Annotated in this window: 59 protein-coding genes and 2 pseudogenes (1 of these 61 only partly in view); 36 read left to right on the top strand and 25 right to left on the bottom strand. The window is 59.9% G+C overall.

Annotated elements, in window-relative coordinates:
* Window positions 1-184: 184 nt before the first annotated feature.
* Both GTP45_RS15610 and GTP45_RS15605 read left to right on the top strand, forming a co-directional pair.
* A complete protein-coding gene (locus GTP45_RS15610; protein WP_229258479.1) occupies window positions 185-1342 on the top strand; it encodes an AAA family ATPase in 1158 nt (385 codons plus the stop codon).
* The gene (locus GTP45_RS15605; protein WP_161014763.1) at window positions 1339-3555 is read left to right on the top strand and encodes a S8 family peptidase; all 2217 of its coding nucleotides are present in this window, start codon (window positions 1339-1341) and stop codon (window positions 3553-3555) included. The genes GTP45_RS15610 and GTP45_RS15605 overlap by 4 nt, the downstream gene beginning before the upstream one ends.
* Window positions 3556-3605: 50 nt before the next feature.
* On the opposite strand, the gene GTP45_RS15600 is transcribed toward GTP45_RS15605, so the two are convergent.
* Window positions 3606-3968 (bottom strand): site-specific integrase, encoded by a 363-nt coding sequence (locus GTP45_RS15600; protein WP_161014762.1) that lies wholly within the window; start codon window positions 3966-3968, stop codon window positions 3606-3608.
* A gap of 433 nt (window positions 3969-4401) precedes the next feature.
* Here GTP45_RS15600 and GTP45_RS15595 point away from each other — a divergent pair, with 433 nt between their 5' ends.
* A complete protein-coding gene (locus tag GTP45_RS15595) occupies window positions 4402-5190 on the top strand; it encodes a hypothetical protein (RefSeq protein WP_161014761.1) in 789 nt (262 codons plus the stop codon).
* Between the two features lie 257 nt (window positions 5191-5447).
* Here GTP45_RS15595 and GTP45_RS15590 read toward each other — a convergent pair whose 3' ends face one another.
* The 3 genes and pseudogenes from GTP45_RS15590 to GTP45_RS28715 all read right to left on the bottom strand — a co-directional run.
* The gene (locus tag GTP45_RS15590) at window positions 5448-6086 is read right to left on the bottom strand and encodes a hypothetical protein (RefSeq protein ID WP_161014760.1); all 639 of its coding nucleotides are present in this window, start codon (window positions 6084-6086) and stop codon (window positions 5448-5450) included.
* A 131-nt stretch (window positions 6087-6217) separates the two neighbouring features.
* On the bottom strand, window positions 6218-7006 hold the full coding sequence (locus GTP45_RS15585; RefSeq protein WP_161014759.1) for a hypothetical protein: 789 nt from the start codon (window positions 7004-7006) through the stop codon (window positions 6218-6220).
* Between the two features lie 599 nt (window positions 7007-7605).
* Window positions 7606-7803 (bottom strand): annotated as a pseudogene (locus tag GTP45_RS28715) (SDR family oxidoreductase); the annotation flags it as partial.
* A 262-nt stretch (window positions 7804-8065) separates the two neighbouring features.
* Between GTP45_RS28715 and GTP45_RS15575 the strand changes: the two are divergent.
* The 3 genes from GTP45_RS15575 (at window position 8066) to GTP45_RS15565 (ending at window position 9872) form a co-directional block, all read left to right on the top strand.
* Window positions 8066-8644, top strand: a complete 579-nt coding sequence (locus tag GTP45_RS15575) for a phasin family protein (RefSeq protein WP_161014758.1) — start codon at window positions 8066-8068, stop codon at window positions 8642-8644.
* 307 nt (window positions 8645-8951) lie between these two features.
* Window positions 8952-9344 carry a response regulator transcription factor gene (locus tag GTP45_RS29320; RefSeq protein WP_371874461.1) on the top strand — a complete coding sequence of 131 codons (393 nt, stop codon included), beginning with the start codon at window positions 8952-8954 and terminating at the stop codon, window positions 9342-9344.
* 30 nt (window positions 9345-9374) lie between these two features.
* On the top strand, window positions 9375-9872 hold the full coding sequence (locus GTP45_RS15565) for a LysR family transcriptional regulator (RefSeq protein WP_229258477.1): 498 nt from the start codon (window positions 9375-9377) through the stop codon (window positions 9870-9872).
* Between the two features lie 273 nt (window positions 9873-10145).
* Here the strand turns inward: GTP45_RS15565 and GTP45_RS15560 are convergent, their stop codons facing one another.
* Window positions 10146-10886: an SDR family NAD(P)-dependent oxidoreductase gene (locus GTP45_RS15560; protein WP_161014757.1), complete on the bottom strand. Its 741-nt coding sequence runs from the start codon at window positions 10884-10886 to the stop codon at window positions 10146-10148.
* Window positions 10887-11006: 120 nt separating this feature from the next.
* On the bottom strand, window positions 11007-11873 hold the full coding sequence (locus GTP45_RS15555; protein ID WP_161014756.1) for a LysR family transcriptional regulator: 867 nt from the start codon (window positions 11871-11873) through the stop codon (window positions 11007-11009).
* 163 nt (window positions 11874-12036) lie between these two features.
* On the opposite strand from GTP45_RS15555, the gene GTP45_RS15550 reads away from it, so the two are divergent.
* Window positions 12037-12474 (top strand): YybH family protein, encoded by a 438-nt coding sequence (locus GTP45_RS15550; protein WP_161014755.1) that lies wholly within the window; start codon window positions 12037-12039, stop codon window positions 12472-12474.
* An 88-nt stretch (window positions 12475-12562) separates the two neighbouring features.
* Here GTP45_RS15550 and GTP45_RS15545 read toward each other — a convergent pair.
* Both GTP45_RS15545 and GTP45_RS15540 read right to left on the bottom strand, forming a co-directional pair.
* Window positions 12563-13288, bottom strand: a pseudogene (locus GTP45_RS15545) (YoaK family protein); the annotation flags it as partial.
* An 82-nt stretch (window positions 13289-13370) separates the two neighbouring features.
* Entirely contained in the window at window positions 13371-14378 is a 1008-nt protein-coding gene (locus tag GTP45_RS15540) for an alpha/beta hydrolase (protein ID WP_161014753.1), read from the bottom strand.
* Between the two features lie 233 nt (window positions 14379-14611).
* Between GTP45_RS15540 and GTP45_RS15535 the strand changes: the two genes are divergently transcribed.
* The 7 genes from GTP45_RS15535 to GTP45_RS15505 all read left to right on the top strand — a co-directional run bounded on the left by GTP45_RS15535 (window position 14612) and on the right by GTP45_RS15505 (window position 20436).
* Window positions 14612-14824: a hypothetical protein gene (locus GTP45_RS15535; protein WP_161014752.1), complete on the top strand. Its 213-nt coding sequence runs from the start codon at window positions 14612-14614 to the stop codon at window positions 14822-14824.
* Between the two features lie 94 nt (window positions 14825-14918).
* A complete protein-coding gene (locus GTP45_RS15530) occupies window positions 14919-15596 on the top strand; it encodes a glutamine amidotransferase (RefSeq protein ID WP_161014751.1) in 678 nt (225 codons plus the stop codon).
* A complete protein-coding gene (locus tag GTP45_RS15525) occupies window positions 15593-16282 on the top strand; it encodes an MOSC domain-containing protein (RefSeq protein ID WP_161014750.1) in 690 nt (229 codons plus the stop codon). Before GTP45_RS15530 ends, GTP45_RS15525 begins: the two co-directional genes overlap by 4 nt.
* A 121-nt stretch (window positions 16283-16403) precedes the next feature.
* Entirely contained in the window at window positions 16404-17033 is a 630-nt protein-coding gene (gene paoA / locus GTP45_RS15520) for an aldehyde dehydrogenase iron-sulfur subunit PaoA (protein WP_161014749.1), read from the top strand.
* Window positions 17030-17983, top strand: a complete 954-nt coding sequence (locus GTP45_RS15515) for an FAD binding domain-containing protein (RefSeq protein WP_161014748.1) — start codon at window positions 17030-17032, stop codon at window positions 17981-17983. The genes paoA and GTP45_RS15515 overlap by 4 nt, the downstream gene beginning before the upstream one ends.
* 4 nt (window positions 17984-17987) lie before the next feature.
* Window positions 17988-20183, top strand: coding sequence for an aldehyde oxidoreductase molybdenum-binding subunit PaoC (paoC, locus tag GTP45_RS15510; protein WP_161014747.1), 2196 nt, complete (start codon window positions 17988-17990; stop codon window positions 20181-20183).
* A gap of 37 nt (window positions 20184-20220) precedes the next feature.
* A complete protein-coding gene (locus tag GTP45_RS15505; RefSeq protein ID WP_161014746.1) occupies window positions 20221-20436 on the top strand; it encodes a hypothetical protein in 216 nt (71 codons plus the stop codon).
* An 11-nt stretch (window positions 20437-20447) separates the two neighbouring features.
* On the opposite strand, the gene GTP45_RS15500 is transcribed toward GTP45_RS15505, so the two are convergent.
* On the bottom strand, window positions 20448-21584 hold the full coding sequence (locus GTP45_RS15500; protein WP_161014745.1) for an aminotransferase class I/II-fold pyridoxal phosphate-dependent enzyme: 1137 nt from the start codon (window positions 21582-21584) through the stop codon (window positions 20448-20450).
* A gap of 51 nt (window positions 21585-21635) precedes the next feature.
* Here GTP45_RS15500 and GTP45_RS15495 point away from each other — a divergent pair, with 51 nt between their 5' ends.
* The 5 genes from GTP45_RS15495 to GTP45_RS15475 all read left to right on the top strand — a co-directional run bounded on the left by GTP45_RS15495 (window position 21636) and on the right by GTP45_RS15475 (window position 28005).
* A complete protein-coding gene (locus GTP45_RS15495) occupies window positions 21636-25019 on the top strand; it encodes a DUF748 domain-containing protein (RefSeq protein WP_161014744.1) in 3384 nt (1127 codons plus the stop codon).
* A complete protein-coding gene (locus GTP45_RS15490; protein WP_161014743.1) occupies window positions 25016-25870 on the top strand; it encodes an EamA family transporter in 855 nt (284 codons plus the stop codon). The genes GTP45_RS15495 and GTP45_RS15490 overlap by 4 nt, the downstream gene beginning before the upstream one ends.
* A 3-nt stretch (window positions 25871-25873) precedes the next feature.
* Complete coding sequence (locus GTP45_RS15485) at window positions 25874-26077, top strand: hypothetical protein (protein ID WP_161014742.1); 204 nt, start codon at window positions 25874-25876, stop codon at window positions 26075-26077.
* 99 nt (window positions 26078-26176) lie between these two features.
* Window positions 26177-27376, top strand: coding sequence for an alanine transaminase (gene alaC, locus GTP45_RS15480; protein ID WP_161014741.1), 1200 nt, complete (start codon window positions 26177-26179; stop codon window positions 27374-27376).
* An 89-nt stretch (window positions 27377-27465) separates the two neighbouring features.
* Entirely contained in the window at window positions 27466-28005 is a 540-nt protein-coding gene (locus GTP45_RS15475; protein ID WP_161014740.1) for a hypothetical protein, read from the top strand.
* Here GTP45_RS15475 and GTP45_RS15470 read toward each other — a convergent pair.
* Window positions 28002-29018 carry a zinc-binding alcohol dehydrogenase family protein gene (locus GTP45_RS15470; protein WP_161014739.1) on the bottom strand — a complete coding sequence of 339 codons (1017 nt, stop codon included), beginning with the start codon at window positions 29016-29018 and terminating at the stop codon, window positions 28002-28004. The two genes, GTP45_RS15475 and GTP45_RS15470, sit on opposite strands and share 4 nt — an antisense overlap.
* 99 nt (window positions 29019-29117) lie before the next feature.
* Between GTP45_RS15470 and GTP45_RS15465 the strand changes: the two genes are divergently transcribed.
* Window positions 29118-30017: a LysR family transcriptional regulator gene (locus tag GTP45_RS15465; RefSeq protein ID WP_161014738.1), complete on the top strand. Its 900-nt coding sequence runs from the start codon at window positions 29118-29120 to the stop codon at window positions 30015-30017.
* Between the two features lie 86 nt (window positions 30018-30103).
* The gene (locus GTP45_RS15460; RefSeq protein WP_161014737.1) at window positions 30104-31177 is read left to right on the top strand and encodes an AI-2E family transporter; all 1074 of its coding nucleotides are present in this window, start codon (window positions 30104-30106) and stop codon (window positions 31175-31177) included.
* A 72-nt stretch (window positions 31178-31249) separates the two neighbouring features.
* On the opposite strand, the gene GTP45_RS15455 is transcribed toward GTP45_RS15460, so the two are convergent.
* Window positions 31250-31480 (bottom strand): hypothetical protein, encoded by a 231-nt coding sequence (locus GTP45_RS15455; protein WP_090192292.1) that lies wholly within the window; start codon window positions 31478-31480, stop codon window positions 31250-31252.
* A 186-nt stretch (window positions 31481-31666) separates the two neighbouring features.
* Between GTP45_RS15455 and GTP45_RS15450 the strand changes: the two genes are divergently transcribed.
* From GTP45_RS15450 to GTP45_RS15440, 3 genes are read left to right on the top strand one after another with little or no spacing between them, the layout of a single operon-like run.
* Window positions 31667-32332 carry a phosphatase PAP2 family protein gene (locus GTP45_RS15450; RefSeq protein ID WP_229258476.1) on the top strand — a complete coding sequence of 222 codons (666 nt, stop codon included), beginning with the start codon at window positions 31667-31669 and terminating at the stop codon, window positions 32330-32332.
* Window positions 32333-32337: 5 nt separating this feature from the next.
* The gene (locus GTP45_RS15445) at window positions 32338-33231 is read left to right on the top strand and encodes a diacylglycerol/lipid kinase family protein (protein WP_161014736.1); all 894 of its coding nucleotides are present in this window, start codon (window positions 32338-32340) and stop codon (window positions 33229-33231) included.
* Between the two features lie 9 nt (window positions 33232-33240).
* A complete protein-coding gene (locus GTP45_RS15440) occupies window positions 33241-34059 on the top strand; it encodes a metallophosphoesterase family protein (RefSeq protein WP_161014735.1) in 819 nt (272 codons plus the stop codon).
* Here GTP45_RS15440 and cls read toward each other — a convergent pair.
* The 5 genes from cls to GTP45_RS15415 form a co-directional block, all read right to left on the bottom strand.
* Window positions 34056-35384, bottom strand: coding sequence for a cardiolipin synthase (gene cls, locus GTP45_RS15435; RefSeq protein WP_161014734.1), 1329 nt, complete (start codon window positions 35382-35384; stop codon window positions 34056-34058). The two genes, GTP45_RS15440 and cls, sit on opposite strands and share 4 nt — an antisense overlap.
* Before the next feature lies 1 nt (window position 35385).
* Window positions 35386-37350, bottom strand: coding sequence for a site-specific recombinase (locus tag GTP45_RS15430; RefSeq protein WP_161014733.1), 1965 nt, complete (start codon window positions 37348-37350; stop codon window positions 35386-35388).
* A 62-nt stretch (window positions 37351-37412) separates the two neighbouring features.
* Window positions 37413-37949: a DUF3617 domain-containing protein gene (locus GTP45_RS15425; protein WP_161014732.1), complete on the bottom strand. Its 537-nt coding sequence runs from the start codon at window positions 37947-37949 to the stop codon at window positions 37413-37415.
* 82 nt (window positions 37950-38031) lie between these two features.
* A complete protein-coding gene (locus GTP45_RS15420; RefSeq protein ID WP_008446864.1) occupies window positions 38032-38178 on the bottom strand; it encodes a lmo0937 family membrane protein in 147 nt (48 codons plus the stop codon).
* Between the two features lie 78 nt (window positions 38179-38256).
* Window positions 38257-38862: a glycine zipper 2TM domain-containing protein gene (locus tag GTP45_RS15415; RefSeq protein ID WP_229258475.1), complete on the bottom strand. Its 606-nt coding sequence runs from the start codon at window positions 38860-38862 to the stop codon at window positions 38257-38259.
* Window positions 38863-38970: 108 nt separating this feature from the next.
* On the opposite strand from GTP45_RS15415, the gene GTP45_RS15410 reads away from it, so the two are divergent.
* Entirely contained in the window at window positions 38971-39690 is a 720-nt protein-coding gene (locus GTP45_RS15410; RefSeq protein WP_161014731.1) for a Crp/Fnr family transcriptional regulator, read from the top strand.
* A gap of 48 nt (window positions 39691-39738) precedes the next feature.
* On the opposite strand, the gene GTP45_RS15405 is transcribed toward GTP45_RS15410, so the two are convergent.
* Window positions 39739-39954, bottom strand: a complete 216-nt coding sequence (locus GTP45_RS15405; RefSeq protein WP_161014730.1) for a YMGG-like glycine zipper-containing protein — start codon at window positions 39952-39954, stop codon at window positions 39739-39741.
* 81 nt (window positions 39955-40035) lie between these two features.
* Complete coding sequence (locus GTP45_RS15400) at window positions 40036-42006, bottom strand: AsmA family protein (protein WP_161014729.1); 1971 nt, start codon at window positions 42004-42006, stop codon at window positions 40036-40038.
* Between the two features lie 124 nt (window positions 42007-42130).
* On the opposite strand from GTP45_RS15400, the gene GTP45_RS15395 reads away from it, so the two are divergent.
* The 6 genes from GTP45_RS15395 to GTP45_RS15370 all read left to right on the top strand — a co-directional run bounded on the left by GTP45_RS15395 (window position 42131) and on the right by GTP45_RS15370 (window position 45144).
* The gene (locus tag GTP45_RS15395) at window positions 42131-42508 is read left to right on the top strand and encodes a DUF4398 domain-containing protein (RefSeq protein WP_161014728.1); all 378 of its coding nucleotides are present in this window, start codon (window positions 42131-42133) and stop codon (window positions 42506-42508) included.
* Window positions 42509-42525: 17 nt separating this feature from the next.
* Window positions 42526-43440, top strand: coding sequence for an OmpA family protein (locus tag GTP45_RS15390; protein WP_229258474.1), 915 nt, complete (start codon window positions 42526-42528; stop codon window positions 43438-43440).
* A gap of 23 nt (window positions 43441-43463) precedes the next feature.
* Window positions 43464-44009 (top strand): ferritin-like domain-containing protein, encoded by a 546-nt coding sequence (locus GTP45_RS15385; protein ID WP_161014727.1) that lies wholly within the window; start codon window positions 43464-43466, stop codon window positions 44007-44009.
* A 61-nt stretch (window positions 44010-44070) separates the two neighbouring features.
* Window positions 44071-44373: an ElaB/YgaM/YqjD family protein gene (locus GTP45_RS15380; RefSeq protein WP_161014726.1), complete on the top strand. Its 303-nt coding sequence runs from the start codon at window positions 44071-44073 to the stop codon at window positions 44371-44373.
* Window positions 44374-44379: 6 nt separating this feature from the next.
* Window positions 44380-44763 (top strand): phage holin family protein, encoded by a 384-nt coding sequence (locus GTP45_RS15375; protein WP_371874460.1) that lies wholly within the window; start codon window positions 44380-44382, stop codon window positions 44761-44763.
* Between the two features lie 9 nt (window positions 44764-44772).
* Window positions 44773-45144 (top strand): hypothetical protein, encoded by a 372-nt coding sequence (locus GTP45_RS15370; RefSeq protein WP_161014725.1) that lies wholly within the window; start codon window positions 44773-44775, stop codon window positions 45142-45144.
* Window positions 45145-45172: 28 nt separating this feature from the next.
* Here the strand turns inward: GTP45_RS15370 and GTP45_RS15365 are convergent, their stop codons facing one another.
* Genes GTP45_RS15365 through GTP45_RS15355 form a run of 3 tightly spaced genes read right to left on the bottom strand, consistent with a single transcriptional unit; the run spans window position 45173 to window position 46138 of the window.
* Complete coding sequence (locus tag GTP45_RS15365) at window positions 45173-45499, bottom strand: hypothetical protein (protein WP_161014724.1); 327 nt, start codon at window positions 45497-45499, stop codon at window positions 45173-45175.
* Between the two features lie 15 nt (window positions 45500-45514).
* Window positions 45515-45667, bottom strand: coding sequence for a DUF3309 domain-containing protein (locus tag GTP45_RS15360; RefSeq protein WP_072786345.1), 153 nt, complete (start codon window positions 45665-45667; stop codon window positions 45515-45517).
* Between the two features lie 27 nt (window positions 45668-45694).
* Complete coding sequence (locus GTP45_RS15355; RefSeq protein WP_161014723.1) at window positions 45695-46138, bottom strand: glycine zipper 2TM domain-containing protein; 444 nt, start codon at window positions 46136-46138, stop codon at window positions 45695-45697.
* Between the two features lie 193 nt (window positions 46139-46331).
* Between GTP45_RS15355 and GTP45_RS15350 the strand changes: the two genes are divergently transcribed.
* Together GTP45_RS15350 and GTP45_RS15345 are read left to right on the top strand one after the other, a co-directional pair.
* Window positions 46332-46646 carry a BON domain-containing protein gene (locus GTP45_RS15350; protein WP_161014722.1) on the top strand — a complete coding sequence of 105 codons (315 nt, stop codon included), beginning with the start codon at window positions 46332-46334 and terminating at the stop codon, window positions 46644-46646.
* A 54-nt stretch (window positions 46647-46700) separates the two neighbouring features.
* Window positions 46701-47831: an AI-2E family transporter gene (locus tag GTP45_RS15345; protein ID WP_161014721.1), complete on the top strand. Its 1131-nt coding sequence runs from the start codon at window positions 46701-46703 to the stop codon at window positions 47829-47831.
* On the opposite strand, the gene GTP45_RS15340 is transcribed toward GTP45_RS15345, so the two are convergent.
* Both GTP45_RS15340 and GTP45_RS15335 read right to left on the bottom strand, forming a co-directional pair.
* On the bottom strand, window positions 47817-48650 hold the full coding sequence (locus tag GTP45_RS15340; RefSeq protein WP_161014720.1) for a YihY/virulence factor BrkB family protein: 834 nt from the start codon (window positions 48648-48650) through the stop codon (window positions 47817-47819). The two genes, GTP45_RS15345 and GTP45_RS15340, sit on opposite strands and share 15 nt — an antisense overlap.
* A gap of 15 nt (window positions 48651-48665) precedes the next feature.
* Entirely contained in the window at window positions 48666-49706 is a 1041-nt protein-coding gene (locus GTP45_RS15335; protein WP_161014719.1) for an OmpA family protein, read from the bottom strand.
* A 289-nt stretch (window positions 49707-49995) separates the two neighbouring features.
* On the opposite strand from GTP45_RS15335, the gene GTP45_RS15330 reads away from it, so the two are divergent.
* From GTP45_RS15330 to GTP45_RS15320, 3 genes are all read left to right on the top strand, one after another.
* Window positions 49996-50622, top strand: a complete 627-nt coding sequence (locus GTP45_RS15330; protein WP_229258473.1) for a winged helix-turn-helix domain-containing protein — start codon at window positions 49996-49998, stop codon at window positions 50620-50622.
* A gap of 92 nt (window positions 50623-50714) precedes the next feature.
* Window positions 50715-51590: a M90 family metallopeptidase gene (locus tag GTP45_RS15325; RefSeq protein WP_161014718.1), complete on the top strand. Its 876-nt coding sequence runs from the start codon at window positions 50715-50717 to the stop codon at window positions 51588-51590.
* A gap of 138 nt (window positions 51591-51728) precedes the next feature.
* On the top strand, window positions 51729-52763 hold the full coding sequence (locus GTP45_RS15320) for an extracellular catalytic domain type 2 short-chain-length polyhydroxyalkanoate depolymerase (RefSeq protein ID WP_161014717.1): 1035 nt from the start codon (window positions 51729-51731) through the stop codon (window positions 52761-52763).
* 7 nt (window positions 52764-52770) lie between these two features.
* Here GTP45_RS15320 and GTP45_RS15315 read toward each other — a convergent pair whose 3' ends face one another.
* Together GTP45_RS15315 and GTP45_RS15310 are read right to left on the bottom strand one after the other, a co-directional pair.
* Entirely contained in the window at window positions 52771-53271 is a 501-nt protein-coding gene (locus GTP45_RS15315; protein WP_161014716.1) for a response regulator, read from the bottom strand.
* Window positions 53268-54286, bottom strand: partial view of a PAS domain-containing sensor histidine kinase gene (locus GTP45_RS15310; protein WP_229258472.1) — the 3' portion only. 361 nt of this gene lie beyond the right edge of the window; the window shows 1019 of its 1380 coding nt (coding positions 362-1380); its start codon lies beyond the right edge, outside the window — the gene reads right to left on this strand; its stop codon occupies window positions 53268-53270. The genes GTP45_RS15315 and GTP45_RS15310 overlap by 4 nt, the downstream gene beginning before the upstream one ends.

The raw sequence follows: 54286 nt of genomic DNA, 5'->3' as shown, positions 1-54286 counted from the left end.
ACTCTCGACTTTGCAGTGCCGTTCCTCCCATCCTTTAGCCGCTAAGCCGCGTGATTTTCGTGTGTAGCTGTGTCGCACCTGTGTAATAAATACTGTACATCTATACACGTGCGTTAAAAACAGTGTAAAATTTGTTTAGTCCAGTTAATCGCAATAAATTTCACAGGAAAAACAAAGAGTTACCATGTCAATGGACGAATTAGAGATAATTAAAACGGATTTAGCCCAGCTTGTCAGGCTGTCACTTTCTGAGCAGGCCGATGATGTGCGCCTTTTTGTTGCGCGCTTGGTCCGCAAATATCGAGCGACAGAACCGCAACTGGCAGAGCAGCTCGACTTATTCCTGCGAAACCGCCCAACGCGGACGAGCTCGCCGCTGCGCCGTGCGCCGCCGCCGCCAAAGACCCAGCATGCTATGCCAGTCGACGATGAGTCTCGTTTAACACTCCTTCGCGTGTTTAACGATCCTCGCGACTTCCCGGCTCCGCTATTCTCCGAGGAGCTGGGTGCTTCTCTGGCCCAGCTTGTGGAGGAGCGTAGACAAACGGATCGCCTTTTGGCTGCCGGACTTCAGCCTTCACGCTCAGCGATTTTTGTTGGCCCACCGGGGGTTGGTAAGTCACTGACTGCGCGATGGCTTGCCGCACAATTGGGCGTTCCACTTTACATCCTCGATTTGACCGCAGTGATGAGCAGCTTACTGGGAAAAAGTGGCAGTAATCTGCGCTCTGCTCTCGATTTTGCGAAGCGAGTACCTTGCGTACTTTTCCTCGATGAGATCGATGCTATTGCAAAACGTCGCAGTGACGAGGCGGATGTGGGCGAGCTGAAGCGGCTTGTTAACGTAATTCTCCAAGAGGTTGATAACTGGCCTTCCACGAGTTTGCTGGTTGCGGCAACGAATCACCCCGAACTGATTGATCCTGCCCTTTGGCGTCGTTTCGATCTGGAAATCAAGTTTGAGCTTCCTGAACAGGCGGCAATCAAGGATGCAATGCGTCGCTTCCTTGGAAATGACCTTCCATTGCTGGCCAAGTGGATCGATGTTCTTGCCCTTGCGTTTAAGGGCTTTTCGATCAGCGATATCGAGCGTTCAATACAGAAATTCCGCCGCACCCTAGCATTGGGAACGGCATCAGATGCAGATTTAATTGAAGAGTTCATTAGAGGGCGCACGCAAGCGCTTGAGCGCTCGGCGCGTATCGAACTGGCGGTAATGCTCGCCAAAACGAAAACGCTGTCACAGCACGTTGTTTCTGATTTAACTGGAGTCAGTCGTGACACCATCCGTAAGTATGTCAGCGAAACCACCAAAACTGTAAAGGGACATAAGAAAGCATGAACAAACCGAACTTTCTGATCGGTCGCGGAGAACTTCTTGTGCGCGACATTAAGGGGCCGAAGCGCTTTGGCGACAAGGCTGAGGTCTATCCGTACTCTTATGCAATCGAACGTCTGACGCCGAAGCTGGAGCGTGCATCCCGCGCGCTCGATGCATTGCCAGAAGAGGCTTGCCCACGTGATTTCGGCGTCGCTCTCTTGACCCTCAACCCGGGCTACATCGCTCGATCATATTTTCCTGTTGCGCTGCTGCGTGCGGCGGGCTTGGAATCGGTGGGCAGTCGAACCGTCAAAATCACGCCAGAAGCTTGGACAAAGAAAGGTGCGCCGGCTGAATCGAGCACTACTCAACTGTTCGTTGCCGGCAAGCGTAGCGTTTTCCGCAGCTTGCCTAGTTGGATTCAGTATGCCGAACAGGATTCCGATGAAGCCCTTGATATTGCCCACATTGAGGATTTCGAAGCGTTCTTGCCGGGAGAGCGGGTGCGCGATTATGGTAGTGAGAAGGAGCGATTCTTCGAGGTTGGGCTTCACCTACTGTCAGACGAAGGCTCTGCGTTCATCCAGAAGGCATTCTCCCAGTTCGCCGCAAAGCAGGATGTAAAGCTTCATGTTGAGCTGGCATTTCGAGCCGGGAATTTGTGGTTCGTCCCAGCAGAGGGGAGTCGCAAATCTGTGGAGCGGCTTTCTTCGTTCTCTTTTGTGCGAGTTATCCGGCCGATGCCAAGTTTGCGTGGCATGCGTCCCGTGACGCGTGGCTCAAGCGTCTCCGTTACTTGCCAGTTGCCCAATGCGCAGCCGCTTTCCTCAGAGCCGCGGGTCGCAATTCTGGATGGTGGGCTCCCGGCACAACACCCTATCGGCCCTTGGTTGAAAGCTTACCATCGCTTAGATCCGAATGCAGCGGATGATCCAGAGGCGAATGAGCATGGTCTGGGGGTAACATCAGCGTTCTTGTTCGGGCCGCTTCAGCCGGGTGGAATTGCGGAGCGCCCGTACTCTTATGTCGATAATGTTCGTGTCCTTGACGAGGATTCGGACACGGAAGACCGTCTTGATATGTATCGCACACTGGGGTTTGTGGAGCAAGTGCTGCTGTCCCGGCAATACGAGTTCATTAATCTCAGCCTCGGGCCGGATCTGCCGATTGAAGATACTGATGTTCACGCGTGGACAGCGGTAATCGACGATCTCCTTAGCGACGGCGACACGTTTATGACTATCGCGGTAGGCAACAATGGTGAGCATGATCGTGACTCGGGTAACGCGCGCGTTCAAGTCCCATCTGATTGTGTCAATGGCATTGCCGTTGGTGCAGCAGACGCAACTAGCGCGAGCTGGGCACGCGCGCCGTACAGTGCAATTGGTCCGGGACGTAGTCCGGGGGTAATGAAGCCTGACCTGCTGGCTTTCGGCGGTGAAACATCTCAGTACTTCCACGTGCTGACGCCGTCGAGCAAGCCGCGACTCTCACCGCAGATGGGGACGAGCTTTGCTGGCCCTTACTTGTTGCGTAGCGCTGTAGGGATGCGTGCGATCTTAGGCGCTGAACTTTCTCCGTTGACGCTTAAGGCGCTGTTGATTCATGGCGCAGATCCGGGGCAGTACGATAAATGCGAGGTTGGCTGGGGTAAGATCCCTGAGGACTTGATGACGCTTATCACGTGTCCTGACGGCGTGGCGCGAATCATCTATCAGGGTGAGCTCAAACCCGGCAAGTATTTGCGTGCGCCGCTTCCTCTGCCTACTGGCGGCCTTACCGGCAATATCACTTTGGGGGCGACTTTCTGCTATGCCTGCCCGGTCGATCCGCAGGATGCTTCTGCGTACACACGTGCAGGCCTAGATGTGGTTTTCCGCCCGAACTCTGGCAAGGTCAAAGAAGGGGCCGCGAATGCAGCGTCAAAGGGCTTCTTCGACTTGAAGCAATTTGCAACCGAGGAAGAGCGACGTTCCGATATGGGTAAGTGGGAAACTGTGCTTCATGGAGAGAAGAACATGCGCGGCACTTCGCTGAGCGACCCGGTTTTCGACATTCACTATAACGCTCGCGAAGGTGGCGGGAAGGCGAACAGCGCTGAGAAGATTCGGTACGCACTGGTGATAACGATCAAGGCACCAAAGCATGCTGATCTGTACAACGATATTCTTCGCGCTTACGCAAACATTCTGACGCCGATTCAACCTCAGGTATCTCTGCCAATTCGAGTATAAGGCAATGGCGCTGCTGAACCGAGATGAGGGTTCAGCAGCGTCATGAGTGGCTATCGTGTCGGCGTCACTGCTTGGCCGATCCTGCGATACACTCGGTCGGTTATCTCTTCCTCGGTATGGCCCAGCAGCTCGCTTGCTGCTTTCATATCGCTAATCTCGCTTGCCGACTTCGCCCGTATGTCCCTGAACTGAAATTGTTTAATGCGCTTGGCCAAGTCCTTCTTGTTCGCGTCTGTCGCGGCCTGCGCTGCCATTGCGCGCGCTGCATCGAAGCGCAGGCGCAAGTGATGCTGCTTTACTTGGCCACCGTTCGCAAGTGTGATGAGATGCGAGCCGTTAGCGCGTCCTGATCGTGACTGAATGCGTTCAATTACGTTTGCTAATTCGGATACAGCGCCATTCGTCTCCAGCATGATGCGCAGGAACTTATTGGTCTTCCCCTGACGGACGTGTAGCGCGTTGTTCTAGTAGAGTCCTGTGCAGACGTCTGCACAGGTTTTACTTTTCCTTTGTCGATAATCGCTCGATCAGCAGGTGCCGGGACAGTCTAAGCCAGCTATCAGTCTAAGATTTCGTCAAAGTCATCGAATGGATTTGGCAAGCGACGCCGCGCGATGAACATGCCGTAGACTCCGATCCCCGGAAACGCATCCAGCAGCTTTTGTCTCGCTGCCAGAAAGTGCGCTCGAGAGGTCAGCATATCGTCCAACAGAAAGATTGCGGTTGGGGCCGGGTGGCTTCGCCGATGAGGCCCGAAATTGTTCCGTTCAAGCTTTAGCCCGGTGCTGGCAGAAAGTAACGCGCAGCCCTGCTAGAATCGGGCAAGCCGGTCTTCCGGGAAGCAGTATGTCTCAGGATTCACGCGTTCACTGGTTATGCCAATATGTATCGAGAAAGAAAATCATGCCAAGTTTTGTATGGGGGCGCAGCCCAAAAGAGGCCTGGGATAATCCGTATGAGTATGCGGCTCAGGATCAGTTCATGCGGGAAGCAACCTCAGTATTGGATGCGCTAAGCGCTGATCTTGACCGATATACCATGAAGTTCCATAGGGATGACACGGGCGTGGACAAAGCTACATGGATGCTTTCTCTGGATCTGGTGGATTCCTTGCGCGGAAGTATAGAACTGTTCCGAGAGAAGCGGCATCGCATTGCGTTTCGACTGTTCAGGGATGTTGTGGAAACAATTGATTTAATCGGCGTACTACATGCCGGTAACGTCTTTGCAGAGCGCACCCTGAGGCAGTGGTACAAAAACAACACAATTTCCCATGGGGAAATACGTAAGTACATGGAATCTACCCAAGGGAAGGCGGCGGCAGAGAATAGGCAAAAGTTTCACCATCAACTTTCTAAGCTCACTCATCGAACATATCGAGCATTGACTATGAGTTTTTCTCTTGGGCCCGGCGATATGATGGTGCCAGACACTCACTCTAGTCCAATGCTCATCTTGCCTCAAACGATTGCAGAAGGACTAGCCGTGTTGTCCAATCTGATTATTGAAGCGATTGAGTGCCTAAAGTTGTACGGCCCGTTAGAAAGAGATCAGGTTAGTTCGATATTTCTAAAAGCGTTAGAGGTTGATAGCGTCCCTCGTCGGTTTGCCATCCATGGCGGCCATGCTTCATAGCCTCAGTTGAGCGCTTAGTTTGGGTGCTGACAAAAGCGAGGGCGATGATGCGTTTCTAGAGAGTCCGGAATTGGCAGTGTTCTCCGCAAAGGGCGCGCATTAGGCGAGCGTGGGCCATTGAGGGAAGTCATTAGGTGAGTTTTGTAAATCGATGACTTTCGAACTGAATGGCTGGCACTCTTTAAGTTATTTTTACGCTAGCGTGTGCTTCGTAGCCAAAAGCGGCTTCGCTGAGCGTTCAGTCGTCTTATTTGTGGTCAATGCATCAGCTTAGGTCCGAGCCAGTCAATGATACTCTGAACTCCCAATGAAATTTCATTCTTAAAAGAATCTGGGTTTTCTTCCTCTAGCATATCGTACAGAATATCTCGCGCGTTCTTTAGAGATTCTCTGGCGGCTTCTTTGATGCCTTCTGGTGCGTCAGGGTTAATCGCGCTCAAATAGTTAAATACGCTTCTGCGAAGTTCTTTTTCCAACTCAAATAAATCACGCCAAATTCGATCAAGTTCTGCGCCATTTTTCCACACTACTTTAGCCTCCTTGATCGCTGCTTCGAGGATATCTCGTTCAATGACTACGGCATCCCAGCGCGATTGGTACTGCGCTGCGGTATCGTTAAACTTTGCTTTCTTTGCGTCTGTCAGCTTTCCCGGCACTTCTTTTAGATCAAACCACATGAATGGGTTACGGACACCATCAATCGAGCTTTGATATTTGATGGCGGCAAGCGCGATCTGGCGTGCCAGAGTGTAGTCCTGTTGGCCTCGGAATTGCCGCTGCCACGTCGTGAGTCCTCTAGCGGCAACGGTGGCAGCAAACACGGCTGCGCTCGCCGTTACAATGTCTTTCAACATCGATAGGTAAGGCTGAGATTCCACAATGCTTGATAAATCCATAAAATTCTTTGCATGTGTATTCGCGATTGAGATCCAGAAGGAGCGCAATCGTGAGTTGGTTCGATTAATGGAATTACGGACAGCTCGTCAATGCCCTGCGTGCAAAGCTGTTCGCCGTTAATGCGTGTTTATCAAGATTCCAATAGTTTGTCCGAAAGGTTTTCAATGCAGTAAGCTCTACCTTTAGCACTCAGGATATAGCCTGTGCCGCCACCATGGTAATCCTGAATATACCTGTGACGTTCTAACACGTCGATGTCATATTGAACCTTGATATTGCTATTTTCACTTTCCTTTAGAAGCTCTTCAAAACTAGCAAATTCGGACTCTGTACTAATTTTGCCAATGGTTGCCAAGAGTCTTTCCTGAGAAGGCTCTAGTTCTGGAAGCGGGTCCTTTTTCGGGAGCGGCATGGTTTGTTGAGTTTTGGTTTGATTCTCGATTTCATCTTTGAGTTCTCGTATCGATACCTTCAGCTTAGCGATTTCTTCGTCTCGATCTTTCAAGATGGCGCGATGTTCTCGATACAAATCATTACTTAGGCCGCGCAGCTCTTTGGCCTCCTCCTCTGTTACGGGTGTTTCGTCTTCAATGCGCTGGCGAACTTGTTTGAGTTCCTTTCTTTTGTTTAAAGTGAACTCAAATATTCCTTTTTCGATGAAGGGATAGACGAAGATGTATGCGGCCGAAGTGGCGAGGGGGCCGACTCCTAAGTGTACCGCCCAAAACCAGGTGCTGGATTCCCAGATCAGTCCGAGTAGGTCAATTGCTAAGAATTTATCGGATGGGCTTAGTGATGATGTAAGAATCACTATCATTCGATAATTCCAGAGTATCCAAGATATGCTGAAGGAAAAGATCAGTGGGCTACCGAGCCTGTCGTAAAGCTGTGCCTTAACTGTCTTAATTAGATCATCCATACAGCCGCCCCAAAAAAATCACACTCTTGAAATTGTAAAGGAGTCAACTAGGTGGTGCAAGGTTGATGTAAAAATGTTCCGCAACTCTACGTAACCGCCTTTAAATTCAAGCGCTTGCAGGGCGTGATATTGCATGTATTGCGGAAACAGAATTGTCGTAAATCACTGTTTTAAATAGGAAAGTATAGAGACTTGAAAACTGCCGACGGTGAGAGCCGTTCGTGAGTTCGAATCTCACACGCAAGGCCCCTGCGGGCCTTGCGTGTGAGATTCGAAGGGCATGGCCCTACCGGGCCATCCCGCTCCGAATCGTCCATCTGCTGGCGCACAGCGCCAGCCCCGCGCGCCGAGGGCGCGCGTTTCACACCTACTCATCAATCAACGGCTCGGCCCGTGCTCAGTGCTGCGATCGCCCCAGATTCGGATCACGTGCTAATCTGTATAGAGACCGCACTTTGTTAGCAGTGCAGAAAAGGCTCATCATGTTCGGCTTTTGCATGACCATACGGGAAAACTTTGCATCGTTCCGCGACGAAGAAACGGGGACGGTTGTCGGCGTAGCTCTCGCAAGCGATGCCCATTACTTCCCATGATCTGAACGTACTGACGGCGCGGCCGTCGATGCGGTGCTCGGGCCCTGAAATCGAAGCGGCGCGCGGCGATGCCAGAAACGCGATCAAGTCGGCAACCTCTTCGGGCTTGGCTGGCCGCCCAAGACGGCAGCATCGAGCAGCTCCCCCAGTGCGTTCATCGACTGTTTGTTGGATAGAAAACCGTTCGGACAACTGAGTGTTGATCGGCTGTGAGCTGCCTCTGTATTGTTGCTTGTCAGGTTATTTTATTTTATCGATGCAATTAAATGCCATTTATAAACTTCGCACGATATAAATTAAATTAATAATTTCAGATTTATTAGCGTAGTATTCTCCGCAGTGTTGATGCAGCATTGCCCCTGATTGAATGTGGTGGCTGTTTTTGCATACTGTGGCTAATTGCTGAATTTCAGAGAAATATTTTATTTCGGCTAGTCAATTATTAATTTAATTATTTAAGGTATTTATGTATCCCTATTCTAAATCTGTTACCCCTGCCGTTCGTACCCATTTGGAAGCGCAAAATGCGTTCTTGAATGACGTGTCGAAATCGATCTTTAATTCGTTCCAGCAATTCAGCAACCTGAACATGCAGTTGGCGCAGACCTTGCTGGAAGAAACCACCATTGCCAGTCAGCAGCTGTTGACCGCTGACCAGCAGACCGACGCTGCATCGGCCGTCGCCTCGCGCGCTCAGCCAGTAGCCGACAAGTTGCGCGCCTACCAGCAGCACCTTTCGACCTTGGCTGCAGACACCCAAGTCGACTTGTCGCGGGTTACCGAAGAGCACGTCAAGGAAACCGCGCAGACTGCCAACGCACTGGCCCAAGAAGTTGCCCGTACCTCGGTCGAGGACACCGAGCGCAATGTGCAGAAGCAGCAGGAATCGATCCGCCAATTTACCGATCCGTTCACCAAGAACAGCGGCAAACGCGGTAACGGCAGCGAGCCACCGCGTGGTAGCGCGAGTATGCAAAGCGGCTCGGGCGGTAATGCGCAGGGCGGTTCACCTGAAGGCGGCAAGGGCACCGGCAAACCTGCTTAATTCTCGCGATAATAAAAAACGCCCAAGGTAAGCGGAACCCCGAAAGTTGGACACAACTTTCGGGGTTTTTTAGTTAATCAAAAAAATTACCTTCGCTGACATGGAGATCCTGATACGCTCCATCAAAGTCGTTGAGGTAATGGTTGGCCCAACCGACCGGAAGACTCGGGGCTTGTGTAACGATGAGTTGAGGGGTTCGCCTTGATCGGCCATTAATGCCCGAAACCCAGCAATTACCAGGTTCCTTTCGTACTGTAACGACTGGCTCAGCGTCTCTGCGCCAGCTTGGTTCGCTCTTCACATAATAGTGAACGTGGGCCCGGAAATTACGCGGCCTCAACAAAGCGTCTTTTCCTCGCCAATTTGCCGTCAACGTGAATTGCCAATCCCACATCACAGCCCGCAAGTTTGGCCCCGAAGAAAGTGCGGCCACGCGCCACCATGGCGCGCTTCATTGTCTTGCCTTCGTTGCGGGGATGAAAGAACCGGTTTCGATCTGATTCCCCGGCTGAGCAAGCGCGAGGCCGAGGTGCTGGCCTGCGTCGCCCAAGGCCACACTAATCCGCAAATCGGCGCGCTGCTGGGGATCGCGACGGAAACGGTGAAATCACATTTGAAAAACTTGTTGCATAAATTAGGCGCCAGTAACAGGACGGAGGCCGTGATGATCGCCACGAGACACCGCTTGCTTGAGCTTTGAATTGAATGTCGCTGAAATGGGAGCATTGAGTTGGATATCGAAGAGCTGCAAACATTCGTGGAAGTCGCCGATGCCGGAGGCATTTCCGCCGCCGCGCTCCGGCTCGGAGTGGCCAAGTCGATCGTCAGCCGCCGCCTCGCCCGGTTGGAGGCCGATCTCGGTGTCCAGCTGCTCTCGCGTACCACGCGCGGCGCGGCGCTGACGGAGGCGGGCCTCACCTTCCGCGACTATGCGTCCCGGGTCTGTGGCGAGATCGCGCTGGCCCGGGATACGATTTCGCCGGTCGGCGAGCTGCGCGGCCGCCTGCGCGTGGCGGCGCCGCTGTCGGTTAGCCCGACGCACTTCGCGCCCGTGCTGGCGGAAATGGCACGACGCCATCCGCTGCTGCAAATCCATACCTGCTACAGCGATCACATGATCGACCTGGTCGCGGACGGCTACGACTGCGCGATACGGCTGGGCTTTCTACAGGACTCTGACAATCGATCGTATCGTGGTCGCTGGCGTTTCGGTAGTCGCACCAGCTGACTTACTGAGGCGCGCGAAGTGGAACAGGCGGCGCCGTTCCCCGATCTGGAACACAGCATCGCGATGGGCGGCACTAGCATCGGCCCATCGGCGCTCGGCTGGGTGACCAATGCGCAGTCCATCATGCATATCTCCGAGCTGGGCGTGAAGGCACCCGGCTGGCCGCGCTGCGCCATTCGGGCGCCGGCAAAGCCGATGCGTGCGCTCGGCTATGCCCAGATCGATGTGGACGAAGCCGCCAACGATATTCGTCAACGGGATGCCGCGCGCCTGTCAAGCGATAGCCCCGCCATCCACGGCCAGGATGGCGCCGGTGATCACGTTCGCGGCGGCGCTGGCCAGGAAGACCACGGCGCTGGCCACCTCATGCGGCTCGCCGAAGCGGCCCAGCGACGACATGCCGCGCTGAAAATCGGCGGCCGGGCCATCGGCTGGATTGGCGTCGGTATCGGTCGATCCCGGCAGAACCAGGTTCACGGTGATGCCCTGCGGGCCGAGTTCGCGCGACAGGCCGCGCGTGAACGAGAGCAGCGCCGACTTGGACATCGCGTAGGCCGTCACGCCAGGGAAAGGCACGCGCTCCGCCAGGCCCGAGCCGATCGAAATGATGCGTCCACCCTTGGGCAGGTGCGGAATCACCGCCTTGGCAAACAGTACCGGGCCGCGTACGTTGACGTCCATCAGCGTCTGATAGGCGTCCAGTTCGATGTCGGCGATCATGCCGTTGAGGCCGACCGCCGCGTTGTTGACGAGGATATCGATCCCGCCCAGCGCCGCCACGGCTTCATCGACGGCCCGCGTAATGGCTTGCGGGTCGGCGCTGTCGGCCTGGATGGCGAGGCCGCGACGTCCCTTGGCTGCGATGGACTTGGCTACCGCATCGGCCTTGCCGCTCGCGTGCTGGTAAGTAAATGCGACATCCGCGCCGTTCTCCGCCAGCGCCAGCGCGATGGCCGCGCCTATGCCGCGCGCACCGCCGGTTACCAGCGCCCGCTTCCCTTTTAAATCAATCATTGTTCGCCTTTCTGTGTTGAGGTTACGTGGCTCATTGCACACACAGGGCGATATTAGGATGCCGCCGGGCCGCTTTGTAGCCCCGTCAACAGCCACTCTGCGTCCCGCAAATCAGAACACTCATGCACTGAACTGTGCGATCAACATATCGGTCAGTACGCGGATTTTGCGGATGGAATTTTGACCCGGTGGGCGGACGACATAAATACCCGACGGCTTCGGCGGATAGCGCAGCATCACCGGCACCAGCGCGCCGGAGGCAATATGCTCGGTGATCACGCTGTCGGAAAGATAGCCGAGGCCCAGGCCTGCAACGGCCGCTGCTGCCAGGGCGGTCGGATTGTCGGCCTTGAAGTGTCCCTGGGGATGCACCGTGATGGTTTTCTCGCCGTCCAGGAATCGCCAGCTTTCCGATCCCTGCATGAGCGATTGGTGATCGAGAAGGTCTGCCGGCGTTTCGGGCGCGCCGTACTCCTTGACATAGTCGGGGCTCGCCACCAGCTTGCCGTGGATGCTGCCGACACGCCTCGCCAGCAGGCTGGAACTTTGAAGATGGCCAACCCGGATCGCGCAATCGTACCCCTCGCTGACCAGATCGACGGTGCGATCGCTGTAGGAGGTGTGAATGCGCAGCAGTGGATAGCGCCGCGCCATCGCGGCAAGTACCGGGGCAAAATGTGTCGGCCCGAACGAGACCGGCGCGGCGATGCGGAAGCGGCCACGCAGCTCGCCGCCCGGAATCATGGTGTCCCTGGCGGCGTCGAGCTCGGCCAGTATCCGGGTGGCGTGCTCGCGAAAAGCCATGCCCGCTTCGGTCAGGGCGGCGCCACGGGTTGTGCGGGCCAAAAGCTGCACGCCAAGGTCGCTTTCAAGCCTTGAAAGCTGGCGGCTGACGATGGATTTCGCGACACCCAAGCGGCGCGCGGCGGGGGACAGTCCACCGGCGTTGGCGACCTCGATGAAGGTTTCGAAATCTTCAATGTTCAAAGTATTTTCCTGTGCGCGCCTGTGCCGCGGCGCCTGGTGCTTACCGCGATGCGGCGGTGTTGTCGAAAGGGCGATGCTGTGTCGCAGATGCGCCTACTATTCTGCGAACCGAAAGCTTCATAAGATGCATCAGCAAATATTTTAACCAAGGGAGTGCATGTTGATGAAGAAGTTCGTGACAACCGCAGGGAACACCGTGGACGCTTCTGTCCAGGCCGACATCGAAGGGGTATTGCAAACCTACGAGACCGCGCTGAACGCATCGGATACCAATACGGTGCTGACCGTATTCGCGCCGGACGGCGTCTTCATGGCCCCGAACAGTCCGTCGACGGTCGGCGCCGATGCCATCCGGGCTGCCTACAACGGCATCTTTCAGGCGATCACCTTCGATACCGAGTTGACCGTCGAGGAGGTGGTACAGGTGGCTCCGGGATGGGCGTTCGTCCGCACGAGCTCGAATGGACATGTTACCGTGAATGCGATCAAACAGCGCGTTCCCGACGCCAATCACGAACTGTTCATTTTCCAAAAAGGCGATGACGATGCGTGGAAGATTGCGCGCTACTCGTTCGCGACGACCAACCCGCTGCCACGGTAACTGATTGGTCTGGAACTACACCGCCGGCACGCAAGAACGATTGCGACGGTTCTCATTTAGTCTTGCTCTTGCGGACGTAGTCACAGAAGTCATCCAGCACCGGCACGATCACGAGCGCCATCAGCACCAAGGCTAGCGGCACGGTCGCGACGTAGCCGACGTGCTTGAATCCCAGCGCACCAACGAGTGCGCCGATAGCAAAAGATGAGGCCAGCGTGGTTAGAACCTTGAGCCGAAACTTATCCGCCGTCACCTTCAACGTGCTGCCCATCCTAGGGCTATTCCAGTAAAAAAGCTTGCCCAATTCGATGCCGATATCGGTGACGATGCCGGTGATGTGGGTGGTTCTGATTTCTGCATTCGATAGCTTGGTGATGACCGCATTTTGCAACCCCATGATAAAGCACAGCAGCATCACGGTCACCGAGAAAAAGACGCCGTCGATGGCGGCCAGCTTGGAACCCAGCAGTCCAAAGCACAGCAACAGTCCGGCTTCGAACAACAAGGGGAAAGCATATTCGCTATGCATATAGTGCCGGCGCGAATAGTTGACCATCGCTGCGGAGCATGCAGCCCCCACCAGGAAGGAGACCAGCGCCCCGGCGCCTGTCAGTACCAGGTCATACGCGCCGAGGGCGATGTGGTCTGCCATGGCGGAAACAATGCCGGTCATGTGGGATGTGTATTGCTGCACCGCTAGAAAGCCGCCTGCGTTGATTGCGCCTGCCACGAAGGCCAGTACGCAGCCTAGCTGGAAATTCGCGTCCTTGCTGCGGCTTCTGCCAGTGAGCTTGCGCGAAAAATTGAGGGGCATAGTGAAACTCTCCGCTGAAGAAGTTTCACTATAGCAGCTATCTAAAAATCATAGCTGGCACCGCCCCACAATTCCGGTCAATTTACTTCAGGCGGTACGCCAGCTCGGCACCGGCTTGACGCAGCGCACCTTGCACCGCCGGCACGCTGGAGATCGGGTTGAGCAGGCCGTAATCGTGGATCAGGCCGTTGTAACGCGTCGAGGTAACCGGAACGCCGGCTTCTTCAAGCTTGCGGGCGTAGGCTTCGCCTTCATCACGCAGGACGTCGAACTCGGCGGTCTGAACCAGCGCTGGCGGCAGGCCTTTCAACTGGTCGACCGTGGCGCGCAATGGCGAGGCGTGGATTTCGTTGCGTGCCGCTTCGCTGGTGGTGTAGTTATCCCAGAACCACTTCATCATATTGCGGGTCAAGAAGTAGCCGTTGTCGAATTGCTGGTACGAACCGGTGTTGAAATTAGCATCGGTCACAGGCCACAGCAGTACTTGCGCGCGCAGCTTCGGTTGTCCTTGCTCCTTGGCCATCAGCGCCACCACGGCCGCCATGTTGCCGCCCACGCTGTTGCCTGCCACTGCCAGGTGGCTGCCGTCGACATTGATTTCCTTGCCGTGTGCGGCCACCCACTTGGTTGCGCCGTAAGCCTGGTTGATGGCGACGCCATAGCCTGCTTCCGGGGATGGCGTGTAATCGACAAATACAGCGGCGGCGCCGGAGTTCACTACCAGGTCGCGCACCAGGCGCTCGTGGGTAGGGAAGTCGCCGAGTACCCAGCCACCGCCGTGGAAGAACATGAAGGCAGGCAGCGTGCCCTTGGCGCCGGCTGGACGGACGATGTGCAGTTTCACGTCTTTGCCATCAACCTTGATGACTTTTTCCGACACGTCGGCCTGGGGCAGGGCGGCGCCTTTCTGTGCACCGACCAGTACTTGGCGGGCGTCGGCAGGACTCATTTTTTCCAGTGGAGGTGCATTCTCAATCGCCTTCAGGAACGGGACGACTTGCGGATTAACGCCAGTGTAGTCGGTGGCAAAAGCGCCGCTCGATGCGATGGCCAGTGCGGAGGCGATGGAGAGTTTGGTCAGAGTTTGCATGATATGTCCTTATTTAAGTTGTTGGCTAATTGATCGCTAACTATTTATTCCAAGTTTGAGATGCTGCTCCTAGGTGCGTGAAGCCATAATAAATAGCGTGCGATCAAATTGCAAGCAATATTTTTCGATTTCTCAGGGCCTGGGCAAATGGGAGGGATGCCTTGCCCCGGCGGCGGCTTGTTTCCAGCAGTCATCGATCAAGGTATCATATGACGTCAATTTTTTGAGAGGTCATGATGGCAAACGATTGGGATTGGAATCCAGAGAAGCAAAAGAGCATCGTCGTGCAGCAGGTCGATGCGATTGCGATCTACACCAATGTGCGTGGCGAGATTGTGATTCGCCAGCAGGGCTTTGCGGGTGAGGAGGATGCTATCGTTGCCTTCCCAAGAGCCTATGCCGATACGATCATCGCCGCGCTAACCGCCGAGGCGAGCAAGGGATAATCACGCGAGAGCACTGGCGAGCCATTTTTCGGCCCGCCATGTGCTTTTCTTTTTTTGTGATATAGTTAGGACTCCTATTTTAAAGGTGTGAGTCATGAAATGCATCGCTCTCTATCACGTTGGTTTTGAAGATCTCGGTACGTTTGCCGCGCCGCTGGAGGCGCGCGGCTATCAAATCGTTTATCAGCATGGGAGCAAGCCGCTGACTGAGGCACAATGGCGCGAGACAGAGTTGGTGGTGGTGCTCGGCGGGCCGATCGGAGTCGGCGACACCGCCCTGTATCCGTGGCTGGCCGATGAGATCGCCGGCATCAAGCTGCGCATGCAATTGAAGAAGCCGACGCTGGGTATCTGCCTTGGCGCGCAACTGATTGCGGTGGCCTTGGGCGGCGAGGTGGCTGGTCGTGAGGCGGGCAAGGAGATCGGCTGGTCGCCGGTGGATATTTGCGAGCATGCCGGCCCGCTGGCGCATCTGCGCGGCGTGCCGGTGCTGCACTGGCATGGCGACAATATCCGCTTGCCCGAAGGTGTGCCGTCGATAGTCTGGACGCCGGGTACGCCGTGTCAGGCGTTCGTGGTGGGCGACCATGTGCTGGGAATTCAGTTCCATGCCGAGTTTGAGCCGGCTGCACTGGAGCAGTGGCTGACCGGGCATGCGGTGGAGTTGCAGCAGGCGGGTGTCGACCTCCATCGCTTGCGCGAAGATACGCAGCGTTATGGCGAAGATCTTGGCCGCGCTGGCAGGGCGGTGATCGAGGCGTGGCTGAAATGAGCGAGATTGCGTCGCTGTTTATCGGCAAGGCTAAGCCGCTGCTGCGCGCGGGGCATGACGAGGTGATGAGCGGCATCGTGAAGACGGCGCACGCGGGCAAGGTGTGGCTCTCGTTCAACGGTCTTCACGGCGATGAGCAGGGCGACCGCATGTATCACGGCGGGCCTGAGAAGGCTTTGCATCATTACGCGGCAGAGCACTACGGCTACTGGCGCTCGCTGTACCCGGCCAGTCCGGTGGCGATGGCGCCGGGGGCGTTCGGCGAGAATGTATCTACCGTCGGCATGACGGAGCAGGATGTCTGCATCGGCGATATTTACCAAGTTGGATCGGCGCTGGTGCAAGTGTCGCAGGGGAGGCAGCCGTGCTGGCGATTGAATCGCCGCTTGCAGCGCGACGATGCCGCGCTCAATATGCAAAGCGCTGGCGCAACGGGCTGGTATTACCGTGTGCTGTGCGAAGGCTGGATTGCGCAGCACGATAAGTTTGAACTGGTGCAGCGTCCACGGCCGGAATGGCCGATGCAGCGCTTGATTGCCGCGCTGTTTTCGCAGCGCTTGCAGCGGGACGAGTGGCAGCAAGCGTCGCGGATAGAGCAATTGTCTTCGAACTGGCGGACGACGTTTGAACGGCGCGTTCAACAGGGGCAGGTTGAGGACTGGACACGGCGCTTATGCGAGGTTTGACTGTCACCCGTCTGTGAGCCTGTCAGAAAAGCTGTCAACGACCTGGATCAACAGTGTTTAACCTGAATCCGTATCGCATTTACACTGGCCGTTCTCCCAACAGGCTAGAGGATGCGACGATATGGATGATCTTTGCGGCGTTAGTCTTTCACGGCGGAACTTGTTGATTGCGGGCGCGTTGTCGGCCACGGCCACAGCGGTTCCCCTGGCGGCCGAGGCTCAGCAGGAGCCTGCCTCGGCTCCGCCCGCCACCAGCAAATTCTCACTGCGCGTCAATGGCAAGCAGCACACGCTCGAACTCGATACGCGTACCACGCTGCTCGATGCTTTGCGTGAACATTTGCATCTCACCGGCACCAAGAAAGGCTGCGTTCACGGCCAGTGCGGGGCGTGCACGGTGATTGTCGATGGCCGCCGCATCAATTCCTGCCTCACCTTGGCCGTCATGCACGACGGCGGCAAGATCACGACCATTGAAGGCCTCGGCACGCCGGAGAAATTGCATCCGATGCAGGCTGCCTTTATCAAGCACGACGGCTATCAATGCGGCTACTGTACGCCGGGGCAGATCTGTTCCGCCGTGGCAGTGCTTGATGAAATCAAGCAAGATATTCCCAGCCACGTCAGCGAAAATCTCACCGCCAAGCCGCTGCTGAACGAAGCTGAACTGCGCGAGCGCATGAGCGGCAATATCTGTCGCTGCGGCGCCTACTCCAATATCATCGACGCGATTACCGAGGTGGCGACATGAAGGCCTTCACCTACCAGCGCGCACAGTCGCCCGCCGAGGCGGCAGCGGCGGCGGCCCGCACACCCGGCGCGCGCTTTATCGCCGGCGGCACCAATCTGCTGGATTTGATGAAGCTGGAAATCGAAACGCCAGCCCATCTCATCGACGTCAACGGCCTCGCGCTCGATCAAATCGAGGCCACCCCAGGCGGCGGTTTGCGCATCGGCGCGCTGGTGCGCAACACCGACCTCGCGGCCGATCCGCGCGTGCGGCGCGATTACGCCGTGTTGTCGCGCGCCTTGCTGGCCGGCGCTTCCGCCCAGCTGCGCAACAAGGCCACCACCGCCGGCAACCTGTTGCAGCGCACGCGCTGTCCTTACTTCTACGATACCAACCAGCCTTGCAACAAGCGCGATCCCGGCAGCGGCTGCTCGGCCATCGGCGGCTACAGCCGCAACCATGCGATTCTCGGCGCTAGCGAGGCGTGCATCGCCACCCATCCGAGCGATATGGCGGTAGCGATGGCGTTGTTGGATGCGACTGTCGAAACCGTCAAGCCGGACGGCGCCACACGCACCATCCCGATTGCGGATTTTCATCGCCTGCCCGGCAACACGCCGCACATCGAACACGCTCTAACGCAAGGCGAGTTGATCACCGCCGTAACGCTGCCCAAGCCCAGCGGCGGTGTGCACATTTATCGCAAGGTACGCGACCGCGCCTCATACGCTTTCGCACTGATTTCGGTGGCGGCGATTGTGCAGCCGGATGGTGGCGGCCGCGTGGCGCTCGGCGGCGTAGCGCACAAGCCATGGCGCATGCCGGCCGCTGACGCCAGCATGGCGCAAGGCGCGCCAGCCGTGGCCGAGCGCTTGCTGGCCGGCGCCAGGCCCAGTGCGGAGAGCGCTTACAAAATAACGCTGGTGCAGCGCACGTTAGCCGCCGTGCTGGCCGATGCTAGAAAGGGCTGAACCGATGAAATTTACCACGCCTGCCACCACCAATCCCATCGATCAACTGAAAGTAATCGGCCGCGCCACCGATCGGATCGACGGCCCCTACAAAACCACCGGCACCGCGCCGTATGCATACGAACATCAGAAGCCGGCTGCTTATGGCTATGTGGTCGGCGCGGCGATAGCCAAGGGCCGCATCACGTCGCTTGATGTGAGCGCGGCCAAGCGCGCGCCCGGCGTGCTGGCGGTCGTCACTGCGGATTCCGCAGGCAAGCTCGGCAAGGGCGATTTCAACACCGCCAGGCTATTGGGCGGGCCGGAGATTCAGCACTATCATCAGGCGATTGCACTGGTAGTGGCGCAGACTTTCGAGCAGGCGCGCGCAGCTGCGCAGCTGGTGCAGGTTCAGTACAGCAAGCAGCAGGGCGCTTACGATCTGGCCAAGGTGCGCGACACGGCCAAGCCGGACAAGGACAAGGAAAACAAAGACCAGCAGGTGGGCGATTTCAACAAAGCCTACAGCGCTGCGCCGGTGCGGCTGGACGCCAGTTACACCACGCCCGACCAGTCGCACGCAATGATGGAGCCGCACGCTTCGCTGGCCGAGTGGCAAGGCGACAAGCTCACGCTGTGGACTTCCAACCAGATGATCAACTGGGGCAAGGGCGACATGGCAAAGACGCTGGGCATCCCCGAGGACAAGGTGCGGCTGGTGTCGCCCTACATCGGCGGCGGTTTCGGCGGCAAGCTGTTCCTGCGTTCCGAGGCGCTGCTGGCGGCGCTGGGCGCCAAGGCTGCCGGGCGGCCGGTCAAGGTCGCGTTGCAACGGCCGCTGATGATGAACAACACCACGCACCGGCCGGCCACCATCCAGCGTATCCGCATCGGCGCCAGCCGCGAAGGCAAGATCAGCGCCATCGCGCACGAAAGCTGGTCGGGCGATCTCCCCGACGGCAAGCCGGAAACGGCCGTGCAGCAAACCAAGCTGCTGTATGCCGGGCCGAACCGGATGACGCGCATGCGGCTGGCTGTGCTGGATCTTCCCGAGGGCAACGCTATGCGCGCGCCGGGAGAAGCGCCGGGCCTGATGGCGCTGGAAATCGCCATGGATGAAATGGCGGAAAAGCTGAAGATGGATCCGATTACTTTCCGCATCATCAACGACACCACCGTGGATCCGGCCAAGCGCGAGCGCAAGTTTTCGCAGCGCCGCCTGGTCGACTGCCTGCGCATCGGCGCAGAGCGCTTTGGCTGGGACAAGCGCAATCCACAGCCGGGCCAGATGCGCGATGGCCGCTGGCTGGTGGGCATCGGCATGGCGTCGGCGTTCCGTAACAACCTGGTGCAGAAGTCCGCCGCGCGCGTGCGCCTGGACAGCCAGGGCGTGGTGACGGTGGAGACCGACATGACCGATATCGGCACCGGCAGCTACACCATCATCGCCCAGACCGCGGCCGAGATGATGGGCGTGCCGCTCACGCAAGTGGTGGTCAAGCTTGGCGATTCGGACTTTCCGGTGTCCGCCGGTTCCGGCGGGCAGTGGGGCGGCAACAGTTCGACGGCGGGCGTGTACGCGGCCTGCGTCAAGCTGCGCGAGCTGGCGGCGCAAAAGCTGGGTCTCGACCAGCGCGTGGCCGAATTTGCCCACGGCTCGGTGCGGGCGGACGGCCGCATCCTGCCGCTGGCCCAGGCTGCGGCCAATGGCGAGCTGGTGGCCGAGGACACCATGGAATACGGCGATCTCGACAAGAAGTTCCAGCAATCGACCTTTGGCGCGCATTTTGTGGAAGTCGGTGTTGACGCCGCCACGGGAGAAGTGCGCGTGCGCCGCATGCTGGCCGTGTGCGCTGCGGGCCGCATCCTCAATCCGAAGTCCGCGCGCAGCCAGGTCATCGGCGCGATGACCATGGGCGTGGGCGCAGCCTTGATGGAACATCTGGTGATCGACCAGCGCGGCGGTTTTTTCGTCAACCATGATCTGGCCAGCTACGAGGTGCCGGTGCATGCCGACATTCCGCACCAGGAGGTGATCTTCCTTGATGAAACCGACCCCATCTCCTCGCCGATGAAGGCCAAGGGCGTGGGCGAACTGGGCATCTGCGGCGTGGGGGCGGCGGTGGCCAACGCCATCTACAACGCCACCGGCGTGCGAATCCGCGATTACCCGATCACGCTGGACAAGCTGATCGCAAAAATGCCAGCCAATCTGAGTTAGTGCTATCCTAGACCAACGTTCTGAATAAGGAGGATATATGCCTGCCTCTCACGACACCTACACGCGCACGCAAGGGTTGAAGCGAACCTATGACGTGGAATACACGGCGCTGCGCTACAAGATCTCCCTCGGCAATAAAGTGCTCAAGGATATAGAACTCGGCCTGCAATCGGCGCCGGTGCTCGATGCCGAGGTCGCCTGGCGGCACGCGGTGGCCGATATCGAAAACCTACGGGGCATGACCGAGCAATAGCTTATCGCCGCTTACCGCTTTGGCTGGGCGGCGAACCACGGCTTCAGGCGGCGGATCGCTTCGGCGATCTCCGGCGTGGAGACCGCAAAGCTGAAACGGATGAAGTACTTGCCGTCGACCGGATCGAAATCGATGCCGGGTGCAGTGGCTATGCCTGTGTCTTCCAGCAGCCGCTTGCAGAAGGACAGGCTGTCGTCGGTCAGGTGTGCGATGCTGGCGTAGATGTAAAACGCGCCATCGGGCGGTGCGACCGTGGTCAGGCCCAGTTCCGGCAGGGCGGCCAGCAGCAGGCGGCGGTTTTCGCGGTAGACGTCGATGTGGCTTTCCAGTTCATCCAGCGCATCAAACGCGGCCAGGCCGGCGTGTTGGCTCAATGAGGGCGCCGTCAGGAACAGATTGCCGCAGTAGGCTTGCGCGCGTTCGATGTGTTCCATCGGCGCCAGCAGCCAGCCGAGACGCCAGCCCGCCATGCTGAAGTATTTCGAGAAGCTGCTGACTACCAGCGCCTGCGGCTCGTAGGCGAGGATGGTCTGCGCCGGTTCCACGTAGCTGAGGCCGTGATAAATCTCGTCCGAGATGATGCGGATGCCGCGTTCGCGGCACACCTTGACGATGGCTTGCAGCTCCTCAGCCTTGATCAGCGTGCCGGTCGGATTGGCTGGACTGGCGATGATGACGCCTTGCGGCGCCGGTTCCACTGCGGCCAGCGCGGCGGCGGTCAGCTGGAAACCGACGTCCGCGCCGCAGGCGATTTCCACCGGCTCCATGTGCAGCGCCTTCAACGTATTGCGATACGCCACGTAGCCGGGCCGCGCCATGGCGATGCGGTCGCCCGGCGAGAATAGCGAACTCAAGGCCAGCACCAGCGCCGGCGAGGCGCCGCAGGTCAGCACGAACTGGTCGGCACTCACGTGCACGCCGTAGCGCTCCTGATAAAACTGCGCCAGCCGCTGCTTGAGCGGCGCGCTTTCCCAATAGCCCATGCTTTCCGCATCCAGCACTTCATGCGCCTTGGCGATGGCGGGCTTAGGCGCGCCGGTCGACGGCTGGCCGAATTCCATATGGATGATCGAGCGGCCCTGGGCTTTCAGGGCGTGCGCCAATTTGCTGATGGCGATGGCGTGGAAGGGTTCAAGTTGCGCATTCATGCTTCGATTATACTGTTGCCTGTAACATAAAAAAAGCAAAGGTTGGCGGGTATGACGATACGATGGAAGCGGTGGGCGATAGGCGCGGCGAGCGCGGTCGGGGTGTACGCGGTGGCGGGCTTTTGGCTGCTGCCTAGCGTTATCAGGAGCCAGCTTCCGAAGTATGCCGAGACCGAACTGGAGCGCAAGGCCAGCATCGGCCAGCTCAGTTTTAATCCGTTCACGCTGCGGCTGGAGGCGCATGAGGTGCGCTTTACCGAGGCCAATGATGCGCCGCTGTTTGCTGTGGGCGGCTTGGCTGTCGAGATGCAGTGGCGCTCGCTGTTCCGCCGCGCTTGGAGTTTCGCCGAGATACGCATCACCGAGCCGGCCTTGCAGCTGGCGATCGCCAAGGATGGCAAGTTCAATATCGCCGAGTTACTGGCGACGCTGGATAAGCATAAGAAGGATGAGCCAGACTCGCCGATGCCGCGTCTCATCATCGAGCACTTTGCGATGGATGGCGGCAAGGTGGTGATGCACGATCAGCATGCCGGCTATAACGACACTTTCACGCCGATCACCTTCTCGCTGAATAATTTGAGTACGCTGCCGGACGCAAACGGCGATTACACGCTGAGCGCGGATGCGGGCCTGGGCGGCAAGTTGCGCTGGAAGGGCGTAGCGGCGGTTAATCCTATCGGTGGCAGCGGCGTGCTGAGCTTGGAGAATGTGTCGTTGCCGGGTGTGGCGGCGTATTTGAAGTCGTTCTCGCGGATTGTGGTGGCGGATGGGAAGTTGTCGGCGCAGTTGCCGTACAAGTTCGCCTACAAGGATGGCAAGCTGGATGCCAGCTTGTCGGGCGCGGGACTGAGCTTGAGTGATTTGTCGCTGAAGCGCGGCGTTGATGCGCCGTTCGTGAAGTTGAAGCAATTGGCGGTCAGCGATGTTGGCGTGGATTTGTTGAAGCGGTCGGTGGTGGTTGGCGGCTTGCAGTTGAATGGTGGTGCGCTGGCAGTGCGTCGTGATGCGCGCGGTGACTTGGACGTGGCGGGCTTGATGCTGCCAGCGCCGGCAAGCGCGCCCGCAGCCAAGCCAGCCACGTCTACGCCAGGCTGGAAGGTGCAGCTTAAGCAGGTCGGCCTGGATGCGGTCGCGCTCAGTTACGTTGATCAGACCGTGAGTCCGGTGCTGAAGGTGACGGCTGATAATGCAAAGTTGAAGCTGGGCTTGCAGATGGATGGCGATAAGCTGAGCATCGATGGTGCTGCATTCGCCATGGATAACGTGGCGATGAATAGCGGCTCGCTCGCGCCGCTGAAGTTGGTGCGGATTGGCTTTGATGAGGCGTCGGTCGATATCGCGGCGCGCAAGGCCAGCGTGGGGCGCCTGTACGCAGACGGCGGCCAGCTCGACCTGTCGCGCGACGCGCAAGGAAAGTTCCTGTTCCTCGCAGCGCTGCCGGGCTCCAGCAGCGCCGCACCCGTGTCCGCTGCGGCCACGCCGGGCGCAGCGCCGGCCACCGCCGCGTCGCCGGCTTGGGTGGCAGATGTTAAGTCGGTTGAGCTGAATAAGTTTGGGGCGCGTTACGACGACGCGGCGACCGGCATCAAGGTTAATCTGCAAGACTTCAATTTGAAGGTGCGCGATGCTGGTACGGATTTGAAGAAGCCGCTGGCGTTTGAGGGCGGTGTCGGTTTGCGCGAGGGCGGGCAGTTGACGGCTAAGGGCAAGGTTGTGCCGTCGTCCGGTGCGGTGGATGTCGATCTCAATCTCAGCAAGCTGGCGCTGGCGCCGGTGCAGCCGCTGCTTGGCAAGTACGTAAAGCTGAAGATCGCCGAGGGCGCGATCAATGCGCAGGGCCGCTTGCGCACTGGCGCGGGCGGCAGCAAGGCCGATCCGGCGCTGCGCTATGACGGCTCGTTGGAAGTGGCTGAACTCTCCCTCAACGAACTCGATAACGACCGCTTCGCGCATTGGAAGACCGTGCGCGCGGACAAGGTGGCGCTCAGCCTGAAACCTGATTTACTGGACGTGGCAGAACTGCGCGTTGTCGAGCCGAATGCGATTCTGATTATTGAGAATGATCGCAGCTTCAATGCACAACGGTTGCTGGTGGAACAGCCCGCGCCGGCCCAGCCTGCGCCGCAAGCTGCGGCGGCGCCAGCCGCCGAGCCATTCCCGATCCGCATGCGTCGCGTGCGCGTACAGAACGCCAAGCTGGACTTCACCGACTTGAGCCTGCGTCCGCAATTCGCCGCCAAGATTTATGAGTTGAACGGCGTGATCACCGGCCTCTCGTCCAAGCGCGACGCGCGCAGCCAGATCGAGCTGGACGGCCGCGTCGATGACTACGGCCTTGCCCGCGTGCGCGGCCAACTGAATCCATTCGTGCCGGCCGATAACACCGACATGAATGTGCTGTTCAAAAACGTCGACATGGTCTCGGCCTCGCCGTACAGCATGAAATTCGCCGGCTACAAAATCGCCGAAGGCAAAATCTCGCTCGACCTGCAATACAAAGTCCGCAACAACCAGCTGGAAGGCAATAACCAAGTCATCCTCGACAACCTGACGCTGGGCGAACGCATCGACAGCCCGGACGCACTCAAGCTGCCGCTGGAGCTGGCGCTGGCCATCCTCAAGGACAGCAACGGCCGCATCGACCTCGGCATCCCGGTTTCCGGCAACCTGAACGACCCGGACTTCAGCTACGGCGCAGTGGTGTGGAAAGCGCTTGGCAACATCATGACCAAGATCGTGACCTCGCCATTCCGCATGCTGGGCAGCTTGTTCGGCGTCAGCGGCGAGAAGCTGGAAACGGTGGACTTTGATGCCGGCAGCGACGTGGTGCTGCCGCCAGAACGCGAGAAGCTGCAACACGTCGCCAAAATCCTCGCCAAGAAACCGGATCTGAAATTGGCCGTGCCAGCGGCGTACAACGACGCCAATGACAGCGCAGCCTTGCGCGCACAAGCCCTGCGCCGCGTGGTGCTGGCACGCGCCGACATCAAGCTGGCAGCGGATGAACAGCCCGGCCCGCTGGACATCGGCCAGCGCAAAGTACGTGGCGCACTGCGCGACCTGTACGCCGAACGTTTCGGCACGTCAGAGCTGGACAAGCAAAAGAAAGCCGCCGAAAGCGCCGCCGGTGCAGAAGAGGTTACGCCGAAAAAGCTGCCGGTGTTGCAGCGTCTGGGTAAGATGGTGCAGGGTGAGCCGCAAGTCGCAGACGCCACCGCGTTCTACGACAAGCTGCAAGAACGCCTTGAACAAAACCAGCCACTGCCGAAGGACGCCTTGCCGCAACTGGGCGCCAAGCGTGCAGCGGCGATCATGGCGGTGTTGAAGGACGCGGGCGCACCACTCGCAGCCGCCAAAGCCACAGCGCCAGCTACCACCGACAGCGATGCCGGCAAGCCGGTCGCGCTGAAGCTGGAATTGTCGGCAAGATGAGCCAGGAAAAAACGCAAGCGCCCGGTAATCCCTGGCTAGCCGGACTGGCACTGCTGTGTAGCCAGTTATCGCTGAACGTGGGTGCGGCGATTGCCAAGCACCTGTTTGGCAAGGTCGGCGTGGAGGGCGTGACGGCCTACCGCGTTGGTATTTCGGCGCTGGTGATGCTGCTGATCTTCCGCCCATGGCGCACGCCGCTGACGCTGAAGCAGGCCATCAACGTCGCCATCTACGGCTCGGTGATCGGCTTGATGAACCTGCTGATTTATCGCTCCTTCAGCCGCATCCCCATGGGCATTGCGGTGGCGATTGAAGTGGCGGGGCCGCTGACGGTGGCGGTGCTGGCTTCGCATCGCCCACGCGATTTCGTCGCCGTGTGTCTGGCCGTGGCCGGTTTGTACTTCCTGTTGCCGATTCATGGCCACGTCGATCAACTCGATCCGGTTGGCGTGGCGTACGCGGCTGGCGCCGCCGTGTGCTGGGCCTTGTACATCATCTACGGCAAGCGCGTGTCGTCGATGTCCGGCGGGCAGTCGGTTGCGTGGGGCATGCTGGCGGCGTCGATGTTCATCGTGCCGATCGGCGCGTATCACGCGGGCCAGGCGCTGCTGACGCCGTCCTTCCTGCTGGTCGGCGCGGCGATTGCGGTGATGTCGAGCGCGATTCCGTACACGCTGGAGATGCTGTCGATGCGCACGCTGTCGTCGCGTACTTTCAGCATGTTCAGCAGCGCCGCACCGGCCTTGAGCGCGCTGGCCGGCATGGCGGTGCTGGGCGAACATTTGACGGTCACGCAGTGGTCGGCAATTGCCGCCATCGTGGCCGCGTCGGCACTGACCTCGTTACGCTAGTCGGTGCTGCTGATCATCGCGGCCGGGATTGCGATCTTCGTGTGCCTGGTGCTGCACCTCGTGTTCATCGGCATTGCCGCCAAGCGCCTCGGCCGTTCGCCGGTGCTGTGGGTGCTGATCGCGCTGTGCACCATGCCGATTGCTTCCATCATCGGCCTGATTTTGTTCGAGTGGTTCAGCGAACACGATAAACCTGCCGCCGTTTAAAACCACTTGCCAGCCGTGAACGGGATCGTCTAGTATCGATCCCGATGCACTCAGCATCGACGTCGCTCGGACGGATCCGGGCGCTTACGTGGACAATTCATGACTGACTCTTCATCGCCGCGCAGCTTTGCGCGCATCGATCGCTTACCCCCATACGTTTTCAATGTCACCGCCGAGCTCAAGCTCGCGGCACGCCGTCGCGGCGAGGATATCATCGACATGTCGATGGGTAATCCCGACGGCGCCACGCCGCCGCACATCGTGAGCAAGCTGGTCGACACGGTACAACGTCCCGACACCCACGGCTACTCGGCCTCGAAAGGCATCCCGCGCCTGCGCCGCGCCATCTCCAAGTGGTACAAGACGCGCTACGACGTCGAGTTCGACCCGGACTCGGAAGCCATCGTCACCATCGGCTCCAAGGAAGGCCTGGCGCACTTGATGCTGGCGACGCTGGATCAAGGCGACACGGTGCTGGTGCCGAATCCAAGCTACCCAATCCACATCTGGGGCGCGGTGATTGCCGGCGCGAATATCCGCTCGGTGCGCATGACGCCCGGCGTCGACTTCTTCGACGAACTGGAGCGCGCGGTGCGCGAGAGCTACCCGAAACCGAAGATGATGATCCTCGGCTTCCCATCGAATCCGACTGCGCAGTGCGTGGAGCTGGAGTTCTTTGAGCGCGTGGTGGCGCTGGCCAGGCAGCACAACATCCTGGTGGTGCATGATCTGGCCTACGCGGACATCGTGTTCGACGGCTGGAAAGCGCCGTCCATCATGCAGGTGCCGGGCGCGCGCGAGGTGGCGGTGGAGTTCTTCACGCTGTCCAAGAGCTACAACATGGCCGGCTGGCGCGTCGGCTTCATGGTCGGCAACAAGGAGCTGGTGGCGGCGCTGGCGCGCATCAAGAGCTATCACGATTACGGCAGCTTCACGCCGGTGCAGGTGGCGGCGATTGCGGCGCTGGAAGGCGATCAGGAATGCGTGAGCGAGATTTGCGCGCAGTATCAAAGCCGCCGCGACGTGCTGCACAAGGGCTTGTGCGAGGCCGGCTGGCCGGTCGATAAGCCGAAGGCGTCGATGTACATCTGGGCCCGCATCCCGGAGGCGTATCGCCATCTCGGTTCGCTGGAGTTTTCCAAGCTGCTGCTGGCCGAGGCCAAGGTTTGCGTCTCCCCCGGCATCGGCTTCGGGGAGTACGGCGACGAGTACGTGCGTTTCGCGCTGATTGAGAACGAGGCCCGCATCAGGCAAGGTCTGCGTGGTATCAAAGCCATGCTGCGCAAGACCAGCGTCTAAAATCTGCACGAAGTTTAAGCCGCATCAAATCATGTGTTTGATGCGGCAGCTACCGTAGCTTCCTGGACCTCATCTACGGAGCTACCATCATGTCCCACTTTCCAACAGGGGCCAGCGCGCGGCGTCTGGTTGCCTCAGTCCAAAAACTCGAACGTACCTTGACCACGGCAGGCTTGCCGCGTTTTATGGCGCGCCTGCCGGTGTGCTGGCTGTGCTGGCATTACTGCCGCATGCTCGATCAGAAGACGGCCAGCATGAAGCGCATCGCCGTTAAATTTGACCGCTGGGGGCCGAGCATCCGCGAAATCTCGCCGGTGGCGCAGGAAAAGCAGGAAATGCTCGACCTCGATCACAGCATGCGCACCGACATTGAATTCACCAAGAACACCATGATGGAACTGCGCGATTATTGCACCGACATCGGCCGCATGTTCGAGCAGCTCGGCTACGAGTCGGCCGGCCTGAAGCGCCGGCAGGCGGCGCTGGTGCAAGTGCTGGAAGCCTCGTGCGCCTCTGCCAGCCGCATGCAGGAAGCGCTGACCCGGCACGACGAGGCGGTGCTGGCGCGGCTGCGGGCCGAGGCGGATTCGGCAGCGGCAGCCGCAGCGCGGGCCTTGGTCTCCGGTTAGAAACCTTCGAGTACGATCTTGCCCTTGGCGGTATTGCTCTCGATCAGGGCGTGTGCGCGCTTGAGGTTGGCGGCGTTGATCTTGCCGAAGCGCTCCGCCAGCGTGGTTTTCACCGCGCCGGTTTCCACCAGTTTGGCCACGTCGTTCAGCAGTTGGTGCTGCTTCTGGATATCGAAGGTCTGGAACATCGAGCGGGTGTACATGAATTCCCAGTGCAGCGAGACGCTCTTGCGTTTCAGCGTGCGCACGTCGATCGATTCCGGGTCGTCGATCAGGGCGACCTTGCCTTGTGGCGCGACCAGTTCGCTGATGGCGTTCCAGTGGTGATCAGTCTGGTTCAATGCTGCGACATACGTCACCGGTGGCAGGCCGAGGCGGGCGATTTCTTCGTTCAGCGGCTTGCTGTGATCGATGACGTGGTGCGCGCCCAGCTGTTTGATCCACTCGCCGGTTTCAGGACGCGAGGCGGTGCCGATGATGGTCAGGCCGGTCAGCTGGCGCGCCAGTTGCACCAGGATGGAACCGACGCCGCCCGCCGCGCCAATCACCAGCAGCGACTTGCCCTGCGTGGAGCCGGCGTCGCGGCACACTTGCAGGCGGTCAAACAGCAGCTCCCACGCGGTGATGGTGGTCAGCGGCAGCGCTGCGGCTTGGGCGAAATCGATATTCTTTGGCTTGAAGCCGACGATGCGTTCGTCTACGAGATGCAACTCGCTGTTGGTGCCCGGGCGGGTCAGGTCACCTGCATACCAGACCTCGTCGCCAACCTTGAACAGCGTTACGTCCGGGCCGACGGCTTTTACCACGCCGGCGGCATCCCAGCCGATCACCTTGGCTTGGCCTTCGGCCGGCGGCACGTTGCGGCGAATCTTGGTGTCGACCGGGTTGACCGAGATGGCGCGCACTTCAACCAGCAGGTCGCGGCCAGCGGCTTGTGGCGCTGGCAGTTCAATGTCGATCAGGGAATCGGCGTGGTCGATAGGCAGGGACTGGCGGTAGGCAATGGCTTTCATTCAAATGCTCCGAAAAGGTTGGTATGGGCGTATCATCATTTATTTCGTGGCGCTGAAAAAGAGTCGTTACGCAGAAACACTTTCAAAAAATTGAAGAAAATGCTGAGACTGGATGATTTAACCGTGTTTGTCCGTACCGCCGACCGCGGCAGCTTGTCGGCTGCTGCGCGGGAACTGGAGATTTCCCCGGCCTTGGCCAGCGCCGCCGTCAAGCGGCTGGAGGGCGAGTTGAAGCTGCGCTTATTCGCCCGCACCACGCGCTCGCTGCGGCTGACGGAGGAGGGCGAGCACTACCTGCGCCATGCGCGCGAAGCGTTGCGTCTGCTGAAAGAAGGGCATGACGCCCTGATGCAAGGGCAGGAAACGCTGGGCGGCACGCTGAAAATTTCCATGCCCTCAGATTTGGGGCGCAACATGGTGATAGCCTGGCTCGATGAGTTTCAGGCGCTGTATCCAAAAGTGAGCTTCCAGCTCAGCATCAGCGATCGGGTGTCGGATATGTACCGGCAGCCGGTTGATATCGCCATCCGCTACGGCGTACAGGAAGATTCCAGCCTGATCGCCTTTCCGCTGGCGCCGGAAAACCGCCGCGTGCTGGTGGCGTCGCCCGAGTACATCAAGCAGCACGGCAAGTTGAATTCACTGGATGAACTGGCGCGCCACAACTGCCTGCGATTCATGCTGGAAGACGTGGTCCACGACCGCTGGAGTTTCTACCGTGATGCCGACGCCGAGCCGGAAGTCATCCACGTCAATGGCAACCGCAGCGTGGACGATGCCGACGTGGTGCGGCGCTGGGCGGTGGCCGGTGTCGGCATCGCCTACAAGTCGCGGCTCGACCTGAGCGCCGACATACGCGCCGGCCGCTTGCAAGTGCTGCTGCCCGACGTGCTGGGCGAGCGCACCGCGCTCAACATGCTGTGCATGCACCGTTCGCAAGTCACGCCGACCGTGCTGCAACTGCGAGACTTCCTGCGCGCGCAGTGTGAAAAAGCTTAAGGACACCTGAAATCGGCGTCTGCCGTGCTTGCGGCGCAGCAAAATGCGCTTACCATAGCGGCAACAAGAACATCCGGGAGAGAGCCATGACCGAAACCCAGCGCGACATCCTGAGCGCCGGTTTTTCGCTGACCTTGATTGCGTTGGCCGCATTCGTGATGCAGCGATTCTTCCTGCCGCTGATCTGGGCCGGGATTTTATGCGTTGCCACCTGGCCGCTGTACCAGCGCATGCGGTCGCGTTTCGGCCGTCATCACATTTGGGCGGCAGTGGTACTGACCTTGCTGATGGCGGCGGTGTTCATCGTGCCGGTGTTGCTGGGCGTGGCGCAGGCAGCGAAGCAAGCGCCGGAGCTGGCCAACTACGTGGTCACCGCCAACACGGACGGCATCCCGGTGCCGCTCTTCGTGCAGCACCTGCCGGTGATCGGCGACGCCATTACCGACTGGTGGCAAGCGACGCTGAGCCAGCCGCACGGCTTGTCGCACCTGGTGTCCGAACGCCAGATCAACGGCTTCCACTCGGCCAGCGACATGATTAAAGTTGCCGGCGTGGGCTTCATGCACCGGCTGGTGGATTTTGGCTTGGCCTTCCTGTGCCTGTTCTTCTTCTACAAGGATGGCGAAGTGCTCAACCGCCAGATCACCGCCATCGGCAGCCGCTGGTTCAGCCAGGAACGCTGGTCGCATTACGCGCAAAAAATTCCGACTGCCATCCGCGCCACTGTCAACGGACTGGTGCTGGTAGGCTTGGCGGAAGGCGTGTTGATCGGCATTGGCTACGCGCTGACGGGACTGAAGTCGCCGGCGCTGTGGGCAGCGGCGACCGGCATTCTGGCCATCATTCCGTTTGGCGCGCCGCTGGCGTTTTTAAGCGCGGCTGCTGTGCTGGCCTTTAATAGCGCCATTCCTGCGGCAATTGCGGTCGCGGCATGGGGCGGCGTGGTGCTGTTCGTGGCGGATCACTTTGTACGGCCCGGCATCATCGGCAACGCGACGCGGCTGCCATTCCTGGCCGTACTGTTCGGCATACTCGGCGGGGTGGAAACCCTAGGCCTCGTTGGGCTGTTTATCGGCCCGGTGGTGATGGTTCTGTTTGTAACCCTGTGGCACGAGGCGCATCCAGCGGATGTCGGTTCGCCAGTTGCCACACCCAGGTGAGGAGCGCTAACGAAGCAGCGGCGTTGGCCGGCCTGTCATGCGACTGGGTAGGGCAACTGGCACCGGCAACCATTAGTGAGCCTTCGATTTCGACAGGATCAGCAACCAGCGGCGGAACAGCAGCACTTCCAGGTGGCCTGCCTGCACGCCGGTGTCGCATTCCATGATCGGGTTCACAGCGTAGAAACGCTTGCGGAAATCGCGGCACACCATCATTTCGCGTTTGCCCATGCGAACCATGAAAGAGGTTGGCAGGTATTCCAGACCGAAGCGGGAACCATAGCTGCTGTTCAGAGTGCTCATGTGAATTCCTTTTGTTGGTGATGTGTTTAACGAGGAGTTCAGAATAGCATAACTACTGTATGAATAAACAGGTACTGTGCAAATAAACAGTAAATTTCGTATTTCGTGGTTTTTGCGCCAACTTCATCGGCGCAAAGGCCTAAAGGACCAATTATTAGCAAACTGCTTAATTTCGTAGAGGCAAGATTGTCTCCGAGCGGGGAATTCGGCCTGCATTTGACCGTCGGCATGGCCTTGCTGCTGGCGGCGGGGATGGTTTTTCACGAGCTGGCCGAGGCGGTGATGGGGCAGGAAGCGATCACGGTGCTGGATGTGCAGGTGGCGCATTGGTTCAACGCCAACGCATTTGAGCCGCTGACGAGCCTCATGTACGGCGTCTCGGCGATGCACACGGTGGCCGGCATGGCGCTGCTGTTCTGCGCGTTCGCGGCCTATCTGTGGCGCGCCCAGGCCTACTATTGGCTGCTGGCGCTGGCGTTCTCGGTGCCGGGCGGGATGGTGTTGAATGTGGCGCTCAAACACGTGTTCCAGCGTGCGCGGCCGGTGTTCGAAGATCCGCTGGTGACCTTGGCGACGTACAGCTTCCCCAGCGGCCACACCACGGCGGCGACCTGTTTCTATGGCCTGCTGGCCAGCTACCTGGTGATCGCGCGCCCGGCCTGGAGCGTGCGCGTGGCAACGGTAGTGCTGTGTGTATCGATGGTATTGTTGGTAGCGTTCAGCCGCGTCTATCTTGGCGCGCATTATGTGAGCGACGTGCTGGCCGCGATGGCCGGGAGCGTGGCGTGGCTGGCTGTGTGTATTACCGCTATCTCCACCTTGCGCCGCCGGCGCGAGGCTAAAACTCTATAAACCGTATGGATAATATTGTCGTCATCGTCAATGCTAGCGCCGGCCTGGGATATTGCGGCGGATGGACTGCTGCGCTGGCCGAGAAATTCCGCGCGCAAGGCGTGGAGGCCGATATCACGCTGGCGAAAAGCGGCGCGGAGATGATTGCCCGCGCTGAACGGGCCGTGGCCGAAGGCGCGGCCACGGTGGCGGCGGGCGGCGGCGACGGCACCATCAACGCCGTGGCCTCGGTGCTGGTCGGGACGCCTACGCGGCTTGGCGTGCTGCCGCTCGGCACGCTCAATCACTTCGCCAAGGACTTGAAGATTCCGTTGGACTTGGACGAGGCAGTCGCCAATGCAGTGCACGGCGTTGCGGCGCAAGTGGACGTGGGCGAGGTCAACGGCCGTATCTTCCTCAACAACTCCAGCCTCGGCATTTATCCCGATCTTGTGCGCGACCGCGAGCAGCAACAGCGCCATCTCGGCCGCGGCAAGTGGCCGGCGTTCGGCCTGGCGCTGTTCACGGCGCTGCGGCGCTTTCCCTTCCTCAGCGTGCGGCTCAAGATTAACGGCGACGAGCATCTGCGCCGCACGCCTTTCGTCTTCATCGGCAACAACGAGTACCTGCAAGGCCTGACGCTGGGCGCGCGCGAACGGCTCGATACCGGTAAGCTGTGCCTGTACGTGGCGCAGAAGCCCACCCGGCTTGGCTTGCTGCGCTACGCCGTGCACGCGCTGTTCGGCCAATTGAAAGCGGCACGCGATTTTGATGTATTGTCAGCTTCCGAGCTGACGATAGAGACGCGCCACCAGCGCCTGCGTGTCGCCACCGACGGCGAAGTAACGCTGATGAGCCCGCCACTGTGCTATCGTTCGCGGGCAGCGGCGCTGACCGTGATTGTGCCGCCGGCCGACTAGGAGGGGAGCATGCGCACCATCGTCCATTTATCCGATTTGCATTTCGGTCGCGTCGATCAAGACTTGCTGCGGCCCTTGCAGGAATTGGTGACCAAGCTGGCCCCGGATGTGGTGGTGGTGTCGGGCGACCTGACCCAGCGCGCCAAGACCGAAGAATTCAAAGCCGCGCGCGCTTATCTCGACACCTTGCCGGGGCCGCAGATCGTGGTGCCGGGCAATCACGACATCCCGCTGTACAACGTCGCCAGCCGCTTCCTGACGCCGCTGCGCAAGTACACGCGCTACGTCACCTTGGATCTGGCGCCGGAATACGTGGATGAGGAAATCGCCATCCTCGGCATTAACACTGCGCGCTCGCTGACGTTTAAAGACGGTCGCGTCAACAAGGAACAACTGGCGCAGATGCGCCAGCGCATGCAGGCGGTGGGGCCGGAGCATACGCGCATCATCGTCACCCACCATCCTTTCGATTTGCCGGACAACTTCGATCCCGACGATCTAGTCGACCGCGCGCCAATGGCGATGCAAGCCTTTGCCGAGTGCGGCGTCGATGTTTTGCTGGCAGGCCACCTGCATTCCAGCCACGCGGGCAATAGCGCGCAGCGCTACAAGATCAGTGGCTATGCGGCGCTGGTGGTGCAGGCGGGGACAGCGACTTCCACGCGCGGGCGAGGGGAGTCCAACTCTTTCAACGTGCTGCGCGTGGCGCCCGATGATGTGCAGGTCGAGCGCTACAGCTGGATCGAGGGCACGGCCAGCTTTGAACCGGTTCATACCGAATGCTTCCGCCGCAGCGGCGACACCTGGTCGCTGGCGGCAGAGGCCTAGAGCCAGTAATTCATAAAGCGCGCCGCCCATTCCTTCATGCGGTTGAGCACCGGACGGTTGCGCCATTCCTCCAGCGTGATCTGATTCGAGTCGCGCAAATCCTCCTGGAACGCGCGCTCCATCTCGGTGCCGAAAGCATCGCCCATGACGATCACGTTGAGTTCGCTGTTGTGCAGGAAGCTGCGGGTATCGATATTGGTTGAGCCGACCGTCGACCAGTTGCCGTCGATGACGGCGGTCTTGGCGTGCAGCACCGCTAGCTTGAGCTGGTAGATCTTCACGCCCGCCGACAGCAAGTCATCGTAGAACGCGTGGCCGGCGTAGAACACCAGCCCGCTATCCGACACGCCAGGCAGCACGATCTTCACATCCACGCCGCGCTTGGCCGCCGCGATCAGCGCATCCACGGTTTGCCGGTCCGGTACAAAGTAGGCGGAGGTGAGATGGATGGTTTTCTTGGCTTCCTGAATCGCCAGCGCGTAAGCCTTGTAGATTTCAAACTGCCCGCCCGGATCGCTGCCCAGCACGCGCACCACCTTGTCGCCGGCGATGATCGGCTTGGGGAAGTAGTCGGCGTCCGGCAGTTCTTCCTTGTCCTGCGACGTCCACTGGCGGATGAACAGCCACTGGAAAGCCTGCACCGCCGGGCCTTCCACCTTGATGTGCGTATCGCGCCAGCCCACTTGCGACTTGTCGGTCGGTTTGGAGGCGGAGCGGAATAGCGAACTCTTGGCGTAGGTCTTGCTGATATTGATGCCGCCGGTGAACGCCATTTTGCCGTCCACGATCAGCACCTTGCGATGGTCGCGGTTGTTGAGATTCCAGCCTTCGCCGCTGACCTTGGCCGGATTCACCGGATTGAACTCAATCAAATGGATGCCGGCCTTGCGCATGCGCGCGAAGAACTCGGCCGGCACGCCGATCGTGCCCACGCTGTCGTACAAAATATTGACAGTCACGCCTTGCTGCTGCTTCTCGATCAGTGCATCGGCAAACTTCAGGCCCAGTTCGTCCTGATCGAAGATATAGGTTTCGAGATTGATGTGATTGCGCGCGGTAGCGATTGCTTCCAGCATGGCCTTCATGGTCTGCGGGCCGTCGAACAGCAGCGTGCACTTGTTACCGGGGATGAGCGGTACGCCAGTGGCTGCTTCTTCCAGCGCCGCGCCCGGCCAGCGCTTGGCCATCTTGCTCTTGGTCGCCGCCGATGCCGGCGCCAGTTGTTCGCCCAAGTCCTGCACGTTCGGCAGCGATGCACAGGCGCCCAGCAAGCCCCAGCACATCAGCAACAAGGGTAGCAAGATACGCATGCGCAGCGAAGTCATTTTATTCGTCCTTAGAGCCAAAGAAGAAAGTAACCGGGCTTTCGCGGAAGCGGCGGCCCAGCGCCTTGAGCAATTGCCAGCCATGCTTGAAGTGCACCTTGCGTGAACGCAGCGCCACCCACAGCGCCAGTCCAAAGCTGACCAGCAGATTAACCGTACCAATAGACAAGAAACCTGCCACCGAGGTCACAACTAATTCCCAGCTGACATTGTGATCGAGTCCAACAATTGCTGTCGCAAAATTGGCAGACGAGAAGGTGACGTGGCGGATATCGAGCGGAATGCCCAGCACGAAGCCGATAAACGGCATCACGCCCAGCAAAATACCGAAGAAGAAATTCCCCATCAGCCCGCCAAGATTGTTCTCCATGTAGACGCCGAGACGGTTCAAGCGTTCTTGTCCCAGCAGCCAGCGCAGGCCGCGTAGCTGCGAGATGCGTTGCGCCCAGCGCGTGTACAGCGCCTTGTTGTCGTAGTAGCCGGAAATCAGGCCGGCAACGAACAGGCAGACGCCGGCAATCGCCGCGTAGATCAAGGTCGGCGCATGAATCGGATCGATGTCGTGCAGCAGGTGCATGGCCTTTTCAGGCGAGACCAAGTGATGGCCGGTCATCAGCGGCCACGCCATGGCGATGGCGTAGGCGGTCGGAATCGCCACCGCCAGGTTGCCCAGCACCGCCATGTTTTGCGTGCGGATCACCTTGGCGCATAGTTCGGCCATGCTGTCGAGGTCGATATTGCGGCCGTCCTTCGATTGCAGGCCGGTGGCAATGCGCGACGCGGTCATGGCCGGCTGCTTGGTCGCCACCGTGAAGTGCAGCAGGTGGATGAACATGAAGCCCAGCGAGTAGTTCATGCTGAACAGGAAGGCTTCCACCAGCGGCGCAGCGCGCAGGTAGGACATCAGGATTTTAAACAGCGCCATGAAGCCGATCACCAGGCCGGCGCCGGCCGACGAGAAGAACATGCCAACCAGCTGCTTGCGGTTGTCGGCCACGTAGTGTTCGCCGGTGTGGCTGGCGTTCTCGGTGACGTTGCGGGCTAGCAGGTTAATGTTATCGCGCAGCAGGTCGCGCACCATGTATTTGTTGTTGTGGGCTTCCACCAGTTCCAGGCCCAGCGCGACGGCAGCGTTGCGGCGCTCGCTGTCGTGATGGCCATCGACCAGGAACAGCAGCTTGCGCATGCGATCCAGGCTTTGCATCAGCGACACCAGCAGGTAGGTGAGGGCGATGCTGGTGCCCTGGCTCAGGGCTTTCTTGCGGATCTTGCCGATCACGGTGTCGCACTGGTCGAGCATCACCAGCAGGTGGCGGGTGTCGTCCAGCGCGACGTCTTCACCGGCCAGCTTGCGCTGGTAGGCGTCGAGATAGGCGTTGACCTCGAAGTTCTGCACCATGAACGGTGATTCGTAGGTCTCCATCTCGGTGTGGAAATTGGTCAGGCGCGGCTCAAGGCCGATCGCGCACACGCGGTAGGACAGGGTGCGGATGGCGTCCAGCAGGCCGGGCAGCATCAGGTTGCGGTCATCGTCCGGCTCGGCCTGCTGCACCACGTCGAACAGGGCCAGCCAGTCGGCGACAGGCACGGCGGTCATCCACAGGTAATCGGTGCGCTTGTAGACGATTTGATCGAGCGCCTCGCTGAGGTAATCGTTGCCTAGCGCCGGTGGCAGGACGCGGTAGGCGATGCGGGTTTTCAGTTCGGTGAAGAAGCCGTCGTTGGACAGCACGCCGATCTCGGTGTACAAGCTGGGGTGGCGGCGCGAGGTAAGGATGTTGCGCGCATACGCGCGCAGGGCCAGCGCGTGTCCGGGATTGCCTTTCAATAGCTGGCACAAGGTGCGGACATTGGCCGTGGCTCGCGCGCCATCGGTGGCACGCGCGGGGCGGAGGGTGTCGAACAGCGCGACCATCAGGCCGATATCGCTACTGTCCGCGTCAATTTGTTCAAGGATTTCTAGCATCGTCCGAGTATAGCGGCGATGCAAGCTGCTGTATGTACGCTATCGTACATAGTTTTTTGGCACTATTTTGGCTTGGCCGGGCAAGTGGCGCCGAGCCAGCGGCCGGTCGATTCCACCGTGGCCGTGCGTGGGCCGACATTGGTGTTGTTGGTGACGTTCATGGTCATGGTGTAGGCATTGTCGCCGTTGAAGCGGATTTGCCCGGTGCCGCTGGAGGCGGGATCGGTGCAGGTATAGGAAACGTTCATGCCGCCCGCCACCGGCTCTTGCCTGGTATTGCACTTGCCTTTTTGATTCATCGGCAACTCCTTGCGCGAGGCCATCTCCGGCGTGACGCAAGCGGTTAGCGTGATGCTGCCGTCGCTGCCGGCCTTGGGCATGGAGACGCCGTTCTGCGCCATGATCGCTTCCATTTGCGCGCGCTGTGCCGGCGGCATGGCGGCCAGCTGGGCCAGGGCGGCACTCATGACCTGGTCTTGCTCGGCGTTGCCGGTCTTGACCTTGTTATTCAATTCCCACAAGCCGGGCTTGATGGTTTGCGTTTGCGCGGAGGCTTGAGCGGCAGCCGCGATTGCTAAAGCGAGCAACAGACGTTTCATGATGTCCTCCCGAAAACGGCTAGCATAAACGAAAACGGCGCCCCGGTTCAGCGGGCGCCGTTTAATCCGATTGCGGAGAAGGCTACACGCCGCGTCCGCTAATCAGGCGCAGCAGCACCATGATGATGGCTACTACCAGCAGGATGTGGATGAAGCCGCCGATGGTGTACGACGTCACCAAGCCCAGCAGCCACAGGATAAGCAGAACGACAGCAATGGTATAAAGCATGATGATCTCCTCGGGTTGTGTTGGATCTATTATCTACATGCACCGTTGTGAATTCTGTACGCTGCCGTACCTTGCTCCTTAGTCCATCGAACGCAGCTGGCCGTTCACGACGCGCACGGAATCGCCCGAGCGCCACGATGGCTGCTGCGAATTGTGGAAGGTGCGCTTGGTGCCGTTATCCATGCGAACCACCACGTCCCAGGTGTGGGTGGTTTTCATATTGCCTTCGATCTGGTTGCCGGCCACTGCGCCGCCGACCGCACCGGCGACGGTTGCCAGTTGACGGCCGTGGCCGCTACCGACCTGGTTGCCGAGCAGGCCGCCCAGCACTGCGCCGCCGACTGCGCCGACGCCGCTGCCCTTTGGACGATGCTCGATCGCGCGCACCGATTCCACCACGCCGCAATTGGCGCATGGCGCCTGGCGGGCTTCCTGTTCAGGCAGTTGGCCTTGGCCTTGCTGCGCCAGGGATTGCTGCTGCGGTGCTTGCGCTGCGTCGTTGAACGCAGTCTTCGGCGCCCGTTCCGGCGCCGGCGGCAGGCCGCTCACTTGCGCCGGCACGGTGGCGTTGGAGGTCGGCAGCCAGCCCAGGATCGCTGCGCTGCCGACGCCGCAGAACAGCACGACCGCCACGGCGGCAATGACCATGATCGGATGGGTGGCTGGTTTGTTTGGGGTATCCATGGGTGTGTCCTCTGTTATTGATTAAGGCGCATATTTTCCTCAAGGACATCTAAGTCTTCCGTGCGTCAGCGTACATACAGTGCAAATAATTGCCCTTATTCTGCGAGCATGCACACCACGACCTCAACCTCCATCGACGAAGATCGCGCGCCCCTGCGGCTGGCGAACAATCGCCTGCTGGCCAGCTTGCCGGACGACGATCAGCTGCAGTTGGCGCAGAAATGTGAGACGGTGCGGGTGGAGAACGGCCAGTTGCTGTCGGAACCGGGACAGGAACTGCGGCATGTTTATTTTCCCATCGACTGTTTGATTTCGCTGCTCGGCGTGGCCGAGGGCCGCATGACGCTGGAAGTCGGCTCGCTGGGCCGCGAGGGCATGCTGGGCGCCTCGGTGGTGCTGGGCAATCCGCTGTCGCAGGTGCGGGCGGTGGTGCAGCGTTCTGGCCGCGTGTACCGGATGGCGGTCGAGGATTTCGTGACCGAGTTTTATCGCATGGAATCGTTGCAGCATCTGCTGCACCGCTACACGGATGCCTTGCTGACGCAGGCGATCCAAATTGCCGTGTGCAGCCGCTTCCACGTGCTGGAGGCACGGCTGGCGCGCTCGCTGCTGATTACGCGGGATCGCCTGCAGTCGGATAAATTCCATCTCACCCACGAGTTTCTCGCGCATGCGCTGGGCGTGCGCCGCGTCGGCGTGACCAAGGCGGCCAGCGCCTTGCTGCAGCAAAAGCTGATTACCTACAGCCGCGGCAATATCGAGATCCTCGACTCGGTCGGCCTGGAAGCCGTCTCTTGCCACTGCTACGATCTGTTCAAGGAAAAATAAAACGGGCCTCGGTGAACCGAGGCCCGTTGTTCCTGGAGCGAAGATCGATTAACGCGGTGGCTTCTGCACTTGGTTACCGATCACGCCGCCGACCGCTGCGCCGCCCACGGTGCCGACCGAGCTACCGCCGGTCAGTACTGAGCCGGCCACTGCGCCGACGCCCGCGCCAATCGCGGTATTTTTATCCTGCGCCGACATATTGGCGCAACCAGTTGCCGCCGCCAGCACGGCGAGGCTTGCTGCAATAAGCTTGATCTTGTTCATGGTGATCTCCTTGTTGTAGGTGGTGTCAGGATAAGCACGCGCGCCGCCTGCTTCCGTTCGCCATCGCACTCTGAGCAGGGATCAGCGTTTCACCGCGCCCGCCTGCGCCATCAAAGACTGGCAGCCGGCCGTCTCGCCCGGGCCGGCGCTGACCAGCGGCACGATGGCCGCCACCGGCGCCACCACCGCCAGTGCCAAGGCGCCGCCGGCGCGCAAGGCCAGCGTGCCTTTGTCGACACTGATATCCGGTTCTTTGAACGTGCCGCGCACGTAGATCGGCGCGCGCAGCGAAATCACGCGCATGCTCTTGGCGTCGGGCTTCAGGGTCAGATCGAGCTTCTCGTTGCCGAGGTTGACGGTGCCGCCGATATCGATGCGCGCCTCGGACGTATCGACCACGAACAGGCGCGATTTCATCAAGCCGTTGGTGACGGCAAAATCGGTCACCATGCAATTGAGCTTGACCTGCTTGTCGCCGACCATCTTGGTCAGCACCACGCTGCCGATATTGAGGCCCATGGCTTCCAGCAGCAGCTTGCTGACGCTGCCTTCGTTGACCACGCCTTTCAACTCGCCGTTGGAGGCGCCGAGCAGGCCGGCCACCGAATTACCGGCGGCGGTCAGCGCCACGTCGGCATTGACTTCGCCGACCGTGGCCTGCATGCCGTCGATGCCGGGGAATAGCTGCTTGAGTTGCAGATGGCGCGCGCCGGCTTTCAATTCGGCGCGGATGGCGTTGGGATTGACCTTGCCGCTGCCATCGAGCATGACGGTGGAGGTGAAGCGGCCGCCGGCGATGTCGAAGTTCAGCGGTTTCAACGCCAGTACGCCATCCTTCATGTGGATTTGCGTCTCCAGATTTTGAATCGGCAAATCCTTGTTGCGGGTGATGCGCGCAGCTTTGAAGTTGACGTCGGCATCAATGGCCGTCCAGCGCTCGGTGCGGAAGGTTTCGACTGGCAGCACTCTGTTGCCCGGCTGGACGGCATCGGCGCCGCGCGCTTCCTTGCTGGCGTTGGAGTCGGCGCCGATCAGCGGGCCGAGGTCGGATACTTGCAACAGCTTGGACTGCACCGTGCCGCTCAATAGCGGGCGCGGTTCGCCGGTCTTGAAATCGAGCTTGCCGCCGATATCGCTCTGGCCGACCTTGCCGGTGAACTGGTCGTAAATCCAGTGGCTGGCGTTGGCGCCGAGGTTGCCGGTGAGGTGGCCTTCGGTGACGAATGGCGGTGTTTCCGGCAGCAGCACGCCGGTCAGCGCGTACAGGCGCGCCATGCTGGGAGCGGACAGCTTGAGCCGCATGTCGATGGCCGCCAGCGAGGCCGGCTTGGTCAGCGTGCCTTCAAAGCTGATATTGGTGCCGCCGATGTTGAGATGGGCCGCGAGCGGGAAGGGCGTGCTTTGCTGCTGCAAGGACAGTACCGCGCCGGCCTTGCCGCTGCCGCTCACATCGCGGTTATTCCATTTGCCGTGCAGCTGCCACGCGACGCCGTAGCGCGGATCGCTGATGGTGTCGATATCGGCGCTGGCGTCGACGTGCGTCATGGCGTCGATGTAGCGCACCGTGCCTTTGGAGAACACCACGCGGTTGACCTCCAGCTTCCATGCGGAAGGCTGGTCGTCGCGCTTGAAGGTCCAATTGTTCTTGCCATCGGCGTCGCGTTGCAGCAGCAGGGCGGGATTGTCAAAGCGCAGCTCGGGAATCTCGATACGCTGGCGCAGCAGCGGCAGCAGGTCGATGGCAAACGCGAACTGGCTCACGCTGACCATTTCGCTGGGCGCTTGCATGCCGCGCGGATTGCCAACGTGGACATCGCGCGCCACCAGGTGCGGCAGCGGTAGCCAGCGGCCTTGCTGGCGCCATGCCAGCGACACGGCGCCGCGGATCTCGAACGGCCGGTCGATGGCCGCGCTGATCTTGTCGTTGAGCCACGGCCGCGCCTGATTCCAGTCGACATTGCCGAGGACAACCACGGCGGCCACCGGCACGCCTAGCGCAAGGCTGGCGGCGGCAATGGCAATTCGGCGGCGGCGGAGGACGGGCGAGGGCATAACGGACCTTGATTCTTCTAGTTGCATCATTTTACACATTCCGTTTTTGTGCGTCACCGTACTGATGGCAATTGAACCTGAGCCTATAACTGTAATCGTCCCACTCACCTCAAGGAGAAAAATAATGGACCAATTAAAAATGCTGGGTGCCGTCGTGCTGGTGCTGGGCCTGAGTGCTTGCGCCAGCGATAAGACGCCTGCGACTGCCGATGTGGCGGTCTCGCGCGAAGCGGTGGCCGCTGCCACCAGCGCTGGTGCTGCTGACCTTGCGCCGGCCGAGATGCAATCGGCGCGTGAAAAACTGATGCGCGCCAATCAAGCGCTGGCCGCCAAGGATTACAAGGCGGCGCAGGACTTGGCCATCCAGGCTTCGGCCGATGCGCAACTGGCGCAGAGCAAGGCCAACTCGAGCAAGGCCACCATGGCTGCCGATGAGCTGCAACAAAATATCCGCCTGCTGCGCGAGGAACTGCAACGCGCTAACGCTACTAGCCAACAATAAATCGAACGGAGACCATCATGAAAAAACTCATCCTGCTGCCGACTGCCTTTGCCATGTCGGTGATGTTTGCTGCATGCAGCACCACGCCGACCACCACCAGCCAGCTTGATCAAGCACGCGGCGATTTCGTCGCGGCGCAAAATAATCCGTCGGTGGCAGCGAATGCGCCACTGGAATTCAAAGCCGCGTCCGATGCGATGGATCGTGCTAATGCGGCCGCCGCCAAAAAGGAAAGCTTGAACGAGATCGATAAGCTGGCCTACATCGCCAAGCAGAAGATCGCCACCGCGCAGGAAGCAGCGCGCGCCAAGCAGGCCGAATCCGAGGTTGCCAACGCGGCCCGCCAGCGCGACGAAATTCGCTTGCAGGCGCGCACCGCTGAAGCAGACCGCGCAAAATCGCAGGCCATGCAAGCCAAGTCGCAAGCTGAGCAAGCCAAGGCTGATGCCGATGCGGCCCGCGCCCAGGCAGATGCCGCTGGCAATGCCGCACGCGATGAAGCCGCCCGCAATGCAGCCTTGCAGCAGCAACTGGCCGATCTGCAAGCCAAGCAGACCGAGCGCGGCATCGTGATCACCTTGAGCGACGTGCTGTTTAACGTTGATCGCGCTGAACTGAGCGCCGAAGGTATGCGCACTGCACAGAAAGTCGCTGATGTGCTGATGCAGGAGCCGCAAAGCGTGGTGCTGGTTGAAGGTTTTACTGATAGCACCGGCACGTCTTCGCACAACCTGGAACTGTCGCAACGCCGCGCCGAATCGGTGCGCGCCGCGCTGACCGGCCTGGGCGTCCCGGCTGCCAAGATCGCCACCCGTGGCTATGGCGAGGCCTATCCAGTGGCCAGCAATGCCGACGCCGGCAGCCGCCAGTTGAACCGTCGCGTTGAAATTGTGCTGTCGCAAAATGGCGCACCGATTGCCAACCGCCGTTAATCTTACCTTTGAAGGAGTGCCCCATGGCTGAATCTAACATATCCCATCCGGCAGGCATCGACGTTGAAGCCATCCGCGCGGCCGCCCGCAACCTGGAAGACGGCCCGGTCACGGCTGGCTATCAAGGTGACCGCGTGGCGGTCATCAAGATGCTCAACGATGCGCTGGCCACCGAACTGGTGTGCGTCATGCGCTACAAGCGGCATTACTACACGGTGAGCGGGCGCGAGAATGCCGGCATCAAGGCCGAATTCCTCGAGCACGCGCAGGAGGAGCAGGAGCACGCCGATTGGCTGGCCGAGCGCATCGTCCAGCTGAACGGCGATCCTGATTTCAATCCGGCAACATTGCTCGCACGCAGCCATGCCGAGTATGATGCGTCAGAAGACGTACAATCGATGGTTCGCGCCAATTTGATCGCGGAGCGGGTGGCCATCGAGTCGTATCGGCAAATGATCGCCCAAATCGGCGAAAGTGACCCGACCTCGCGCCAACTTTTGATCAAGATCATGGCAGTGGAAGAAGAACACGCGGACGATATGCGTGATCTGCTTGACGCGCACGGTTAAGGCAATTTGGCAATATTTGCTGTACAGTTTTCACATCAACAACCACAACAGGAGCTTCATCATGCTGGAACAAAACATCAGTACCGTGAATAACGACGTGAAAACTCTGGTTAAAGATGCGCAAGCATTGTTCACCGCAGCCACCGCGCTGACCGGTGAAAAAGCCGACGAACTGCGCGGCCGCGGCATGCGCGCGCTGGACACGGCACTGGCCAAGGCCCACGAAGCGCAGGTGAGCGCAGTCGCGGCGACCAAGGAAGCCGCCAAGCAAGCCGACGAGTACGTCAAGGAAAACCCATGGCGTTCGATCGCCGTGGCAGCGGGCGTTGGCCTGCTGATCGGCGTCATCATCGGCCGCAAGTAATTCATCGTGGCGCATGAGGAAGGCAATCGCCCCCCGGGCCTGATCGCGTCGGTGGGCCTGTTGGCCCGCAACGCGATCGGCCTGTTGCTCAATCGGCTGGAACTTGCAGCGGTTGAGCTGGCGGAGGTGCGCGACCACCTGCTGAAGCTTGCGCTGGTATTTGCGCTGGCTGTGGTGCTGGGTGGTTTTGCGCTGATCTATGCTTCGGTCACCATCGTCTACCTGGCGTGGGCGGCAATCGGCTGGGTGATCCTGCCGATTATCACCGGGGTGTTCTTGCTGATCGCTATCGGGCTGATCTTGTACGCGCGCGCGGTGCTGCGCAGCGGTAAGCTGTCCTTGCCGGCGACCATGGCAGAACTCAAATCCGACCGCGACATGCTGTTGTAAGGAGCGACCATGAGCAAGCAAGAAGACGCGGCCGCACTGGCGGCCGAGAAGCAAAGAATCATCCGCGAGGGCGAGCTGTACCGCATCAAGGTGGTGCATTCGAAAGCCTTGGTGGGCCAAGCCCTGCAACCGGATGCGCTGATGCATGGCGCGGTCGAGCATGCAGTGGGCCTGGCGCAAGCAAGGCTGGGCGGGCTGCTGCAACCGGGCGGCGCTGGCGGCTTCAATTTCAAATCCTTGAAGTCGCTGATGCCGTACGCGCTGACCATCGGCTCCTTCATTGCCCGCAAGCGGCTGGTCAAGCCTGCCATCGCGCTGGCCGTGGTGGCCGGCGCCGGGATAGCCTGGCTAATGCGCCACAAGCGCCCACCCGCAGAGTAACAAAGGCCGCATAAGCGGCCTTTTTTCTTTAGCGGGCTTTCGCCAGTAGTTGCGGCATGTTGGCCAGGTCGCTCTGGTAGGTGGCTTGGGCTTCTTTGAGGCAGGTGCTGCGCTCGGCGGCTGGGCCTTTTTGGCAGGCTTGCTTGGCTTCCGCCAAGGCTGCGCCGATTTCCTTGCGCAGCGTGCGTTCTTGTTCGGCCTTGGTGCTGTCCGGCTTGCTCCAGCGGGCCGGCTCGCCCCTGGCGATTTCCTGCTTTTGCAGGGTGACGTTTTGCGGTGGCGTGGTGTCCTGCGCGTGCGCAGCGGCCAGCGCCGCGCACGCCATCGTCACGCCGGTGATGATGTGACGAATCATGATGTTCTCCCGAATTTATAGCCTGCCCGTGAGCAGCATAATCAGCAGTATAACCACGATCAGGCCGGTAATGCCGCTAGGCGCGTAGCCCCAGTCGCGGCTGTGCGGCCAGGTTGGCAACGCGCCGATCAAGGCCAGCACGAGGATAATCAGGATGATGGTGCCCATGGGGTTCTCCTTGTTTGCTTAGTTGATTTAGTAGCGATACAGGCGGCCGTCGATCAGGCGCACGCGGTTGCCGACGCGCAGGTCATAGACGCTGTCCTGCTGCACGATGCGGTAGTCGCCGTTGTCCATGCGCACGCTGATCTGGAATTCCTGCTTGCCGGCGTTGCGGTTGTTCTCGACGTTGTTGCCGACCACCGCGCCGCCGACTGCGCCGGCCACGGTAGCAGCAGTGCGGCCGCCGCCGGAGCCAACCTGGTTACCCAGCAGACCGCCGATCAGACCGCCGGTGATGGCGCCGGCGCCCGAGCTGCCGCGCGGCTGCATTACTTGAATCGAATCGATAGTGCCGTAAGTCGAAGAGTCATTGCTGATATAGCCGATCTGTTGCGGCTGCTGGCTGTTGCTGGCGCAGCCGCTCAATACAGCCACGCCGGCCAGGATGGCGGCGGCAAACGTAGTTGAGCGTTTCATATTGTCCTCCCGGAAAAGTGTGAGTCCAGTATCGGCAGCGCGTGTGGCCGGGTCTGTGCGCTTACGCACCATGTATCCGTCGTGTTGATTTTTGTACGCTACCGTACAGAGGTGCTGCAGGATAAGGCGTTAAATGGCGACATCGGCCTCTCGGGGCTGACCAACCCCATCGTCAAATACAAGGAGAATCGCCATGAAAATCGCACATAAAATCGCTACTGCCCTGTTCACTGTTTCGCTGCTGGGCGCCATGACCGGCTGCGCATCGACCTCCAACAAGGAAGGCACCGGCGAGTATGTCGACGATTCCGTCATCACCACCAAAGTAAAGGCCAGCATCTTCAACGAACCTAGCCTGAAATCGACCGAGATCAACGTCGAAACCTTCAAAGGCACTGTGCAGCTGAGCGGCTTCGTGGCCCAGCCGCAAGACATCGCCAAGGCCGGTGAAATCGCCCGCGGCGTCAAAGGTGTGACCAGCGTGAAAAACGATATCCACGTTAAGTAAGACCACCACCGCCGGCGCGCACAGACGCGCCGGCTTATCATCCCGTGAGCCATCATGAATCATCCATCCGAAGAATTTGAGGCTCAACGCATCCCCCTGCATGTACACGCGCGCGGCCTTGCGCTGGGCGTGATCGCGACGGTCGCTTTCCTGTATGCGCTGCAATGGTCGCGCAACTTCCTGGTTCCGCTGGTACTGGGCATCCTCATTACTTACACGCTGAGCCCGCTGGTGTGCTGGCTCGAACGGGTGCGCGTGCCGCGCTTGCTTGGGGCGACGCTGGTGACGGCGGCCATACTCGGCGGCTCGTTCCTGGTGCTCGATAAAGTACAGGGCGAATTCCAATCCATTGTTGATGAGTTGCCGACTGCAGGCCACAAGCTGTCGCGCCTGCTGTCCGAGCGCTTGCACAGCGGCGGCCCGAGCGCGCTGCAACGCATCCAGGACGTGGCCGCTGAACTCCAGCAAGCCACCGCCGGCGCGCAGGAAAAGCGTGCCACGCGCCGTGCCGCGCCGACACCGCCAAGCTCGGAGAGCTTCCCGGTGATGAACTGGATCTGGGCCGGCTCGATGGGCGTGCTCGGTTTCCTTAGCCAGGCGACCATGGTGATCTTTCTCGTGTTCTTCCTGCTGCTGTCGGGCGATACATTCAAGCGCAAACTGGTCAAGCTGACCGGGCCGTCGCTGACCAAGAAACGCATCACCGTCCACATCCTCGAAGACATCAACAGCTCGATCCAAAAATACATGCTGATGCTGCTGGTGACCAACGTCGCACTGGCGCTGCTGATGTGGGTCGCGCTGCGCTGGATCGGGCTGGAGAATGCCGGCGCCTGGGCCATCGTGGCAGGGCTGCTGCACCTGATGCCATATTTCGGCCCGCTGCTGATCATGGTGGCGACTGGCATCGTGGCTTTCCTCCAGTTTGAGTCCCTGCAAATGAGCTTGCTCGTGATGGGCGCATCGTTGGCCATCGCCACGCTGATCGGCACTGTGGTGGCGACGTGGATGACGGGCCGCTTCGCGCGCATGAATGCCGCCGCTGTGTTTGTCAGCCTGTTGTTCTGGGGCTGGCTGTGGGGCGTGTGGGGCTTGCTGCTAGGCGTACCGTTGACCGTGATCGTCAAGGTGGTGGCCGAGCGCGTGGAAGGAATGGAAGTGGTGGCTGAACTACTTGGAGAGTGAGCCGTGCTGCAAGGCATACTGCCGCGCAAACTCGGCGCCGAGGAAGAAGATCTGCGCCGAGTAGTACACCCACAGCAGCAAGGCAATTAAGGAACCGGCCGCACCGAAGCTGCTCGCCGCGCCGCTATTGCCGATGTAGGCACCGATCGCATATTTCCCCAGCGTGAATAAGGCCGCCGTGCCCAGCGCGCCGATCGTCACGTCATGCCAAGACAGCTTCACACGCGGCAGCATCTTGAAAATCACACCAAACAGAGCGGCAATCACCACGAAGCTAATCGCGGCGTTTATCACGGTCAGCACAATGCCGGCATCGCTCCACAAGCTACCCCAGTATTTTTCCAGCACCGTCAGCGCCGCGCTCACCACCAGCGACACCATCAGCAAAAATGCCAGCACCAGCACCATGCCAAACGACAGCAGGCGTGTGCGCACCACGTCCCACACGGTGCCGTGGGTGAGGGGAGGGACTTGCCAGATCGCGTCGAGGCTGGCCTTGAGTTCGGCAAACACCGTGGTCGCGCCAAACAGCAAAAGACCGCTTGCGACCAACGTCGCAAGGCGGCCTTCTTCTTTATTGCGGGCGCCGGCCAGCACCAGCTGGATCGCTTCCGCGCCCTGGGCGCCGACCAGCCCGCGCAGCTGCGCAAACAACTCGCCTTGCGCAGCTTGCGGGCCGTAAAACCAGCCGGCGATTGCCAGCACCAATACCAGGATCGGCGCCAGCGAGAACAGCGTGTAAAAGGCCAGCGCTGCTCCCATGCTGCTGCCGCGGTGCTCGAACCACTCGGACACCGTGCACTTCAGCAGCGAGAGCATGGCCGGCCCGCCGAATTACTGCACGCGGCGTTCGATGGTGATTTGCTCTACCTCGACGCGGCGGTTAGGTTCCAGGCACTTGATCAAGTCAGCACGTTTTTTGTTGGTGCACTCAACCACTGGATTGGCTTCGCCTTTGCCGACTGCGTTCAAGCGGGTCGCTGCAACGCCTTTACTCACCAGGTAATCCTTCACCGCATTGGCGCGGCGCTCGGACAGCTTGAGGTTGTACTTGTCGCTGCCCAGGCGGTCGGCGTAGCCGCTAATCACCACGTCGTTGATGCCGGTGTTGGCGTTGAGCAGGTTGGCGATCTCATCCAGTTTAGGCTGGCTCGGATTCAGCTTGGCGCTGTCAAACGAGAACAGTTCGGTAGCCGACATGGTCACCTTCTCAAAGCGCGCTGGTGGCGGCGGTGGCGGCGGCGCTGGGGTTGGTGGCGGCGGTGGAGGTGGTTCCACCACAGGTGCTGGCGTTGGCGCCGGTGGCGCAGCTTTCGGCGGTGCGTTGAAGGCGATGTTCAGTCCGACCGTTGCATAGTAGTTATTGCTCTTGCTATTTGGGAATTCATCGCCACGGATGAAGCCGTGTACGTTGCGAATGTCGGCTTGCAGGGCGACGCGCTCGCTCAGGTCGGCCTGGAAGCCGAGACCGGCGCTCAGGTAAGGCGAGGTTTTCTTGCGCTCGATGCCGCCGAACAGGTTGGCCTTGTCACGCTCTGCGCCCACGCCGACCAGGATGAATGGACGGAAGCTTTTGCGCGAGAACATGTAGAGACCATCCACGCCCAGCGTTTCTTGCTGGTAGCGCTGATTGTTTTCCCGCGAGCGGGCATAGGTGTAGCCGGTTTGCACATCCCAGTTTTCGTTCACGGCTTTGCCGAACTTCAGGCCGCCGCCGTAGCCGCGCTTGTCCACGCCGAAGTCCGAGTCAGGCTTAACGCCATTGACGCTAGGCTGGATATACCACGATGGATTGATGACCGCATCCTGCGCGAGGGCGGAAAACGACGCGCACAGGGCTGCTGCGGCGAGGGCAATCTTCTTAGATTTATTCAAGGTGAGCTCCCGTTTTTTAATGGAAAAGTGTTTCATTGCCAGCAATGTTGTTGCACTGCTGTTGGAGCGAAGGTTAGGCAACTTGGTGCCGCGTTACCGTTCGATACCGCACCAAAGTTTGTGCTGTATCAAATCGAACACACTTTTCGAAACTTTTCCGCGTTCCGCTTGTCCCAGCTTAAGGCTACAGAAGCGTCAGTAATGTTCGTTGACGCACAGACTACGGCGGCGGTAGCGGGCATTCTTCAGTTAAACGCCACACGAATCAGTTAGTTAAAGGAGTGTTCCCATGCATGCAGCCAGCAAACAACAAACCATGGTTCAGAACGAGATGAAAGCCTCGCCGGAAATGCAAGCCTCCACGGCCCGCTTATCGTTGATGGATCGCTCGACGCCGGCCCCGCTGGATCGTAAGCCCGGCCTGTCCATGGCGTCGATCGAACGCGTTCGTTCGACCTCCGCCACCCTGCGCCGGATCGAGAATATGCAAAAGCTGATCGCTGAGCTGACCCAGCACGAGATGCTGGCCGACGAGATCGCGTGGTTCCTGAAATTTTCGCCATCGGGCGCCCGTAAATATATCCGCGACCTGCGCGAGGCCGGCGTCATTGAACTGTCGCGCTACGTGGAAGGTACCGCCACCTATCTCGGCAAGGCGGTCTACCAGCTGACGCCTGACCCGGAACGCATCGCCGCCTTCCTTGCCGCCATCGCCCAGCCGAAGCGCGAAGGTGCGCCGCCGCGCAAAGAACGTCCAGGCCTGCGCGAGCAAGCCATGGCAGGCAGCGGCCGCCACTTCCACATCCTGGCGGACGACACCCACTACGCCATCCGCGTGAATCGCGGCCCGGTGATGCGCGATCCGCTGGTGGCGGCATTGTTCGGCACCCCGGCTTCGCAGCAAAAAGCCGAGTGAGCTCCGTGCCGCAGGGGTATGATGTTTGCGTATTGAAATGCAAACAAGTAACCCCAACTAGCCCGGTAAGACATTACACGGACTTGCGGCACATGGAAGCTTTGATCTGGATAGCCCTGACGGCGCTGGCGATCGCCGCGCCTTTTTACTTCCCGCGCTGGCGCCTGCAACGGGTGCTGGCCAAGCCGCTGCCGCCCGAAGCTGAGGCGGTGCTACGCCGAAATATCCCCGTTTACAAACGCATGAGCCCGGACTTGCAGCAGCAGCTGCGGCGCATGGTGGTGCAGTTCCTGCACCAGAAAAAATTCATCGGCTGTGAAGGTCTTGAGGTGACAGACGAAATGGCTGTCACCATTGCCGGGCAGGCTTGCCTGTTGCTGCTCAACCGTCCAAGCAAGGTGTATCCCGCCTTGCATACCATTCTTGTCTACCCGAGCGAGTTCGTCGCGCAGCGCGCCGAAGTAGGGCCTGGCGGCGTGGTCACTCCGGGCCACCAAAGCATGCTTGGCGAATCGTGGGACGATGGCCGCGTGGTGCTGTCGTGGGACAACGTGCGGCAAGGTGCTGCAGATTGGACTGACGGCCATAACGTGGTGCTGCACGAGTTTGCGCACCAGCTTGACAGTGAGTCGGGCCGTGCCAACGGCGCCCCTTACCTCGGCCACCCCGACAGCTACCGCGAATGGTCGGAAGTGCTGTCGCGTGACTACCAAAACCTGCGCATGAACGCGATGTACCGCCAGCACACGGTGATGGATCACTACGGCGCCACCAATCCCGCCGAGTTCTTCGCTGTCGCCACCGAGACTTTCTTCGAGAAACCGTATCAAATGGCCGAGCATCATGCCGAGCTGTACGCGGAATTCCTCAAGTACTACCGCGTCGATCCACGCGAATGGATGTCGCCGCCACCACCACCACCTCCACCGCAAGAAACATCGCCCTACGTCTACCTCACTGGCTGGTGAGCAAGACCTGCTGCCCCATGTAATTTGTATTTTTGCTACTGGCAGCCAAAACCCACTCTTGCAAGTTAGAAATCGTGGGAGTATTTGATCCGCATCAATGGTGCGATGCGTCAAATAACCCCTAGATTGCAGGAGAATATGATGACCTTGCGTTCGTCTGTGGCTTTGTTGTCTCTCGCTTTTGGCTGCGCGCAGGCAGCCAGCTCATTGCCGGGCTTTGCGGCCGACCAGAGTGGTACTTCGGTGTCGGGCCTGTCGTCCGGTGCTTTCATGGCAGTGCAATATCAAGTGGCGTATTCCAGCCAGGTTGTGGGTTCCGGCATCGTCGCCGGCGGCCCGTATTATTGCGCGGCAGGAATGATTATGAATGCCGGTATTTGCATGGGGTCGGTACCTTTTATGACCCCCAATCCGTACCTGATGATCGGTGCGGCGCAAAGCTACGCCGGCCTCAACCTGATAGATCCGCTCAGTAATCTCGCCAATGACCGCATCTACGTGTTCAGCGGTACCAAGGACACGGTGGTGTACCAGAAGGCAGTGGATGCAACCGTGGGCTTCTTCAAGGAAGCGGGTGTGCCAACCGCCAACCTGCAGTACGTGAACTCGATGCCGGCCGGCCACGCTTTGATTATTCCGTCGTTCGGCAATCCTTGCCCGGACAACGCCTCGCCCTACATCAGCCATTGCGCGATCGCCACCAAGGACTACGATCAGCCTGCGGAAATCCTGACGCACATCTACGGCCCGCTGAATCCGCGCGCGGTCAAGCGCAGCGGCCAATTGATTACCTTCAAGCAGAGCGAGTTCGGCTCGGCCGCGATCAGCATGGCCGACGAGGCCTTCGTCTACGTGCCAGCCAACTGCCAGCAGGGCGGCTGCAAGGTGCACGTGGCTTTCCATGGCTGCAAGCAGTCGGCGGAATCGGTGAAGGATGATTTCTATAACAAGAGCAGCTACAACGACTGGGCCGATACCAACCGCTTGATCGTGCTGTATCCGCAGGTGAACAAGTCGCCGGTGGTGCCGTTCAACCCGGAAGGCTGCTGGGATTGGTTCGGCTACACCGGCGCGCTGTACGCTACCAAGAGCGGCCCGCAGATTCAGGCCATCCACGCCATGATCCAGCGCCTGACCTCGGCGCCGTCGGCACAGGTGGCGTCGGCACAGTAAGCACCGCCTAGAGGATGATGGAGCCGTCGTCGGTGCGCTTGACGTGCAGCAGCCCCGGCTCCTCTTCCTCCAGGCGCCGCGCTTCCAGTTCCTGGGCGCTGGGGCCGAGGCCCGCTTCGGCCAGCAGGCGCTGGCGTTCCTCCAAGCCCTGCAAGATGTTTTGCTCCAGCTCCGACTGCTGCCACGGCTTGGGGATGAAGCGGAACACGTGCGCATCGTTGATGGCCGCCATCGCCGTTTTGAAATCGGTGGAAGCACTCAGCATGATGCGCACGGTGGTCGGCGCTACGTCCTTCAACGCTTGCAGGAATTCGCCGCCGCTCATTTCCGGCATCATAAAGTCCGACACCACCAGGTCAAACTCGCACACGCAGATGCGGTTCAGCGCATCAAACGGATTGGTGAAGGTTTCGATTTGCGCGCCGGCCAGCGGCTTGCTTTGGCGCAGCGCACGCTGAAGGGCGCTCAGCATATTCGGTTCATCATCGACCAGCAGGATGCGGCTCATAGTTGTTCCTCCGTGTGGCGGACCGGCAGCAGCACGCGGAAGCAGGTGCCGCGTCCCAGTTCGGTATCGACCTCGATGCGGCCGCCGTGTTTTTTGACGATGCCATAAGCCAGCGACAAGCCCAGCCCCGTGCCTTTGCCGACCGCCTTGGTGGTGAAGAAGGGATCGAAGATGCGCGTCAAGGTATCGGGCGCAATGCCGTGGCCGGTATCTTCCACTTCCAGCCGCACGGTGTCAGGATCGGCCATGCCGGTGCGCAGGGTGATCATGCCGCGCTCCGGCCCCATCGCCTGGGCCGCGTTGACCACCAGGTTGAGCACCACCTGGTTGATCTGCAGCGGCAAGCATTCGATCTGCGGGATATCGCCGTACGCCTTCACCACGTCGGCACGGTACTTGACCTCGTTGGCGACGATGTTGAGCGTGGAGTCGATGCCGTGATGCAGGTCGGCGCGGCTCCAGTCCTGGCTGGCGTCGGCGCGCGAGAAGTCCTTGAGGTCTTCGACGATGTGGCGCACGCGCACGATGCCTTCGCGCGATTCGCGCATCAGCGCCGGGATGTCCTGGCGCAGGAAATCGAGATCGATGCGCTCGCGCATGGCGCGCAGCCGCGCCGTTACGGCCGGCTGGGCGATGCTGGCTTCGGCCTCCTGGTAGGCGCTGAGCATGTCGAATAACTGCTCCAGGTAATTTTGCAGCGTGCCAACGTTGGAGAAAATGTAGCCGATGGGGTTGTTGATCTCGTGCGCCACGCCGGCCGCCAGCTGGCCAATGGACGCCATCTTCTCGGCCTGCACCAGTTGCTGCTGCGCGGTGGAGAGCAGGTCGTTCAGCTCGGTGAGCTGGCGGATGTCGTCTTCCAGCTTGTCGTTGGCCTGCGCCAGCTGGCCTGTGCGCTTTTCGACGATATGTTCGAGATTGTCCTTGGCCTTGCGCAGCGCGTTCTCGGCCACGCGGCGCTCGGTGACGTCGCGCAGCGTTTCAATCGCGCCGACGATATTGCCCTCGGCATCGC

The organism is Duganella rivi (assembly GCF_009857435.1).
Classification (GTDB): Bacteria; Pseudomonadota; Gammaproteobacteria; order Burkholderiales; family Burkholderiaceae_D; genus Rugamonas; species Rugamonas rivi.
This window is presented reverse-complemented; position numbering and strand designations above follow the sequence as displayed.

Excerpts from the sequence above, each read along its gene's own strand:
- GTP45_RS15610 (WP_229258479.1), top strand. The coding sequence starts at position 185 with ATGTCAATGGACGAATTAGAGATAATTAAAACGGATTTAGCCCAGCTT.
- GTP45_RS15605 (WP_161014763.1), top strand. The coding sequence starts at position 1,339 with ATGAACAAACCGAACTTTCTGATCGGTCGCGGAGAACTTCTTGTGCGC.
- GTP45_RS15600 (WP_161014762.1), bottom strand. The coding sequence starts at position 3,968 with ATGCTGGAGACGAATGGCGCTGTATCCGAATTAGCAAACGTAATTGAA.
- GTP45_RS15595 (WP_161014761.1), top strand. The coding sequence starts at position 4,402 with ATGTCTCAGGATTCACGCGTTCACTGGTTATGCCAATATGTATCGAGA.
- GTP45_RS15590 (WP_161014760.1), bottom strand. The coding sequence starts at position 6,086 with ATGGATTTATCAAGCATTGTGGAATCTCAGCCTTACCTATCGATGTTG.
- GTP45_RS15585 (WP_161014759.1), bottom strand. The coding sequence starts at position 7,006 with ATGGATGATCTAATTAAGACAGTTAAGGCACAGCTTTACGACAGGCTC.
- GTP45_RS15575 (WP_161014758.1), top strand. The coding sequence starts at position 8,066 with ATGTATCCCTATTCTAAATCTGTTACCCCTGCCGTTCGTACCCATTTG.
- GTP45_RS15560 (WP_161014757.1), bottom strand. The coding sequence starts at position 10,886 with ATGATTGATTTAAAAGGGAAGCGGGCGCTGGTAACCGGCGGTGCGCGC.
- GTP45_RS15550 (WP_161014755.1), top strand. The coding sequence starts at position 12,037 with ATGAAGAAGTTCGTGACAACCGCAGGGAACACCGTGGACGCTTCTGTC.
- GTP45_RS15540 (WP_161014753.1), bottom strand. The coding sequence starts at position 14,378 with ATGCAAACTCTGACCAAACTCTCCATCGCCTCCGCACTGGCCATCGCA.
- GTP45_RS15535 (WP_161014752.1), top strand. The coding sequence starts at position 14,612 with ATGATGGCAAACGATTGGGATTGGAATCCAGAGAAGCAAAAGAGCATC.
- GTP45_RS15530 (WP_161014751.1), top strand. The coding sequence starts at position 14,919 with ATGAAATGCATCGCTCTCTATCACGTTGGTTTTGAAGATCTCGGTACG.
- GTP45_RS15525 (WP_161014750.1), top strand. The coding sequence starts at position 15,593 with ATGAGCGAGATTGCGTCGCTGTTTATCGGCAAGGCTAAGCCGCTGCTG.
- paoA (WP_161014749.1), top strand. The coding sequence starts at position 16,404 with ATGGATGATCTTTGCGGCGTTAGTCTTTCACGGCGGAACTTGTTGATT.
- GTP45_RS15515 (WP_161014748.1), top strand. The coding sequence starts at position 17,030 with ATGAAGGCCTTCACCTACCAGCGCGCACAGTCGCCCGCCGAGGCGGCA.
- paoC (WP_161014747.1), top strand. The coding sequence starts at position 17,988 with ATGAAATTTACCACGCCTGCCACCACCAATCCCATCGATCAACTGAAA.
- GTP45_RS15505 (WP_161014746.1), top strand. The coding sequence starts at position 20,221 with ATGCCTGCCTCTCACGACACCTACACGCGCACGCAAGGGTTGAAGCGA.
- GTP45_RS15500 (WP_161014745.1), bottom strand. The coding sequence starts at position 21,584 with ATGAATGCGCAACTTGAACCCTTCCACGCCATCGCCATCAGCAAATTG.
- GTP45_RS15495 (WP_161014744.1), top strand. The coding sequence starts at position 21,636 with ATGACGATACGATGGAAGCGGTGGGCGATAGGCGCGGCGAGCGCGGTC.
- GTP45_RS15490 (WP_161014743.1), top strand. The coding sequence starts at position 25,016 with ATGAGCCAGGAAAAAACGCAAGCGCCCGGTAATCCCTGGCTAGCCGGA.
- alaC (WP_161014741.1), top strand. The coding sequence starts at position 26,177 with ATGACTGACTCTTCATCGCCGCGCAGCTTTGCGCGCATCGATCGCTTA.
- GTP45_RS15475 (WP_161014740.1), top strand. The coding sequence starts at position 27,466 with ATGTCCCACTTTCCAACAGGGGCCAGCGCGCGGCGTCTGGTTGCCTCA.
- GTP45_RS15470 (WP_161014739.1), bottom strand. The coding sequence starts at position 29,018 with ATGAAAGCCATTGCCTACCGCCAGTCCCTGCCTATCGACCACGCCGAT.
- GTP45_RS15465 (WP_161014738.1), top strand. The coding sequence starts at position 29,118 with ATGCTGAGACTGGATGATTTAACCGTGTTTGTCCGTACCGCCGACCGC.
- GTP45_RS15460 (WP_161014737.1), top strand. The coding sequence starts at position 30,104 with ATGACCGAAACCCAGCGCGACATCCTGAGCGCCGGTTTTTCGCTGACC.
- GTP45_RS15455 (WP_090192292.1), bottom strand. The coding sequence starts at position 31,480 with ATGAGCACTCTGAACAGCAGCTATGGTTCCCGCTTCGGTCTGGAATAC.
- GTP45_RS15445 (WP_161014736.1), top strand. The coding sequence starts at position 32,338 with ATGGATAATATTGTCGTCATCGTCAATGCTAGCGCCGGCCTGGGATAT.
- GTP45_RS15440 (WP_161014735.1), top strand. The coding sequence starts at position 33,241 with ATGCGCACCATCGTCCATTTATCCGATTTGCATTTCGGTCGCGTCGAT.
- cls (WP_161014734.1), bottom strand. The coding sequence starts at position 35,384 with ATGACTTCGCTGCGCATGCGTATCTTGCTACCCTTGTTGCTGATGTGC.
- GTP45_RS15430 (WP_161014733.1), bottom strand. The coding sequence starts at position 37,350 with ATGCTAGAAATCCTTGAACAAATTGACGCGGACAGTAGCGATATCGGC.
- GTP45_RS15425 (WP_161014732.1), bottom strand. The coding sequence starts at position 37,949 with ATGAAACGTCTGTTGCTCGCTTTAGCAATCGCGGCTGCCGCTCAAGCC.
- GTP45_RS15420 (WP_008446864.1), bottom strand. The coding sequence starts at position 38,178 with ATGCTTTATACCATTGCTGTCGTTCTGCTTATCCTGTGGCTGCTGGGC.
- GTP45_RS15415 (WP_229258475.1), bottom strand. The coding sequence starts at position 38,862 with ATGGATACCCCAAACAAACCAGCCACCCATCCGATCATGGTCATTGCC.
- GTP45_RS15410 (WP_161014731.1), top strand. The coding sequence starts at position 38,971 with ATGCACACCACGACCTCAACCTCCATCGACGAAGATCGCGCGCCCCTG.
- GTP45_RS15405 (WP_161014730.1), bottom strand. The coding sequence starts at position 39,954 with ATGAACAAGATCAAGCTTATTGCAGCAAGCCTCGCCGTGCTGGCGGCG.
- GTP45_RS15400 (WP_161014729.1), bottom strand. The coding sequence starts at position 42,006 with ATGCCCTCGCCCGTCCTCCGCCGCCGCCGAATTGCCATTGCCGCCGCC.
- GTP45_RS15395 (WP_161014728.1), top strand. The coding sequence starts at position 42,131 with ATGGACCAATTAAAAATGCTGGGTGCCGTCGTGCTGGTGCTGGGCCTG.
- GTP45_RS15390 (WP_229258474.1), top strand. The coding sequence starts at position 42,526 with ATGAAAAAACTCATCCTGCTGCCGACTGCCTTTGCCATGTCGGTGATG.
- GTP45_RS15385 (WP_161014727.1), top strand. The coding sequence starts at position 43,464 with ATGGCTGAATCTAACATATCCCATCCGGCAGGCATCGACGTTGAAGCC.
- GTP45_RS15380 (WP_161014726.1), top strand. The coding sequence starts at position 44,071 with ATGCTGGAACAAAACATCAGTACCGTGAATAACGACGTGAAAACTCTG.
- GTP45_RS15370 (WP_161014725.1), top strand. The coding sequence starts at position 44,773 with ATGAGCAAGCAAGAAGACGCGGCCGCACTGGCGGCCGAGAAGCAAAGA.
- GTP45_RS15365 (WP_161014724.1), bottom strand. The coding sequence starts at position 45,499 with ATGATTCGTCACATCATCACCGGCGTGACGATGGCGTGCGCGGCGCTG.
- GTP45_RS15360 (WP_072786345.1), bottom strand. The coding sequence starts at position 45,667 with ATGGGCACCATCATCCTGATTATCCTCGTGCTGGCCTTGATCGGCGCG.
- GTP45_RS15355 (WP_161014723.1), bottom strand. The coding sequence starts at position 46,138 with ATGAAACGCTCAACTACGTTTGCCGCCGCCATCCTGGCCGGCGTGGCT.
- GTP45_RS15350 (WP_161014722.1), top strand. The coding sequence starts at position 46,332 with ATGAAAATCGCACATAAAATCGCTACTGCCCTGTTCACTGTTTCGCTG.
- GTP45_RS15345 (WP_161014721.1), top strand. The coding sequence starts at position 46,701 with ATGAATCATCCATCCGAAGAATTTGAGGCTCAACGCATCCCCCTGCAT.
- GTP45_RS15340 (WP_161014720.1), bottom strand. The coding sequence starts at position 48,650 with ATGCTCTCGCTGCTGAAGTGCACGGTGTCCGAGTGGTTCGAGCACCGC.
- GTP45_RS15330 (WP_229258473.1), top strand. The coding sequence starts at position 49,996 with ATGCATGCAGCCAGCAAACAACAAACCATGGTTCAGAACGAGATGAAA.
- GTP45_RS15325 (WP_161014718.1), top strand. The coding sequence starts at position 50,715 with ATGGAAGCTTTGATCTGGATAGCCCTGACGGCGCTGGCGATCGCCGCG.
- GTP45_RS15320 (WP_161014717.1), top strand. The coding sequence starts at position 51,729 with ATGATGACCTTGCGTTCGTCTGTGGCTTTGTTGTCTCTCGCTTTTGGC.
- GTP45_RS15315 (WP_161014716.1), bottom strand. The coding sequence starts at position 53,271 with ATGAGCCGCATCCTGCTGGTCGATGATGAACCGAATATGCTGAGCGCC.